Origin of the sequence: Limosilactobacillus mucosae (genome assembly GCF_013423865.1) — a bacterium.
In the GTDB taxonomy this organism is placed as follows: Bacteria; Bacillota; Bacilli; order Lactobacillales; family Lactobacillaceae; genus Limosilactobacillus; species Limosilactobacillus mucosae.
In genome coordinates this window covers 1-43,513 of the sequence record NZ_CP058956.1, presented here as the reverse complement: position 1 = coordinate 43,513, position 43,513 = coordinate 1, and the positions used below count along the sequence as shown (strand labels likewise).

Below are 43,513 nucleotides of genomic sequence, written 5' to 3'. Positions count from 1 at the left end.
CTTCCTCCCTCCTTATCTAAACTATATCAGTCAATGTAAGCGCTAAAAATAAATTAATGTCCATTGTTGTGGACACTCTTTTAAAAATCGTATCAAAGTATAAACGATTATCAAATTGATTTCATTCTCCAGTAGTTAAATATGACCACTTTAATTTCTATCTTTACGAACACTCATTCGCATATTATAATAGAATGCAAACAGAAGTTCGAGGAGGGCAGCAAGATGGACAGTTCAGAAGAGCCGCGGGGGATTTTCCTGGTCATCGACAATAAATCATTCTATGCCACGGTTGAGTGCACGATGCGCGGGCTGGATCCGCTCACCACGCCGCTCGTAGTTATGTCGGAAGCCGAAAATACCAATGGCGGGCTGGTGCTGGCATCATCCCCAATGGCCAAAAAGCTTTATGGCATCTCCAACGTCAATCGTCAGCGTGATCTGCCGCGCAACAACCATTTGATTGTGGTGCCGCCACGGATGAATACGTACATCGAAAAGAACATTGAGGTCAACAACATCTATCGCGAGTTCGTGGCCGATGAGGACCTGCTGCCGTATTCGATTGACGAGTCGATTCTGGACATCACTCATTCCTGGAAATTGTTCGGGGATGATCCAATTGCGGTCGTTAAAAAGATCCAAAAGACCGTTCATGACCGCCTGAAGCTGGTTACCACGGTAGGCGTGGGCGAGAATCCGCTGCAGGCCAAGATTGCGTTGGACGTCTATGCCAAGCATGATCCGCGCTTCATTGGCGAGATCACCTATGACACGGTCAAAGAAAAGATCTGGTCCATCCCTGAGATCACTGACGTCTGGGGCATCAACGAGCGAACTGCCAAACGTCTTGCCGGACTGGGAATTCATTCCATGACTGAGCTGGCTCATGCCGACCCGTTCATTCTCAAGGAAAAGATGGGCGTTATCGGCGCGCAGCTGTATGCCTCTGCCTGGGGAATCGACCGCACCGACCTGGCTGAGGAAGTCCTGCCAAAAGACAAGAGCCTGGGCAACTCACAGGTCCTGCCGCGCGATTATACGAGAGCCGAGGAGATTGAGGTCGTCATTCGAGAAATCGGCTCACAGGTAGCTTCTCGGCTCCGGGCGCATGACAAGCAGGCAGGGGCGTGTATCTTTCAATCGGCTATTCGCTGAGCACGCCAACGGAAGAAACCGGCTTTGCCCATTCGCTGAAGCTTTCCGATTCAACGGTCGATTCGAATCTCATCAACGAGCAGCTGCTTTATCTGTTCTATACATATTGGGATGGAGTATCGCCGGTTCGCCGCATCAGCGTGGCCGCAACTCGCTTGGCCGACCGCTATGGCGAGCAGCTCGATCTGTTCAATTCGCCCAAGTACGACATGGTTAAGCTGGAAGATACCGTTGACGCCATCCGCAAACGCTTTGGCAAGACGTCAATCATGCGGGCGTCCAGCTTGGAGAAGGGTGGCACGTTTATCGAAAGAAGTCAGTTGGTAGGAGGTCATGCCGGTGGGTGGACAAAGCTTGGAATAAAGAAACCGAAAGCGAAAGGATCTGTGAGCGAATCAAGCGCTGCTTTACCAATCGCTGGCGCACTAGGTACTGGGTCTCCGTAGTCTACTATGAGCCGGAGCATGGCTATAATCTTTTTCAACATTCAGCCACGCAACGCCTACAGCCGGTCCATCCCCATTGCTCGACTGGCTGATTGTGATTATTCTGAGTTGCTTGATATTATAACTGAGGTTCGCCAAGCATATCATTTCACGCTCAACTACCTAAACTTTCCTGATGACCAGCTCCGCGAAATGAGGAGGAAATTTCGATGAGAATGCAGTTTTATGATGATCAAGAGGCTGACAAGGTGGCCACGCAGTTTTTCAAATACTACTATCACGATCGCGGCAAGATGAAATGGGGCGGTTTCCTGCTTTCGGAACATACCGCCGCACTGAAAAAGGAAATCGATAAGGAACAGGATGCTGAACATCAAGAATAGCTTTTCAACAAGATCCGCGCTAAAATCGTGATATAATAGCGTCTGTGCCAAATAATGCACACCTGTTTATATTAATTTACGGTCCATGTCATTTCGACGTGGGCCATTTTTTTGATGAACGAAATCATTTAAGACATTAAAAAATTCAATATATACGTTTACAAATTGTTTAATCATTGCTCAGTCCGTGTTTTGCGTAAGGTACTCTTGCTTTTATCGACTACAAATTGTTCAAAGAAAATAGCGCTGCTTCAAGCTTTTCTCGAGCCTAAAACAGCGCTGTTACTGAATTCTTCGCAACTTTTCAATTGTTGTATCGCATTATTTATTGTGTCATGTAATTAACCGTATCAGATAAATAACTGCATTATTGTATACAACTATTTAGTACCAGAATTTCCAATGATTAGACATAGCCAGGAAGGGGATGTTTAGGCTGCCTGTTTATCGACCATGGCCAGTTTCTGCTGCAGCTCAGCGCGTACCTGGCACAGAATCAGATAATGCTCTGGTCGATTATAGGACGCGGGACCTTCCTTCATCAGATCAGTCTCGCCATCAATCAAACCATTCATCAGCGTGCAGACATAGATGTGCGTCTCAAGCGTCATGTCATCGGTCTGCTTGGATCTGGTCAGCACCCGCTCCGCTAAGATCAAGCAATCAAGGTACATGTCGTAGATTTGCTGATTATAAACGTTATGATCGTTCATCGCGCTGAGGCGTTCAAACTTTTCCATCATTGCGTCATAGACCTGAGTAAACATCGCGGAAACATCAAACATCGCAAAGTCCTCCTTTGAACATAAAAACCGCCTGGACCAACTCTGGCCTGGGCGGCTTCTTTAAGGGAACTTAATGAAAGTAAATTATCACCAAGCAATCAGCCTTGAGATAGAATGATCATCGGCCGCCGATCAGCCCCATATCCAACCGGCTGTCTGCATCATAAAACATTATTATCAGCCGTGCCTATCAGTTTTAAACCTGATTGAACATTCAAAATTGATAGTTTTAAATATAGTTATATTATAGTACAATTGACTATTTAAAGCTACTTAAATCAATAGAAGCCACCACTCATGATCTGTTTAAAAATACTGTTATGAAATAATGATTTTACTGCTAAGATAGGCAAGAAGACTAAAAAATTTGCGGTCGCGATATATTGTCGATATTAATAAATACAGAAAGGCGATTTACTAATGGAAAAACAAATTACAATCAAGCGGGACGGTCTGTCGTTGCACGGATTGATCGATCTTCCCGAGCAAGATGAGTTCGATCTGGTTATTTTGATGCATGGCTTTACCTCCGACCTCGGCTATACGAAACGCCGGGTCTTTTATGACTTAACGCCTGCCTTGCGCAAAAAAGGCTCGGTACTCTCCGCTTTGATTTTAACGGACATGGTAAAAGTGAGGGCTCGCTTTCAGAAATGACGATTTTCAATGAGCTTGCTGATGCCAATGCAGTTCTTAGTTTTGCTCAGCAGCTGAAAGGCGTTCGTCGAATTTACCTATTAGGACATTCGCAAGGTGGCGTGATTGCCAGCTTGATGGCGGCATACTATCCTGACTTGATCGCGAAACTGGTTCTAATGTCCCCAGCCGCCACGCTGATTGATGACGCGCGACTTGGTATCTGTCAGGGCAGCGTCTATGATCCGCACCATATTCCCAATACGGTTACGGTTAAACAGAAAACTATCAGCGGCTTCTACTTTAGAACTGCGCAGCTGCTGCCATTGTACGATATCGCCAAACACTATGAGAGTCCCGTATGTTTGGTTCATGGCACGGACGATACCATCGTTAATCCAGTTGCCTCGCTTCGGTACCATGATGTTTACAAAAACAGCACACTAAACTTGATTCCAAACTGTGATCACTCCTATCTCGATGAGGAGAAACGTCAACAGGCCATCGCAATCGTCTGCGACTTTTTAACTAAATAAACAGTTAAGCATGGCATGATACGCGTCATGCTTTTTTATCAACAAAAAGCCGCGCCCTGGGATGGAACGCGGCGAGGAAGATAATCTGAAAAAGCATGAGAGGTAGGGGATACTTGCTTGATCGTTCATCTGGCAAAACATATTTCAAACAGCATCTTCTCTTCTGCCCCTCTATCTATACTCTATGCAAGGTATTGAGTTTCGCACTTTTTTATTTCAATTTTTTCTGAATCAATGGCAACTTGAAAATGTATGGTTATGGCAGTCCCAAATTGTACAACATTACCTTCATTATTAATCAACTTTTTACAATCTACAATTTACTATTCACTATTTACATTGTATGAGTTTATTACATTATCACTTAAATGCCTTTATATAGCCATTTTAGCTGAGTTCACATTTTACAATTTACAATGCGCAATCTACTATTTACAATTCATTATTCACTATTTACATTGTAAAAGTTTTCGAAAAGCAACAATCAGTATCGCTTAGCCATCATAGATACTACTCTAAATTCGTCATTTTCAGTCCTGTAATTTTTGGCCCCAAAAAGGAATTACTGATATTATTCAAAACTACATGCATAACCCCAGACCGGCGGAGCGTGAGCGGAACATGGGGCTCACTCGAGGCGATGGTAAGCATGGCACATGCGGCCCGCCGGAGAGGAGACCCGTGAAGTGGAAGCAGAGCCGGCCTGGGGACGAACAAAAAATCTCGTTGACATTCTGCAAGGATAAGCCTAGTATTATGCCAACTCTATTTTGTACAAAGGGGGTCGAGATCATGATCAAGTTTGATTTTCTGAATAAAGCTTTGGACATGTGCATTCTAATTATTCGTCAAGCTGACATGATTTCGGCGGGGCGTTTCTTTTAGGATGCACAAGCACTCAACGCATTCTAAACAAGAAACGATTAATATTCCCTATTTTCTATGGGCTGCCGATCATACCTTATTGATCGACGGTCCTTTTTCTTTTACCATGGGAGGTTTTGATTATGCGTAAAGAAGAAGTCTTAAAAGTGCTGCACAATGAATCATCAACGGAGGGCGTACCAATCTCATTCTGGCGACATTTTGCCGACAACGAGTTTACCGATGCGGCCAAACATCCGAAAGTCATCACAACCAATCTGGACGGTCACCAAGATTATCTAAAGGCGGTTGATGTCGATCTGGTTAAAACGATGCTGGACGGCTACTTTCCATACCCATTTCATGAAGTTGGCGATCCGCGCGACCTCAGCCAGCTGGCACAAGTCGAGACGTTAAATGAAGACGACCCATGGATCACGGGACAGGTTGAACTGGCTAAGAAACAGCGCGCGATTGTTGGCGACAGGCCAATATTCGTGACGGTATTCTCGCCATTGATTCTGTTCAAATGGGCACTCATCAAACACTACGAAGAGGCATTAACTCTTGCTGACGAGCGTTTCTTTGATCTGTACGAGCAGAATCCAGAAATCGTCAAACACGTGCTGAACGTAATAGCCGATGATCAGATCAAAGTCGTTAAGGCGTTGCGTGCACAGACTGACATTGATGGCATCTACTACAGCACTCAGTCCATTCAGGATCAGCGCGCGGACAATCATGAGTTCTTTGCTGAAGTCATGGAGCCGGTTGATCTGAAGGTGCAGAACGCCATCAATCAGGAATTCGAAATCAATATCCTTCACATCTGCGGATTCGATGGCGCCACCAATCATCTGGAATGGTTCACCAACTATCCGCTGCAGGTAATCAACTGGGCCACCAAAGCAGACGGCTATACGCTTGGCGAGGGCAAGAAACTGTTTGGCGGTCGCGTCGTACTCGGCGGCTTTGACAACAGTCGCAAGGGCGTTCTTTATTCTGGCGACAAGGAAGAGATTCAAGCCTACGTACGCGATCTGATTTCTGAAGCCGGGACAAAAGGCGTGATTCTCGGTGCTGACTGTACGGTACCGCGTGACATCCCTTATGAGCATCTCAACTGGGCAATCGAGGCCGCGCATAAGCTCTAAACCACATCCCCGATACACTTGACTATTTTGTATATACATTTTGATAAAGCATCGAAGCAAGATGATGAGATTTAATGATTCGCCAGACATTCGCCTCTTGTCTTGCTTTAGATCTAATTCACGGGTTATAAACATGCTGCTCAAACAACGGACTAATCTAAATCATTATTGATGGCTGGTAATTCACTATTTACAATTCACAATCAACTATTTACAATTCACTATTTACATTGTAGAAGTTTATATAGATGTGCTATAAATGCCTTTATAATGGCTTTTTTGTGACGTTAATAATTTACTATTCACTATGAATAATCCACTATCTACAATTTACAATTCACTATTTACATTGTAGAAGTTTTCAAAGGATGAAATTAAAAGCTTCTTTTCATCTACAAAATCAACCATTGATCTGCTGATTTTCAGTCTTGAAATTTTTAGCTCCAAAAAGGAATTACTGATGTTATTCAAGACTACATGCACTCATACATGACCGGAACGTCCTGTATATGCAGAGGGTGTATATGCATCATCCCCCAGGCCGGCGAAGCGTGAGCGGAACATGGGGCTCACTCGAGGCGACGGTAAGCATGGCACATGCGGCCCGCCGGAGAGGAGACCCGTGGAGCGGAAGCGGAGCCGGCCTGGGGGAGCGTTAATACTATGGAACATAAAAACCCCAGAATCGATTTGCTCGACTCTGGGGTTTGCTAGTCCATCACTATGATATTTTATGTTGCATCGACGCGATTTCATCATTAAAGATTTTTAATGTCAGCGTCTGCTTCACTTATTTTTTCTGACTTCTATACCATCTAGTCCTGTCGTGGTTCCGCTCGTTTGGAATCCCTAACCGTTTTCTCTGCTCCTCTTCATACTGTTTCTTCGCGTAGAAACGCATGTATGATTCAGATACCGACCTAGGATGACGATGCAGCCAGAACTCTAAACCGCGGCCTGTGTTTTCCGAATCTGCTTTCTGCTTTTGCTCCGATGATCCCGGACGCTTCTTTGGCTTCTTGGAATCTTCTGGATGTTCCTTTTGCTCCAATTTTTCAACTTCTTTATGTTAAATTACTTTTTCTCTACTATCGATAATTGAGAAATAAAAACTCGACATTGGATTAGTCAATATAGGGGGTATTTCTCTTTTTTAATGAGAGTCATTTTATAGCGCTGCTTTTCCGTTCTTACATCTGGGTCTAATGCTACTACGGCGTGTCAGCTTCGGCAATCCCCAATTCTTCAATAACTACTAAAGGCCTGACTCCAGTTGATCGTGGAATCAGGCCTTTTAGCTTACATATTTATTTAACGTGTCGCGTTCACGCAGCAAATGCTACTTATTGCGTGATGTCAGCATGTCCTTTTCTTCCAGAATACGCAGGATCTGGTAGAAGCGTGACTGATCACTGTTTGGCAGCTGGTCGACGGCCGTGCTGATCATCTTCTTTTCCAGCTCGCGCACGTTCTTGGCCGCGCCAACGTTAACCAATGCCGTCAGCTGATTGCGAACGTGGTTGTCGACCCGCACGTTGGTAGAGTAGGTAACCTGTTCAGAGTTTTGAACGATGTCTTCGCGCTTGACCTGTTTTTCAACAACAAAGTCCGCGCCGTGCTTCATTTCTGGACGTTCATCCTTCTTCATGTCGTGATTTAACAAGCCCATTTTAAATCGCTCCTTTTATTGATTATCCGTTTCTTGCTTGCCCTTGTTCAGTCGTTCGATAATTTCCTTGGCGACCGCTTTGTACGCGTTTTGCGTCTTGCGGTCCCAAGCATCCTTGTCGTTGTCGGTGATCCCGGTCATGTCCATCCGCTTGACCCGTTCCATGATCGTGATGTGGCTGTTGAAAATGTTGTCCTCGCCAAATTCCTCGCTTGCTGACTGAAGAATCTTGGCGTCAACGGAAGAGTCGCGCTTGGACAGCACTGGCAGCAGGCCGATAACGTCAACCTTGGATTGGAAGGAATTGATGATTACCCGCTGCAGATATTCAATCAGGTATTCAGCACCAACCAGAGAACGTTCCTGCGTCTGCAGAACGATGATAATCTGATCGCAGGCGTAGAAGGCCGTATCGTTGGAAAGTCCCAGCGTAGGCGGAACGTCGATAAAGATAAAGTCGTAACGATCAATCAGCTGATCTTCAAGCAGCTTGCGGAAGTAGGAAACACGGCTCTTTTCATCAGATTCCTTGTTCTCAAGAAAACGACCGTACAAAGAGAAGTCAACCGCCGTTGGAATCAGATCCAGATTTTCATTGATTGACAGAATCGCGTTGGTCAGCGGTTCCTCATTCTGCAACACCGTCATCAAAGACTTGTTGATCGTTGCCACGGCAGACTGGCCACGCGTCTTGGTCTTCAAAAGAGCTGCGTGATGTTTGCCTGGGGGTCAAAGTCGATGACCAGCGTCTTGTAGCCGAGCTTGGACAGGTTGTAGCTGACCAAAGCAGTCGTCGACGTCTTCCCGACACCACCCTTTTGATTGCAAAAGGACATTACGGTAGCACTCATTATTTTTCACCTCATCAATAGTTTTTTCGCTGTTTCGCTAGTTATCAAAAATATTATATCAAACTTTCTCGCTGTAAATAGCAAATAATGAATAATTAATTGTGAATTGTTAACATTAGCAGAGTTTTTCTAATCTATTCTGACACAAGGGATTTCGAATCTGCCAATTTTCTCTCATTCATCTTCCACATTGTAAATTGTTAATAGTGAATTGTAAATAGTTAACTACCCGAAAATCGCTATTGATTTAGGAATATTTATGTGTAATTATTACTTTAATGATCGATATGAAAACCACATGGAGTTGTTAGAGAATCGATCATCCAAAACGGTTGGTCTTGAAGGCGTAAATCGTTTTGAACTTTGTTAGATCAAGACTGCAAAATTTAATCGATATCGGTTAAAATGTCTTTGTAACCGTTTTAATCAAAATGGTTAGAATAAGCAGCAGAATGTTCTTTATAAAACATAAAACGAATTAGAGATTCAGGCAATAAAAAAAGAATCATGAGTGGCCGCTCATGATTCTGAGATTATCCTGAATACTCAAGCACTGCAATCATGATGCTATAATGTAAAGATTGAATGTAAAGATTGAGATATCCAGTTTGATTTATTTTTTAATGTAGTCACATTATAGCATTATTGAGTGCGTTCATCAAAGGCAATTGGCTTGGTCGCATGACTTTTGCGAATTGCTGAAAGTGCTTGAGTGTTTTTGAGATAGTCTCTTTCACTGCCGCTGGTAAGGAAGGAGATTTTTTTTATGACTTCAAAATTTGTTAAAGTCGAGCTGGACCTGCTCCAAAATGACAACTATCGAAAACTCGATGGCAATTCAATGCTGATGTATTCTCTCTACCGCTCACGGCTTGATGGCTCAATCCGCAACGCGCAAAACGGCAACCCACGCTTCATCGATAGCAACGGCCAGCCATTTATCTACTTCACCAACGATGAGATGGCCGACTTGCTGCACACGTCTCGCCATACCGTGACCAACGCTCGGAAAAAGCTGATCAAGTTTGGTCTGATTCATGTTGAACGAACCGGAATGAGTGAATATCGGGTGTATGTCAACAATTACGTGCGGAGTGCAAAATGTGAACACCGCGAAAACACCCAAAACAGCTATCAAACCTCGTCATATCAACAATTCACCCGGAGTACAGAATCTGAACGCCGTAACGTGCAAAATGTGAACACAAGTAAGACAAAGCTATTACATAACTATCTAGACAACGTAGATTCGATTGATTCCTCCGCGAAAAATCGCGAGGAAAAAATTCAAAACGAAGCCATCAACATCGCGTCCGCAAAATCTGACGACACGCACCAGCCAACAGCCGCTGATGATCAAAAAACGAAGCCATCGAATGAGCCGGTTGAAGAACGCTCTTTAGGACTCGTTGACGATAATGATCTGGACTTCGCGTTCGCCCTGTATCGTTCGCAGTTTGGGCATCTTACCAACTACACGGCTCGTTATCTGGAAAGTCTGCAGAAGCAGTTTGGCGCCAGAATGCTGAGCTGTGCCATCAAACTCAGCAAAAGATATTCAATCAGCAATCCACCGGCCTATATCGCCCAGATTCTCTACACGGATCGCGCCAATGGCATCACCAATCTGGACGACATGGTCTATGATCATCTCAAGGCTGCTGAATTCCTGGACGCAAGCTTTTCGACTATGAACCAGAATCGCAAGAAATTCCGGATCATGACGCAGGAGATGCTTAGCCAGTTCCGCAGCGCGCCTAAGATTCCAATTCTCAAACTGCCGGAAGACGACGCGCCAAGTCCCGCACAAAGCCATGCAGCATCTGAATCAGAATACGAGTTCCGTGAAGTGCCGATCATGCCGTCAAAGCAGAATTGGCAGTCCAGCAATCCCGTTGACGCAAACAGCTCAAATTTCACGTGTAACTTTGATCGGAACGCTCAGACATCTAACGCGATGAACGATGCCATTACCCAGCCAAGCGCTCAAAACAATCAATTTGCCGACTATCCGGTAGACTGGCTGACGAAGCGGATCGCCAACGAAAAAAACGTGCCGCAATCCAACGACGCTCAACAGCGAATCGTGGAAAAGGCCATTGGGCAGACCGCGGCTGAATTTATGGACGCCTATCCTAAAGCCGCGCCAGATGACAAGCGTCGTTTCGCGTCATCAGCAAACACGGAGCAGCAGTCGCCAAGTTCAGAGCATGAGAAATTCCAGCCGCCATTTTCGCTTAAGGATTTCAAAAAGCAGATTTTCGGCTTCAAGCAAAACGGTCTCAATCCGGGAATGGCATAGGTAAAAATCGGCAATAAAATTCTCGTCGGGCGACTAGACCAGTGGACGCTTACTGAACGTGGAGCGACGGTACTCGGAACTGATCAGCGAGCTGTCCCAGGAGTATCATGTCTATCGCAACACCATGGCGACCTTGTACAAGAAGACCAATGCTCAGTCGGTGGGTGCATCTCGAGTCGACATCGGCTGGTACCGCTGTACCGGGTTGACCAGATTCATGAAGAATGTCGGCTGCGCGGAGCCAAGATGGTTCTGATCATGCTGACGAACGATCCAGATGAGATGATCGACCTGGCCAAGCGCCTGCGGCCAGAGATTCTGCACGTGGCAGGGGATGGCTACACGGCTGACGAGGAATTCGCCAAGCGTTTGAAAGAAGTCGCTCCTGACACTGAACTGATGCAGGCAGTGCTGGTTGATGGCAAGGGAGCCATTGAGCGCGTCAAGAAGGTTGATCCATTCGTCGACTACATTCTGCTGGACTCTGGCCTGGCTCCTGACACGGGGATTGGTACTTCCGGTCAGACGCACGACTGGAATATCGATGCTGAAATCGTCAAGTCGGTCAATGCCAAGGTAATTGAAGCTAGTGGACTGGGACCAGATAACGTGGCGGACGCGATCAAGAAGATTCGTCCATACGGCGTCGACTCGCTGACCAAGACGAGCATCGAGTACGACCACGGCAACATGGAAAAAGACATTCCAAAGGTCAAGGCGTTCTGCGAGGCCGCTGACAAAGCCGCAGCGGAGATTGGTCTGTAGAATCCAAAAAGCGAGACGATTAACGCGATCCAGAGTCAGGGGAGGCTCTGATTGTCATCAATCAAGAGAATGCGAGGGGCGTGGAATATGAAAATCAGAATGCAGCAACCGATCAAGGTCGTCGTCGAACACGATCTGGCCAAATCAATCATGGAGATTCTCAAGCTAGAGGATAAACGGCGCGTAATGGTAGTGCTCGATCAGTTTTTGATGGGCGTGCCAGCCGTACAGGAAATGCTCGCCGAAATGGATGAGAATGGCATTGAGACGGCGGTCTACAGCGAGATCGTACCAGACCCGCCTGCCAGCGTCATCAATAAGGGCGCGGAATCAATGAAAAACTTTGGCGCGGACTGCGTGATCGCAATCGGTGGTGGGAGCTGCCTGGACAGTGCCAAGGGAATCGACATCGTGGCCAGCAATGGCGACAGCCGCGATATCCTCGACTACGTAAAAGACGAATCGCTTATCCGTGACTTCAAGTGTCTGATCAGCGTGCCTACCACGGCCGGTACTGGGAGCGAGATGTCCAACGCGCTCGTAGTTACCGATGAAACGACCCTGAGAAGAATGCTATCTTATCGGACCGCATCTTGAGTGATTACGCGCTGCTGATCCCTAAACTGACGCTGAGTCTGCCAAAGCGCCAAACGATTGCCAGCGGTTTGGACGTCTTCTCGCACGCCGCAGAAGGCTACCTGTCCAATCTAAGCAGTCCCGTGGCCTATGCCATCTCAGAAAAGATCATGTTCCTGTGTGCCAACTATCTGCCTAAAGCGGTTGCGGAAGGCCAGAACATTGAGTATCGTGAGCGAATGATGGTGGCTACCAACTTGGCGGGCTGGATTCTTAACCAGTCTGGAACCATCGTGGCGCATTCAGAAGCTCACATTCTGGGATCCAAGTATCATTTCGTCCATGGTGAGGCGGTTGCCTATGCTCTGCCTTCCGTGCTTGAGATGTCGGTCTCTGTACTGTCTAAGAAGGTCAAGGAGATTGGCAAGATTCTGGGCGCCGAGTTTACTGGAGATGAAACACCAGACGAAATTGGCGCGATCACCAAGCAGGCCTATCTGAAGTTCCGTGACGAGCAGGTCGGACTGCATCCATTTTCCGACTATGGCGTCTCGAACGAAGAGTTGGCCAAGAACGCGGATGAGGTGCTTCATGAACGATTTGCCGGCAATACGTCCTTTGAGCTGACCAAGGAAGAGGTTACCGCGCTGCTGAAGTATTTCGGCTAGTGGTGACGTTAATTTAAAATAAGCCAGGTCGTGACGAGTTCATTGATAATGCATAGGCTGGATACCCGCTACTTTAGTGGCGGGAGGAACCCCCCATTCAAGAGGTTGGGAAAAAACTATATTTTCAGATGAATTTTAGAGAATAGTAATATTAAAAATCGCTAGAAATCAACGTTTTCAGCAACGTGGTTCCTAGCGATTCTTTAGTTTTGAGACTTTTTTTCCAACCTCTTCTTTTTTACCTTTTTTCTTTCTTAAACTTCATATATAAATATAGTATAATTAAGCTATGAAGAAAGTGAGGTGAACCTAATGCAACAAGCCATTACTATTAAATGTAAATTAAAGTTACAGTCACCACTCGATGAATCAGCTTTAGCTAAATCTTTAGAGAATTACCGGCAGGCTTGTAATGCAGTTTCTCAGTATATGTTTAACCATAACTTTGAAATGGCTCAAGCGAAGTTAAATAAGGCGTTGTACCATCAATTGCGAAGCGATTATGGATTAAAAGCGCAAATGGCTCAGTCAGCAATTCGTAATGTCGTTGCTCGTTACCGAACCGTTAAAACACAATTGGCTCAAAAGCCTTATCGTTATAACACAGGCAGGCAGGATCAATACGGCAATGATATTTGGGAAAGTGAGTCCCGCACTCTAGAGTGGCTGTGGTATCCTATCAGTTTTAAACGACCTCAATTAGATTTACAACGCAATCGTGATTGGTCACTTAAAGACAATCATGTAATGTCTATCAATACAGTTAATGGTCGTATAAAAGCACCATTTACTTGCCAAGGATTTGATCAATATTTAGACGGCACTTGGCAATTTGGTATAGCTAAGATATTACATATTGGCAGTAAGTGGTACATGCACATTAGTGCAACCAAGGAACTGCCAGACTACCTAAAAGAACAATCACAACATGTAGTCGGTATTGATCGAGGATTAAGATTCTTGGCAACTGCGTATGATGAGCAAGGGAAAACGTTGTTTTTCCAGGGTCAAGAAGTAATACGCAAGCGCCGTAAATTTAAACGATTACGCCAACAGCTGCAAAGCAAGGGAACTAAATCAGCCAAGCGCCGATTAAAGAAGATTGGTCAACGAGAGAACCGCTGGATGACTGATGTCAATCATCAGTTGTCAAAGACACTCGTTAACCGTTATGGTGCTGATACCCTTTTTGTTTTGGAAAATCTAGTTAATGTACGATTTGCGACTGAAAAGGTTACAAAAGCAAAGCGCTACGAACAAGTATCCTGGGCTTTCTATCAGCTAGGCCAATTTTTAACTTATAAGGCTCGTTTAGTCGGGAGCGAAGTAATTCAAGTTTCAGCTAAATACACGAGCCAACGTTGTCCAAAATGTGGTCGCATCTGGAAAAACAATCGTAACCATCAAGAACATTTGTATGTTTGCGATCGATGCGGGTACAAATCTAATGACGATCGGATTGGCGCCATGAACATTCAACTCTTGGGTACTCAGTATATTAGCGGCAATGAACGTCCATCTTTTAGTAAATTAACGACTAATGAGTAAACCTCGTTGGTTAAACGGGTGTCGTCAACCACCCGATGATGTAGCCACAGCAGAAGAAGCACGTTAGTGCGTTACTACTTCTAAGCCGTTAGGCTTGTGAGCTGCAAGCCACCGATTTTAATCGGTGGTAGTTGACGGCTTGGCTTTTTCTTTGGTTTTAGACGCTCCCCAGGCCGGCTCCGCTTCCGCTCCACGGGTCTCCTCTCCGGCGGGCCGCATGTGCCATGCTTGCCGTCGCCTCGAGTGAGCCCCATGATTCGCTCATGCTCCGCCGGCTTGGGGGATGCATATACACCCTCTTTATATTTATATACAGGAAGTTCTAGTCATATATGAGTGCATGTAGTCTTGAATAACATCAGGAATTCCTTTTTGGGGTTAAAAATTACAGGACCGAAATTGACGGATTTGGGATAATATCTACGTCGGTTAAGCGATACTGCTCGTTGCTGTTTGTAAACTTATACAATGTAAATAATAAATAATGAATTGTAAATAATAGATTGTGCATTGTGAATTGTAAAATGTTAACGTAGTATAAACCGCTATACAAAGGGTCTTAAGTGATAATGTTATAAACTTCTACAATGTAAATAGTTAATAGTAGATAGTGGATTGTAAACAATTAATTGTGAATGATAAATTATCATCAATGATCGAGGTTGATAAAAGAGGATTAAAGGCCATTTCAAAACTCGCCAAAGGTTAAAGAGCTGCCATATTAATTGATTGAATCGGGATTGGCAAAAGCCAGTTCCGATTTTTTAATATCAGAAGACGATCCGCTGATCATAACGGGTCGTCTTTTTTGATGAATGATGAGCAGGTATCTCTTGTTTTTTGATATCTTTATCGGCAGACTTTTGCTTATTTAATAAACTCCAACAATGTAAATAATGAATTATGAATAGTAAATAGTAGATTGTAAATTGTGGAAAGTGGATTATTTACGGTTAAGATATGCTGATATATGGGCATTTATATCCCGTTGCAGAAAACTTCTACAATGTAAATAATAAATTGTAAATAGTAGATTGTAAATTGTGAATTGTAAAAAGTAAATAATCCACGATAAAAGATTGGTTCCGAGTTGGTTCAACTTACACTCCGCTGACTTGGTTTATTTGTCATAATTTCAAAAATTTTTAGGGCTTTTTTTCATACATAGACGCTTATTGTCCGGATTGGTTGATAAAATCAAAATTGAGGTGAAGAATTATGTATGATTATCGAAAAGATATAATTAATATTATTAAGGGCACTAATCCCAGCATTGAAGGAATTGAAGCAGTCCAGTCGATCGTGAATCTGTTACGGCATCAGTCCGGCTATCAGAATCCGATGAGCAGCGGATTGCCAAGCGAGCCTGAAAGAAATGAAGAGACGATTGAGCCGCTTGAAACGGCATCCTCGCCAGACACGGCAATTGAGCAGAATGAAGCAAGCGAGGCCGTTGAAGATATTCAAGAAACTGAGATGGCTGACAATGATGAGGGCACTCAGACTGAGCAGGATGAGGTATCAGTTTCTGACGAGGATAATACTGAAAATCCAGCCGAAAAGCGCGATGCCTTGACGCTGGCCCAGTATGACGCGATTCATATTTTTAAGTCGATTATGGAAACGACCGCCAACGAGCTGCGCAGAGTAGTCAAGGATTCAGAATATCAGCCATCGTTTGGCACGCTGAAGAAGAATCTCGAGGACTGCCACTATAATCTGGGCGATGAAGACAATGCAACGACCAACGCTTACTATCTGATCGCGTCGCAGCAGCTGAAACAGGCACGGCAAACATATCAGGACATGCTGATTGGTAAGGGAAATATTAGTCAGCTGATCGAGCGCCTGATCGCGACCGGCATTGATCTGGCCAAGAAAGCCGATAATGCTTCCAAGCTGACCGCCTTTCAAGAAGCAGTTGCTGAGGTGCAGATGAAGGGGCTGATCAAGGAAGAGACGGCTCAACGATTTGACGCGCTATTGAAAGAACGGCAAAGCGCAGCGGACAAGCAGACCGTTGAACCGGCCGAAGAACCTAAAGCGGCTGACATGGTCAATGTTGATAATGAACCAGTTGAGAAGCCTGCCGAGAACGAAGCTGATACGGAGCAGGTTTCGCCAACGCGTTCCGAACCAGAAACTGAGCCATCATTTGCCGAATTGCTTGATCAATCGTCAGTGTTTGATCTGGATCCTGGCGAATACGTCGTGCAGCGTCGTCTGACTGGGGCTCAGCTGTTGGATGCCTACGGTCAGCAGGCGTTCTTTATCAGCGAGAAGATGATCCGAATGCTGAATCTGCAAGATGGCGATATCGTTACAGCTGATGGCGAGCCCTACCAATCATTATCCAAGGCATATATCAAACGGGTCACTGGCCATCTGGATTTGGACTATGATCCGATTGAGGTATTCCGCCAAGCCGTAGTCGAAAACAAGGATGGCGAGCTGGTCGTTACCCATAACATCTATGGAAAGCGGCTGAAGGTCAATGGATCCAAGGTTACCTATCACGTCAAGGATGACCGCATTCAGTTCATGGTGCAGGATGGCGATATTGTGGATCTGGCCTGGTACGCCAACGATGACAACGCCCAGGACAGTATGACGATTCGCTGGGTCTACCCGCTTGAAGACGATAATCAGCCGGTAGAAAAGGCACCAAAGCAGAAATCCGCGGAAAAGAAGCCCGCTAAAAAGGAAAAGATGCATCTCGCGCTTGGTTTAAGCAAGCAGATCTTTGGCAGCATGCAGCAAGGAACTCAAGACGCCAAGAAGCTGAGGGTCGATCTGAAAGGACAAAAAGTCGGCATCGCGATCGGCAATGGTCAAAACGGCGAGATTCTGAAAGCCACGGTTAAGGCCTGCAACGGGGATCCACGGCTGATCAACGCGTTCGCCGGCAAGAGCAAGAAGATCGAAAAGGCGGTCAAGAATCTTGATATGGTGATCATGATCAAGTCCTACGCGAACCATCCATCGTCCTGGTCGCTTGCTAAGGCCTGCAAGAAGTACGGCGTCAAGTTTGCCGTAAGCAACAAGATGTCGACGCAATCCTTCTGCCGTGCGCTGTATCGGGCTGAAAACAACCTGCCATCCGATGAGCAAAGTGGTCAGGAAATCGAGTACCCAATGGGATAAGATGGGCAATCAATTGATAAAATGAGAGCAGTTAAAAAGTCATTATGTTATGAATACGGCTAATAAATATAGTAAGAAGAAATGAGGTGCCTCGCTAAGTAATAAGTAAAGAGGTGCCTCATTATTTTTCACATATTTTAAGACTGCCATCGACATTATGGTATGCTTTTATATATCAATAAAGGACCGTCATAGAAAGAGGTTATGTTATTTATGTCGAGCATGGTAATTAGTTGCATTTTGACGGGAATTATATCGGTTGCTATCTCGTATTTTATTAATATACATCTTGGAAATAGACGAGAAAAAAATAAGATAATATATAATCAACTTAAAAATTACGCAGATAACCTGGCATCTCTTATCGAACAATGGTCAGAGTTTAATGAACTTATGGATAACTGGAATCTTGAAATTAAAGACAATAATAAGAAGATTGCACCGATTTTTTTAAAAAATAGCATGTCTAAGATAATCAATATTGAAAACGAATTTACTAGTTACAGAGAGTCGGTACATGATACTAAAGAGATAATAGCTAATAATTTTAATGATGATAATGTGTTTACGATGTCTGTCTATTCTATGAATGCAGATAAAGGCGATGAGTATAGTGAAGCAAATTTTTTAGAATTTTTTAAAAAGGATTATCAGTTACGAACAAATGGAGAAAATAGCCTTTTGGATGAGGATGTAGCATTGGCAATTATGAATAGAATGTATGGTACCTACATACAGATATATAAATATAGAATCCAAGTAAAAATGGAAAAAGCACAAGATTATATTGATCAAAAGCTTCAATTGGTATCTAATTCTATTTCTAAACATAAACTTTAAAATAAATAGTTGTTGAGGCCTTTTGAATAAGTAAGATCACGATTGGTATGAATCATTAATGCCAAAGAAGAAATTACTTATTTGTTCAAGCATATTAATTCTATTTGCGATTTTTGGGAGAGTGTCAATAATTTTGTGTACTTTTGAAAATCCTTCTTTGTATGAAATGCTTACTTAAATAAACATGGAATCCAAGGTATCCTTGCTTCCTCGAAATCCACGATGTGCTCGTTCTTCGAACTTGTCATTGTATTCTAGAATTTGAGTTGTCACGAATCGTTGAAGGGCATCCTCATTTGGAAACTGCTCCTTCTGGCGAATTTTCTTCTTCAACTTTTTGTTGAAAGCTTCAATCAAATTTGTTGAGTAAATTGATGCCCGAATGCTTGGCGGAAATTCGTAGAAGGTGAATAAGTTACTTAACTTACCCAATTTTCGCATCTGGTTGCTATATTTGCTTTTCCATTTCAAAATGAAGTTATCTAAAGCTTGTTTTGCTTCTTCAAGTGATTCAGATTGGCGAATTTCTTTAAATTCGCTCATCAAATCTCGCATATCGCTTTTTCGCACATGTGATGTGAGGTTACGAAGCACATGGACTAAGCAGCGCTGAAACTTAGCGGTTGGATAAATTTCTGCAATCACATTTTCGAGCCCAATAAAACCATCGGCGATGAATAACTGAACCTGTTCAATTCCTCGATTGCGTAAACTTTCAAGTAGTTCACGCCATGCTTCACCATTTTCGTTTGGTGCTACCGAGAAGTCTAAGACTTCTTTACCGCCGTCACTACGAATTCCAATCGCGATATTAACCGCTTCGCGCTCAACAGTTCCGCGCTTGAGCGGAATATAAGTAGCGTCTAAGAACACGCAAACATACTGTGAGTGCTTAAAGGTCCTGTTATGAAACTCTTCAACCAAGTTGCCAACTTGCTTAGTAATATTTGAAACGGTAGTTGGTGAATAGTAATCGCCATACATGCGCTCAACTAAATCAGCTATTTCACGAGTCGTGATGCCTTTGGAATACATTTTAATGATCATCGATTCCAGAGTATCTGTCCGCCGTGAATATGGTTCGAATAAAGCGTTACGAAATTTATTCTTACGATCGCGCGGAACCGTAATATTGATTGGTCCAAATTCAGTATCGATGGTTCGCTGATACGATCCGTTTCTGGCGTTGTCCCCATGAGCGGAACTGTCGTTACGCTCATAGGGTTGGTAGCCTAAGACTGCCGACAATTCTTCTTGAAGTAATGTATTGACGGTTTGTTCTAACTGATTGCGAAAGACATCTTTTAATGATGTTTTAGAGTCAGAAGATAGCGCGTCAAGAATTTCTTTGTTAAACTGGTTCATAGGGAAAGCCTCCGTTTTGATTGTGTTTAGCGATTTAATCATACGGGGAAGGCTTTCCCTTTTCAATTTAATTTAGAAATTTACACAAAATATTTTACACTCCCATTTTTGGAGATTAGTTCGAAAAATGATACAGTAAATAATATTTTAGGTTCAATTTAAAACTTTCAGTAAGTTTAGGAAAAGGGAATATTGCTTAAAGTCGAGCCCTTAGAGTTAGGTAGTACTAATTCTAAGGGCTCAAGTTATTTCTGGTACTTCTTAATCAATCATTTCGACAATTTTTATGCTCAAGACATATGTCCTCAAAAACGAACAAAAAATCCACCATTTTTCTGAAACCGCTATCATTTTAGGGACCGGTGTCATAGAATCAGTAAGTAGATTTACGTATCATATTAAGTAATGAGAGGGCAGAACTATGAGCATTGAAAAGATATACGCGGCAATCAACTCGGACCCAGCCGTTCATAAAGTCATGGCCAACGCTCCTTTAAAAATCATTGAGCGCATGCGGGTCGTCGAGTTTGAGATTGGTGAATTTAATCTGCGGCAAGGCGAATCATATGATGAAACGTATCTGCTGGTCGCGGGTCGAGTCAAGGTGTATCTGGATTCGGCAAACGGCAAGTCGGTAGTGCTGGATGTCTACCGGCCGGGGATGTTTCTTGGCGAGCAGGAAGCGGTGATCAACAAGCCTTACAGCGCGTCGATCATTAATATCACGCCGGTGCGGCTGCTGAAGATTGACAACCGGGATTTCGTGGCCTGGCTGAATAACGATCAGCAATTTGCCAACCGGATGATCAGCTACCTTTCCGAACAGGTCTATCATCTTACCAAACGGACGGAGCGCTACAGCCTGTATTCAGCCATGCAGCAGATCGGTCTGGAGCTGATGCGTTCGGCTAAGGAAAAACGGCTAATCTCGCGCGAGCAGCTGACATACGAGGTCGACACGTCATACCGCAATATCAATCGGGTTCTTAAACGGCTGTCAGAGCTTGGAATCATTGATGCTTCAAAGCCTGCCATCAAGATTTTGAATGTTGAGGAACTACAGCGGATTATCAAAACGGAGGAATAGCAATGAGTGAAGAAGTACAACCACACACGCAACTGACGACGGCAATCAATACTGATCGGGCAATCATCATGGGTGACCCGGCTCGTGTCGACAAAGCGGCTAAATTGTTGGATAATGCCAAGGAATGGGCATACAACCGCGAATACAAGTCTGTGATCGGCGAATATCGCGGTCAGCGCATTCTGCTGATGTCAACGGGTATCGGCGCGCCATCAGCCGGAATTGGCGTTGAAGAGCTGCACAACGTTGGCGTCAAAAAAGTCATTCGGGTTGGCTCAGCCGGTGCCATGCAGACGGGAATCGGTCTGGGCGAGCTGATCATTGGCGAAGGCGCCGTTCGTGACGATGGTCTGACCAAGCAATACGTGCCGGCAATGTACCCAGCCGTACCTTCTTTCAAATTGATGACACTGGCTCACAAGTACGCTTCTGACGCAGTCTATGGCATTATTCGCTCGCACGATGGCTTCTACATGGATGACAACGCGGAAACCGAAGCCTACTGGTCATCCAAGGGCATCGTGGGCGCAGACATGGAATCTGGCGCGATGATGACGATTGGACGCCTGCGTGGCATGGAGACGCTGTCGATTCTAAACAATGTCGTGCTCTATGAAGGTGATTTGGCGGCCGGCGTCAACAGTCTGGTCGATGGCGAGGAACTGATGGCTAAAGGGAAATCGCATCGCTCAAACTGGCCATGGACATTCTGAGTGACGATTCAATTAAAGAATAGAAAAGAAACGGGGGAATCAATAATGGGACAAACGCAAGCACACCACAGCTGGCTGTACAATCAGCTGTTTACCAACTGGAAGAAGTTTGAAATTATTTATGTTAGCGTATTGGTGGCATTGCAGATTATCGTCTATCTCATCGTTCCCGACAGCATTATCGGGATGATTTCTGGGGTCGCAGGGACGCTTTGTCTGGTCTATGGGATGAAAGGGCGTAAGATTACGTTCATCTTCGGGATCGTTCAATGTCTGGCCATGACCTACATTGCGTGGATCAGTCACGCTTATGGATCGTTTGCGATGGACATCTTCTACGTAATCTCGCAGCCGATTGGATGGTACATGTGGGGTCATGATGAGGCTACCAAGCGCTTTTCGCCAAAAGTTCGCCGCTTGATCTTCCTGGGCGCGTTCGTTGCCTGGGCAATCGGCTGGTGGGTTCTGGCGATGGTTCACGGCCAGCTGCCATACTTTGACTCCATCAACTTTGTCGTCAGCTTTATCGCACAGCTGCTCTACATTATGAAGTACCAAGAAAACTGGTCGCTGTGGATCATCGTCAACGGTGCCAACATCATCTACTGGGGCATCTTAGCCGTTCAAACGATGATGGGGACCAACCACATCGGCTCACTGGGTGCCAGCCTGTCACAAATCGCATTGCAGTTCGCGCTGCTGTTCAACTCGCTGTACGCTACGAAGGTTTGGGCTAGCGGTGAGGCCGACAATGAAGGTGGTGCCGGCAAGGACGGTGACAAGTAATGACGGAGCCAAAATTCAAACGCGTTTTTGCTATCGTGCTGGACTCGGTTGGGACGGGCAATGCGCCTGACGCGGCCAAGTTTGGTGATGAGGGCGCTGATACGCTGGGCGATCTTGGTCATGCCTGGAAGGGTGCGCTAAAGCTGCCTAACCTGGCTAAGCTGGGTCTGAGCAATCTGCGCGTGGCACCAATAGAGGGCATCCCCGCCGCTGATAAGCCGCTGGGATGGTATGGCCGTATGGATGAGATTTCCGCCGGTAAAGACAGTATGGACGGTCACTGGGAAATGATGGGCCTGCCCGTTGAAAAAGAGCTGTCGACGTTCCCTGATGGCTTTCCAGACGAGATTATCGAAAAGATTGAGCAGTACTCGGGCCGCCCAGTAATCGTCAATAAACCATACTCTGGCACGCAGGTCATTCATGACTATGGCGAGCGTCAAATGGACACTGGCGAGCTGATCATCTACACTTCCGGCGATTCTGTGATGCAGATCGCGGCGCATGAGGACGTCATCCCGCTGGAAGAACTGTATGACATCTGCCGTTACGCGCGGACGCTTGTAAACGGGCCGGAGTACATCGTTGGTCGGGTCATCGCGCGGCCTTTCGTAGGACCGGACAAGAACCACTTCGCACGGACAGCCAACCGACATGACTTCAGTCTAGAGCCAACCGGCAAGACGGATCTGGACCTGCTGCACGAGGCTGGCTACAAGGTCATCGCGATTGGCAAGACCAACGACATCTTCTCTGGTCGCGGCATTGATCAGGCTTACCATAACGAAAGCAACATGGACGGGATGGATCACGTTGATGAGGCGCTGGAAAAGGACTTCACTGGCTTCTGCTTCACGAACCTGGTCGACTTTGACACCATGTATGGCCACCGCCGCGATCCAAAGGGCTTTGGTCAGGCGCTGATGGACTTTGATCAGCGTTTGGGTCATGTTCTGGCGGCGCTGCGTCCTGATGATCTGCTGCTGATTACGGCTGACCACGGCAATGATCCATGTTTCAAGGGCACGGATCACACGCGCGAGGAAGTACCGCTGCTGGCTTGGTCGGCAAAGATGCAGACGTCCGGCAGCCTCGGCGTTCGCTCAACGTATGCCGATCTTGGCGCCACGATTTTGGATAACTTCCATCTCAAGGCCCTACACGGCACGAGTTTCTTGGATAAATTGAATTAATAATAAAATACCGAACGGAAATAGTCTCTTTAGCTAGTTCTGCTCGGTATTTTTTCAATGATTATTTGGAAAATGAGTCTATAAATTTACGATTTTAGAATTTTTTAAACGTGTAGTAGGACGATTTAGAAAATATTGTGGCGTTTTGTAAAATTATAATTATTCTCTCTAGGATTTTCATATACTACAAGGTGTTTTATATGACTGCGTCCAGCATTGCAAAAGGCTTCCCTCATTATTTCCTTAATGTGTTTAGGATTGGTGTTAGACAACAGTTGAATTGTTGTAATGCCATTTTCCTTAGATTTATTTACTTGATCTATGAAAATTTTGACTAATTCTGGATTATAGGCTCGTCTTCCTAGGTTAACTTTGCCATTGATCATAGTTTGCAAGACGACATAGCTATGGTTTTTGATAGTTGAAGGTAATGTATTCAAATTTATAGGATAGGTATCGGAAATAATAATTGAAAGGATTTTGTCATCCTCAGCATCACTCCTTATTTCTGATACTTTGATTGAAGTATCTTTACTGGCATCTATTACTTCTGGAACGTCAATAGATAATCTGGCCCAATTATTATATAGGTAATCAATATATTGCCAAGTTGGAATATTGGCCGCGCTCCCCTTATGACAATAACCTATCGCAGCTGCAAGCTTAATGATAAATGAAGGTACTAAGTAATACGTGTTTGGGAGCAATAATCTTTCTTTTCCGATGAATTTAAAGATAATGAGCATTGCGTAATAGGATAGGATTAGGGAAATAAAGAGCCTAATAAACCAGGGATGTATTGATAGCTTATAGTCAATACCAAGAGTGTTGAGAGTGACTTTTGAAACGTTTCGAAAAAAATAGTAAATCGTGGATGCTAATGAAATTGTTGCTATGAGAGGTTTAGTTTGGAGAGCTATAAATCTATAAGTCTTTACCTCTCTTAGATTATTTTTGTTATTGTGGATGCTCACCATTTCCATACCATCTCCCAGTAATTAAAAATAGTTCGTAAAAATAAAGCCATTCTTTTGTCCAGGCTATGATCGAAGTATCCAGTCTGTCCCCAAATCTGAATTCAGCATGGCCAAAATTATTTTTATATAGGCATAGTGAAACATAACCATGCTCTGAATTTGACTTGCTTACAAAAATGTGTGGAATTTTGAGGAGATCTTCTTTTTGAAAAAAAGGACTATAGACTCTAACGGATATGCTCCATCCTTTGGAAATGAATACAACCGAATACTTCGATCCGTTGCTATTAGCCCTTAATTGTGCATATACGAAGAAGTCTCCTTTTGCATTAATATGGTTTCGATTATCTGGAAACGTTTCATTTAGACGTTTGAAATATCTGATTTTAATTGGATGGTTTCTTCTTGCAGTCACCCCAAAACGTATGTGGCCTTGCTGTTTTGTCATTAGTTCCTCCTTCAAATACTCCATCATGATTTATCGAAACCTGTCCTTCTTTTTGGAGTTGTTGGGCCTAGAATAAAAAGTGTACAAGTTAAATAGAGACTCTGATTTAGTATAATTAAGGAAGTAAATTGGAGGATCAAATAATGACGAAGCACAGTTATGACAAGGAATTTAAGGAACAGGCCGTTCAGTATTACTTAGATAACAAGGATCACATGACCATGAATGAAATAAGTAAGAATCTAGGTATTGGGGCTAGTACATTACATAAATGGATTAAGCTGTTTACTGAGACTGGGGAGTTTGGCCGTGGCTCTGGTAATTTTGCCAGCGATAAGGACAAGGAGATTGCACGACTAAAGCGTCAACTTCGTGACGCTGAAGGAGCGATCGAAGTATTAAAAAAATCAATCGGGATTCTGAGCAAGTAACTACCGAAAAGGTATACCAAGAAATGGACGTTCAGCACGCTTTGGAATCCCACCCTTCCATCAATGGTATGTGTGATTATGTTGGAATCTCAAGAAGTGGTTACTATCAACGAGAAAAGCGTCATAATCACCAATCACCGCGAAAGCTTCGGAAGAAGTTTATTCAAGGTGAAATTAAAGCAATTTGGCTCAAAAGCCTTTGTATTTACGGTGCCGGCAAAATCACCCAAGAACTTCGCTCAAAAGGATATAAGATCGCTGAACGAACTGTTGGTAAGTATATGCGTGAACTTGGCATTCACGCCGTTTACCTAACCCCTTGGACGACTACCACTCGCAATTCTAAGTTTGATAAACAGCTAATAAATATTTTAGACGAGCAGTTCAATCCATTGCGACCAAACGCCGTTTGGTGCATTGACACCACTTATATTCCAGTTCATGACGGATTCGTTTATTTAACCAGTATTATGGACTTGTACTCCCGACGGATCATTGGTTGGGACTTATCTGAAACCTTGGAGGTATCGAATGTCATCCCACTTATTGAAAAGACTAAGCACAGTCGCCATATTAGCAAGCCATTAATCATGCACAGTGATCGTGGTAGTCAGTTTACGTCTGAAGCTTACAATCAAGTTACAGCTAGCATGACATTAAGCTATTCAAAGAAAGCTTATCCTTGGGATAATGCCTGCATTGAGTCGTTTCACGCCTTGATTAAGCGTGAATGGATAAATCGGTTTAAAATCCATTCATACTCCGAAGCTAAACGACTAGTTTTTCAGTACATTGAAACGTTTTACAACACAGTTAGAATTCACAGTCACTGTGGATTCAAATCACCAAAGCAACTTGAAGATGAGTATCAAACTCAAATTCAAAATTTAGTCGTGGCATAGGACAAAAAAGTCTCTATTTAAATTGTCTATTTTATTGACAGGGGACCAGTCAAAATATTTGGCTGCCAGGCTCGGCTTTACTCCGCGCTCTGGTCTCCCCTCCGGCGGGCCGCATGTGCCATGCTTACCGTCGCCTCGGGTGAGCCCTATTGCTGCTCCGTGTCGCCGAGCCTGGTGATGGGGCCTGCATACTCATCTGGTAGTTCTGAATAACATAAGCAATTCCTTTTTTGGGAGAATCTTTCTGTGGATCTTAAGTCGTCAAACACGGCTTGGGGTCCCTTTTTTATTCTCTTTAGCTCTCCGGTTTACAGTAAACAAAAAGAGCCTCATCGCGGAATATTTCCGTAATGAAGCGGTAAGCAGCACGATACCTAACCAAGTTTATAGATAGTTTGAAGGGAATTTAGATGTTAGGTTAGTTAAAGTGGTATAAATTTACTTTCACTTCACTCTCAAAACAATCCTCAGCAATCAAGGACGTACTTCCTCAATCTTGGCACAAATAGGTGTTTCAAAATCATTATAATATAGTATAATCAATTCATTAGGCATCAAGAATTAGGGAGAGATACATATACCATTGGAAGATTTTGAATTCAAACGTGATGGCAATACGCTGAAGGCTTTTGACAAGGCAACTGGCGAACTTATCGATTCCGGCGAGTACGTTGAGGTTGCCAGTCACAAGCAGAAACGGCGCTTTGTCGCATTTGAGAAGTACTCATATAAGAAGTTTGAACTGGAAGAAAAGCTCTGGGTTGGCGCGGATTTCCTCAAACGCAACCTGATGAGTTCGGTCCGTTATTTTAACGCGCCGGTGCTGGGCTGCCGGACCTATTTCAACAAGGAGGATGTTGATCGGTGGGTGGCTGACAACTTTCTGCCATACCGACGAACGATCGCGCTTTGTCTCAGTGATTTGACCCCCGAAGAGCAGGAATGGGTTAAAGGATTTGCCAATCGATACAACGAACGGGCAAACCAGCTAAACCTTAAACGAAATCCAAATGAGAAAAAGCAATTTATCAAGGATATGCGCAAGGAATGGGTTGATTATATCGGTCATGAGCAGGCTAACCGCCGCATGGCCATGTTTCAGCCGGTAGAAACACCTGATCGCACGGCAATCTATCCACCTGTTCAAATTCAAGACGGGCAGTATCGTTTTCGACTGGATCACGTGGGAGATGTCAAGCCGCTGCCAAAGGGTAATATGTCTGAAATCACGATGACGCGCCGAGCATATATGATCAATGGCAGTACGATTGAGTGGAAGTTTGGCAAAGGTTTGCGTCCCAAGACTCTATTTGAAGTCGAGAAGCTGCCAGATGACGCGATGTGGCGGTTATTTTCTCGTAAGGTACGCAGCATTGTCTCTCAAATCTATTCAACGACCAGCTACAAACTTTATCTCAAAAATGGCGGCAAACGCAGATAGGGATAGAAAAGCGTCCAGACATGGGCGTTTCTATTTGTGTTGAATTTTTGTAGTTATAATATAGTGCAACATATTTAAAAAGACAAAAGAAAGCGCTGTAATATCAATGAAGGGTTAGCCCATCCCTTCAGAAATTTCATCTCACGAAATTTTTCACCCAATTCACATTGATTTTGTTTCGCTAGATAGATGATTAACGATCTCATTCCGCTTAGTTGATTATCCAGAATCGTCTCACTGACTGCCAGTGGGGCGATTTTTTGTTGCGAGATTAGGCGAATGTCCCAAATGCCTGATTGGTTCGTGCATCGCGGCAGGTGATATATCCGTATTGATGGTTGGCGCGCGGCTGTCTGAGCCAGACGAAGCCGCCGTGACGCGACCAGGCATCATAGCTTACGATGACGCCCGCCGGCAGCATGGCGATAATTGCTGAATTGGTTCGCGCTCCCCAGCGAAGGTGCAGCGGCATGCCCAACAGAAAGCTGCCTTTTTCCTTGTGCCAAGTATCGCCCAGCTCATCAACCCATGAATCGGGAACGGGAATCTCAATCTTCGGCGTTGGTGCCTGTTCAACCTGGATCGCGAGCTGACCATCCGCGTAGCCAATCTTAGGGTCGGTGTAGTAGCCATGGAAATCGTAGGACATGTCGATGCCGATGCCGTGTACCAAAAAGCTGTTGGTGAACTGCCAGGTACCGACATTGGGAACGCCAGGCTGCGACTTACCATAGTTGGCCACCCAATCGTTTTTGGCAATCAGCTCCGATTGAATCAGCCGCTTTTCCCAGAACCAGGACGCCATCGAATACACGTCCACGTTTAAGTGTTTCTGATCGATCAAGTACTGCAGAAACGCGTTGACGTCAGCGGTCGCGTAATGGGCAAGGGCGTCATCTTCCGCATCCACCGCCAAGACGCTTTCCTTACCCAATCCCAGCGCGGTTGCATTTTGGTAGAACCACTTGGCCTCATTGATGGCATCCTGCCGACCGTTGAAACGAGCATAGTGATAGCCATGCACGAGCAGTCCTGCTGCCCGCGCGTTGCTTATCTGCGCCTTGGCTTTAGGATTGATATAGGCATCCCCATCCGCAGAGCCTTGCGTAATCTTGACGATAACCGCCTTGACTCCTTGATTCTTCAATGCTTGGAAAAATGCCGGCTCATCAGGCTGATAGCTGCTGATGTCGGCAACTAACGGAAAACTGGTCATAAAAACATCCTCCTTTTGCTGTTATATTATAAATAGACTGATATGAAAAAGCCGAACCACGATTCTTGATTAGCAATCCATGCCCGACTATAATAAAGACGTAAATAAAAGGGCCTGACGCCTGCACAGCGCCAAGCCCACGTTGTCATCATCGACAGCGCCTTACTTCATGAATAGCAGAAATAAAGCACCGTCCCAGTCGCCAAACTGCGGGACGATGCCTTTTTTATTCTCTCGGCTTCTTCGGCCAGAGAAAGACTACCGCGATGACCAGCGCCAGAAAGCAGACGGTTCCCAACGCGGCCAGTTGCACGGTTTCCGGCAGGCCAGGCAGCGCACTGAGCACTTTTGCCAAGCCCGCGAACGGATCAAGGTCTGACATCATGCGAGCTCCTTCCCGAAAGAAGGCGGCCCAGAGCAGTCAAAACGACTTTCATCATGGCAATCGCCTCCCCTCATAATGTTTCCAGAAGAAGCAAAGCGCTGCCATCAGACAACACCTTAATTATATTGACTTCAATAGGGGATACCAATTCTTTTGCGTGATAAGTCATTTTATTATTAGTTATTGTTATAATATAGTATAATTATTAACGGTTGGACGGTTATCCCCATTCTCGCCCAACTCAAACGCCTGTATATCAATAGTTTGCTGCATGTTCCGACTAATCATTGTTGGTCATTCGTTCATATAATAGTAGTCACTGACGTCCGCGTTTTCCTCAGCGCGGGCGTTTTTGGTCGTCTTCATATGATATATTAAAGATAACTACATATACTAAGGGGAAAACTTCATGTCAGAGATATATCCATTGGGAGAGTATAAGGATAAATATATAGAGCTGCTGGATGACTACGAGTTTAATCCAGGTGATACCGTGGCCATGGGAAATCTGATTGGGTTCCTGTCTGACTACATTTACAGTCCGGTAGAATACCTGTTTCTGGATGAAGAAATTAACCAGATTCTAGTCAATAAGCGACTGATGCTGGAGAAGCTGATTGAAGTGTTATTGGACAGCAATCATGATGACATTTCAATGCTGATCAATCTGCAGTTCGCGCAGGCTTTGTTCTTTCGAGGAGATTGGAAAACATCAGGTAATATATATCACAGCATTTTGAAATGGGAGCTGGGGCGTGCCGAAATGGGGGATGCCGATTTTGAAGATATCGATTTCAATGACTTGGTTCTGCGGCTGATTCATAATATCTGTACCATCTGTCATCTAAGTGGAAATGCCGATGGTGCCGATAGCATCAAACGCAGCGCGCAAGGTATCTTCAACATTAACTTGAATTTTTACCAACGATTTATGCAAAATCATCCCGAATATGAAGAAATCACTTCAAAACAGCTGTACCTGCTTCATAATGATTCATCCTCGCTTTACTTGGTCGATGGTCCAAGCGCGTCTGACTATGGTGATCTTTTGGAAGCAATGGAATTCGACTTGGAGGATAATCCAGGCAGCGTGGAGAATCTGAAGCTTTCCGATGAGCCTTGTCTGCTTACTGTCAGCGATGATCAACAAAGTGTTTTTGCAGGCTCTCTTGATGGCAATGGCGCTGGTTCGTTCATCTTCTGGTTAGAAAATCCAATGGCTGAACCGGCAGAATCAACCGATGATGGTACGGATAGCGTAGAATCTTCAACGATGGCTGATGAAGAACAGACGGCTGATGATAATAGCATCACGAAAACTGCTACTGCTGAAGAGGATGACGCTACCTTAGAAGAACTTCTGGCTCAGCTGAATGATCTGGTCGGTCTCGATTCCGTTAAGAAAGATGTTAACTCATTGATTAACCTGCTCAAGGTCCGCAAGATTCGGGAACAGCGCGGAATCAAGCAGCCTGCCATGTCGCTGCACCTGGTATTCTATGGCAATCCAGGGACCGGCAAGACCACCGTTGCGCGTTTGTTGGCTAAAATCTACCATAAAATGGGGATTCTCTCCAAGGGTCAGCTGGTTGAAGTCGATCGGTCCGGACTGGTTGGCGGTTATGTCGGGCAGACAGCGATCAAGACCAAGAACGTGATTGATCAGGCACTGGGCGGGATTCTGTTTATCGATGAGGCCTACACGCTCGCATCGGGAAGCGGCAGCGACTTTGGTCAGGAAGCCATTGATACGCTTTTGAAGGCCATGGAGGATCACCGTGATGACTTTATCGTGATCGTTGCCGGCTATCCAAATCAGATGGCCACCTTCCTGGCATCCAATCCCGGCTTGAAGTCACGCTTCAACAAGTACTTGGAGTTTGAGGACTATGAACCTGCTGAACTGTTGGAAATGTTAGACAAGATGTGCGCCCAGTATGGGGTAGAGCTGACTGACGAAGCACGCGACTACGCCATGAATCTTTTTCAGACGACCTGTGCCAACCGACCAGACGACTTTGCCAATGGTCGCGCGGTCAGAAACTTCTTTGAGGATGCCTTAACCGCGCAAGCTAATCGTCTGGCTGCCGAAAATGACTTTGATGAGGGCCTCTCGATCATTAAAGCCATTGATCTGGCCAATGCCGAACTCGCTTAGCTGCAATGACATTTTTTTGCAGACCGGCTAATTTAAAAACGCTTTAGACTAGAGTATAATCATTCTTGAGGGTATGGTTTCCCCTCGCTTAAATTGTCTGCTAGCTATTATTCAATCCTTATATAACTAGCACTTACCATTCATATAGCGCCTTGCCTGGTCTGGCAAGGCGTTTTCAAATTGCAATGACGATTGAAATCAGCTATAATTATGGCGTAAACAAAAAGGCTAACGTGAGGGAACACGTTAGCCCGAATGTCCTTGAAAATCGACAGTGCTTACACTTTAAACTAAATTAAGAATGTACAACACCATCTTAGAGCTGCCACTCATAAAGATGGTTTTTCTTTTTGGTCAGAAATGACTGACCATGTAGCAACCGGCTATGAGGGAAGCAATCACAATGATTACGACCGTGGCCAAAGCTGCATATTGAACGCCGATCGGTAAGCCATGCAGTTCGTGAAGAACAGCGGCAAGACCTTTTAAGTCGGCGCCATCTTGATGTCGGTTTGACACTTATGGATCCCTTTCATAATGATGGGAAGCGTCGTGTGTTTTTTCAACTCCTTCATTGGCATCGCTCCCTTCGAAAAGCGAAGCACCGCCAATGTTCTTGGACAAAAATATTATACCATAATCGAGTCAGCGGCTAACTGGCTCGATTTTTTAGTGCATTTCGATAATTGCCTCTCAGACGAAACGTAATGGATAACTTACCCATCTATTTAAGTTTCAGTGCGTCTGAGAGGCGATTTTTGCATTTCGGAGATTTGGGCTGCTTGATCGGCCATGATCATGATAGAAAGTGTTATTTCTATCAAATAACACTTCGCAAAAGGTGGTTTAAAGGCATCCGTTTTTATGATAAAATTAAGACATGTTATTTATTTCTATATAGCAAAAATGATACCTATCGATTTTTCGAAAAATTGAGTGGAGTGACAGGATGACCAGACTGATTGACGATGTATTTAAAAACCAAAAATTCATCCCCGAGCTGATGAGCGAATTTGGCTTTCAGAAAACTAAGGATACTTATACAGCGGAATACGGGAAGAAATCATAATAATACGCTGAGATGGAGAAAGAAGCGAATGTCAAAGCTAAATATTAATTAGAAGAGTATAAAGAATCTCTTCACTGAAAAGAACACGGATTTTCCGATACCGGACTATCAGAGGCCATACGCCTGGGGAGAAAAGGAATGCCAGACATTATAGGACGACCTGTTTCTCTTTGCGTTCCCGGACAACGACTGCGACAAGTTCGACAGCGACACTGACGAGGATTTCCTCGGCCCGATAGTCACATTCAAGAACGAGGACGGCAAAAAGGAAATCATCGATGGTCAGCAACATTAACGACGCTCATGCTCCTACTCCGCGCATTCTACGACAAGTACGGCAGCATGAAAAACGACAAAGCACTCAAGACGAGCAAGCTCATCGAACAGTGCATCTGGAAAACGGATGAGTTCGACGAGCCGAATAAGTCAGCCTTAAAGATTGATTCAGAGGTTGCTACTGACAGCGACAAGGAGCAGTTCCTCAATATTCTGAAAACCGGTATCGTTGATGACAACTGGAAAAGCAACTATGCAAACAACTACAGGTTCTTCAAAAAGAAGTGTCTGATGAATGGATAAAAACAGCTGGTATCTTCAGTTCTACTGTATTATCGGCTCTTACTGGAGTGGCTGTAGCAAGTTCGTGGCTCTTAAAGGCAATAACAGATTCAGGAAAGAATGGAGTTAAAAAATGAATTCGGATACTAAGGGCATAAAAAAGAAAGATATGGTGTTTCAGAGTGTGGATTCACTTCAGCCCGTTGTGAATGTAATTAATGAAGCTGCGGCGGCACTGAATGATAAAAACAGAACCATTAAAGAAAGCTCTATACCGGAGGTTTTGGCGGGTGCATTAGGTGCCGGAATCGGTGGTGTTGGCTCTTTTGCAGCGCTGTATGGATTGGGAGTAGTTGGTTTGTCTGCAGCTGGGATTACATCAGGACTTGCAACAGCAGGTTCGCTTATCGGTGGAGGAATGGTTGCCGGCGTTTTTGTATTAGCCGCACCAGTTGCTATTCTCGCTGCAGGTGGTGTGGGCTTAGCCAGCCATCTGAAAAATAAGCAGCTCCAGCAGGAAAAAGAAAGATTGTATAAAGAGGCCCTAGCAAAACATGAAGCAATTATTGAGGCTCTCAAAAAGGAAGCAGACGCTGATAAGGAAAGAATGGATTACTTGCAGAGTCTCAATATATTGCTACAACAGGCAATTATTGATTTGAAAAATGACCTGGGCGTTGCTTGAGAACGATCGCAGTGAACAATAACGAAGATGATGATTATAAGAACACACCAGCCGATAATACAACTCTAATTATCCAGAACCGCCACGAAATGAATGGGGAACGATAATATCTTGGGCGGCAGCAGCTGTTGGCACTGTATTTGGGTTTAGTTCAGCTATTCAAACGTAAAAAGGAAGAGAAACGCCATCGCGAGGAAGAGCGGTTAGAGCAGGAAGCAATCCAGAAACAAGATGCTGAGATAAAAGATCTGTCAAATCAAACCGAGAAGGCTGAGCATCTTGGGACAATAAACGAGGTATTGGTTAAAGCACTAGAGGCTGAGAAAGAAAAGAGCGAGGGATCAGATGAACAGGAATAAAAATAATGACACTGATCAACAAATGGCAAAGGTGATCATGTATCATGATCAGCAGTTAAAAAACATTCATTTTCCTGATTCGTCTGCAACGGATGATGAAATCCGACGCAGTGAAGTGCTTCTTAAAAGTCTTGGATATGATTTGCCTTCAAAGAATGAGGTAGCAAATAAACGTAATAACGAAGTAATAGTAGTGCCGAATTGGGATGAACTATGCGCAGAGGCAAATCAATATATAACAGGGAAATGTGATATCCGAGCGCTATTTACAGAAGATGAGCTGAGGCAAAATGAAGAAGCCATTCGTCTGTTAAACAGAGATTTCAAACAGATCTATCACATGGACAAGGTTGACTATGCGATTTCCATTCTTGCCGGTTTGGTTGGTTCAGCGGTTGATATTTTACTCGTTGGCATTCCGAAGAAAACGCCGGATGGTCTGAAAGCCGGACCATTATCAGATTTTGTCAGGGATTATTTTGATAAAAAATATCCCGAAGAGGAAATGCAGAAGCTAGCCAATTCCAAGATAAGCAAAGTTCCTTTTGATGCACAGGACAATCGTCATACGAGAATCTATGTTGAGGGACTGTCAGCATATTATCATCGGTTATTACAACTTGGTCATGATCCGGTTCTTGGTTTCATATTCGGTGTGTCAGATATTCTGAACGGAACAATGACTACAATCGATAAAAATGGGAAAGTTGTATGTCAAGTGATGGAAAACTACGCGGACAGAAGGGAGAGCGATACCTTTCTGGCTCTTGCAAAACAAATCATACATTTTAAATCTGATATCACTACATCAATGGGGTTACCAGCTCCGTTTATGAGTCTGCTTAATCTGCTTCAGTTCGGGAAAATTGGTGACTATGATCAGACCATCGCTGAAATCGTTCAAGGAATGTACTATGAAGGATATGATTTTATTCATTTCTGCTCAATGTCCGTGCCGGTGATGTTGATAGAGGTTATTACACGGATGGGATATGCCTTAAAAAGAATTAATGAAGGGCATTCTGTAAAAGACTCTATACCTGTATCGTTAAAACGAGAAACGCATCCGAAGTTGGCTACAATGCTTTTTATAAGTCATTCTCTTGCTACAGCAGCTAATGCCGGAAAGGTATATTTTTCTAAAAACCCAATGTCGATTAATTACCCGCAGTGGTTGGCATTTGCGAAATATGTTTACTCACAGATGAAATGGGTACTGCTTGAAAAACCAGAAATGCGGGCGGATTATGTCAGTGGCAAAATTTATAACGAGATGCAGGAAGTATTTGATCAAGTGGACCGTAATTTTGCCGAATACACCCATGATAAGATCGTGATTTATAATTAGGTGAATATAAAAAAGATTACAAATAAGCAGTATGAAGAATACCAGAAGCTGCTGGATGATAAGAGGCATGGCCGTATGTTAACGCCGGAAACGTTGATATCATAAATCTGAAAAGCAACACGCTGCCAGTTGACGGTCAGTCCGTTTTTCCGGCCTACCATATGAATCATAAGTACTGGATTTCAGTCGTACTTGACGATCAGCTGGACGATGATAACGTAATGAGACTGATTGATGAAAGCCTCCGTTTGACGGGAAAGCAGGGGTGATTAAATGCGGCAAATCGTACTGCCAATCAAGGATGATGAGGTACTCAAGCAGGTACAGGACACGCTGTTGAACAACTTCAAGTCTGGCCGGCGCAACTACACCATCTTTCAAGTCGGCAAGGCAACTCTGCTGCGGGTCAGTGACGTACTGCGGCTTAAGCAGGAGGACGTTTTCGATGACTATGGCGCCATTAAGCAGCACGCGTTCATCAAGGACAAGAAGACCGGCAAGCGGAACACGCTCTACCTCAAGCCGGTGATGATGGACCTGGTGATGTATCAGCAGTGGCTTAAGCGCAACAGCTATGAGGGTACAACGGAATGGCTGTTTCCTTCTACCACGCGGCCGCAGAAGCATATTGACGAGCGCCAGTTCTATAACGTGATGGCCAAGGTCGGGGATCTGTTGGATATCAACTACCTGGGCACGCACACGATGCGCAAGACTGGAGCCTATCGCGTGTACGTCCAGTCCAACTACAACATTGGTCTGGTCATGAAGCTGCTGAACCATTCCAGCGAAGCCATGACCTTGGCATACCTGGGGCTTGATCAGGTCAGCCGTGAGCATATGCTGGATAAGATTGATTTTGGGTAAATGAAAAGCAGACGCGCCAAGGGTTTTGGTGTGTCTGCTTTTAAAGTTATAAGTTCTTAGTTGTTCCAGTGATACTCATGATAATTCTGAATCCCAGTGTAGCTAATTATATTGCACTGAGTTCGTACTTAACATAGCATGAAGAGCAATCTAATAGAGCATAGTGTCTCTCATTTCCTTAGGTATCTCCGGCAAACGCCTGCCTGTCTTGACAGCTTTTCTTAATTTTGAATTGCTATCATGTCTGCCACTGGATCGGGATTTAATGGGTCAACAAGTGGCATCAGCCTCTCAACTGATCCTTTGCCAAATCTATCTTCATATTCTTTAAACGCTTTTTCTAGCTCTTTTCCGGGATCATCATAAAACTTCATGCCCTTTGGAATTGCTCTTGCCATGTATTAACCTCAACTTTATCAATAAATAATGTCCTTATAATACTTATCGTATATTTCATCATCTGTCAGCAGGTCATCAATTGACATTTTCTTTTTGATACAGCATTCAATCAGTTCAATATCGTGAGGACCATAAACTGGCCATGGTTGGTGAAACATAGATACATATTCTTTGATCGCCGCATAAGTTTTGTCATCCCAACCTCGATAGATTTCCATGATTTCATCATCAGTCATTTCATCATGCCTTCTTTCAAGTTATGCTGAACAAATTACAGATCTTAGTCTCCCAAAGTTAACACCGAAAATAATAAATAGTTTCGCAACAATCACGCTTTCATTTATTCTAATCGTCCTTCTTAGATCCGTCATCATTTTGTGAGTTTTTCTTAGCCCCGTCATCAAAGAACTCTTTGATGATCCTGGCTGCTGAACCACTAAGAATGACTGGCCTGCTCTCGCGCGTAATCCTTTTCCAAACGAAGAACGAACGCACAAAAACAATCACACTGATGCTGCCGCCAATCATAAAGAAATACTCATTCGCGTAGGCGCGCATCGTTAGGAAACCAACCAAAAAAGCTAGTACCATCTGACCCAAAGCAAGTCTTCCCTGCTTAAGCTTTCTTCTCGACCCTAGGATCCCCATTTTCCATCTCAATCGACTGCGTTTGTCGAATCTGGACTTGTTTTCTAAATTACGAGACAACTGTTCTCTTTCATTTAAAAGTCGAACTGCCAATGCCGCCATCATCAATATAACCGCAATCCCTAAAGCTCTTACCGCAATACTCATCATACCGCCCCTAACGTCTTACTTCACGTTCCCAATCAGATCGGGAATGCTTGTTTGTATATTAAGGATAACTCAATTCAGCGATATCTTCTGCTTGATCGTGAGGAATGTTGGCGCAAATTATATATGCGATATAAAATTCTAGGGAGTGTAAAATATTTTGTGTAAATTTCTAAATTAAATTGAAAAGGGAAAGCCTTCCCCGTATGATTAAATCGCTAAACACAATCAAAACGGAGGCTTTCCCTATGAACCAGTTTAACAAAGAAATTCTTGACGCGCTATCTTCTGACTCTAAAACATCATTAAAAGATGTCTTTCGCAATCAGTTAGAACAAACCGTCAATACATTACTTCAAGAAGAATTGTCGGCAGTCTTAGGCTACCAACCCTATGAGCGTAACGACAGTTCCGCTCATGGGGACAACGCCAGAAACGGATCGTATCAGCGAACCATCGATACTGAATTTGGACCAATCAATATTACGGTTCCGCGCGATCGTAAGAATAAATTTCGTAACGCTTTATTCGAACCATATTCACGGCGGACAGATACTCTGGAATCGATGATCATTAAAATGTATTCCAAAGGCATCACGACTCGTGAAATAGCTGATTTAGTTGAGCGCATGTATGGCGATTACTATTCACCAACTACCGTTTCAAATATTACTAAGCAAGTTGGCAACTTGGTTGAAGAGTTTCATAACAGGACCTTTAAGCACTCACAGTATGTTTGCGTGTTCTTAGACGCTACTTATATTCCGCTCAAGCGCGGAACTGTTGAGCGCGAAGCGGTTAATATCGCGATTGGAATTCGTAGTGACGGCGGTAAAGAAGTCTTAGACTTCTCGGTAGCACCAAACGAAAATGGTGAAGCATGGCGTGAACTACTTGAAAGTTTACGCAATCGAGGAATTGAACAGGTTCAGTTATTCATCGCCGATGGTTTTATTGGGCTCGAAAATGTGATTGCAGAAATTTATCCAACCGCTAAGTTTCAGCGCTGCTTAGTCCATGTGCTTCGTAACCTCACATCACATGTGCGAAAAAGCGATATGCGAGATTTGATGAGCGAATTTAAAGAAATTCGCCAATCTGAATCACTTGAAGAAGCAAAACAAGCTTTAGATAACTTCATTTTGAAATGGAAAAGCAAATATAGCAACCAGATGCGAAAATTGGGTAAGTTAAGTAACTTATTCACCTTCTACGAATTTCCGCCAAGCATTCGGGCATCAATTTACTCAACAAATTTGATTGAAGCTTTCAACAAAAAGTTGAAGAAGAAAATTCGCCAGAAGGAGCAGTTTCCAAATGAGGATGCCCTTCAACGATTCGTGACAACTCAAATTCTAGAATACAATGACAAGTTCGAAGAACGAGCACATCGTGGATTTCGAGGAAGCAAGGATACCTTGGATTCCATGTTTATTTAAGTAAGCATTTCATACAAAGAAGGATTTTCAAAAGTACACAAAATTATTGACACTCTCAAATTCTACGATGCCGATCAATGACAAGATTTTTCAAGTAGCTAAAAAATCTCCTTTTTCGGTTTTCTGTAATTTAAAGAGCATAAGGGAAATCGATCCATGAATGCTCATGGACCCGCCAGTGACGGGGATTTGACGTGGATACTAATTTTCTCGGTTCGCGCCTATAATGCACCCTCAACGAGTACGTTTCGCTGCCCAAAATGACTCCGCAATGCGTCCATCAGCGATTTACGAATTCTGCATGGCACGTGGGGCATTGTACATTTTGAAATTGCCATTCTTGTACAATTTCACGCTGCCATTTTTGGGCATTTTTAGACTGCCATCTTATTAATTTTTACGACAGCAGAGGGATATAAATATGCCTTAGCAGCTCAGCAATTTTTGTTCAACACACTCCATCAACAATCAAAAAAAACAGGCTCGCGGAATTTCCACGGGCCTGCTTTTCGTAGGTTAATCTAGTCTTCACCCAGCTTTGCCAGGATTTGATCGTATACCTTATCTACACCGATACCAGTCAGCAGCGGAAGGCCATTGATAACCTTGTCGCGAACGTCTTCTGGAACGACCGTCGTGCTGACAAACACATCGTAGTCATCAATGTTGTTGATCTGTTCGGCAATGTTACTCTTGTAGATCTTGACCTTGTCCAGCAATCCTTTTGAGTCCAAAAAGTCGCGAATCTTTCCTTCAGCAACAGTGGAAGTAGCAACACCGCTACCGCAAACAACCATTAACGTCTTCATAGTAATAATCTCCTTCCAAATTTAAACAAATCTAGGCAGCAGGTTTAGCCTTCTTAGCTTGGTTCTTCTTGTGGAACTTGTTGTACCAGATCATCAATGCCAAGGTAACGACACCGATCAAACCGATACCGCCCCAAGTCATAATCTTGCCAAGGCCAACGACGACCCAGGTAGTCCAGACACCACCGTCACTAAGAACGGAAATTGAGGTGTTGCCTTGAAGGCTGAAGTTGGCAGCTTTTGCGGAAGCCGTAACCAGTGGAGCAACCCAAGAAGCAATGTACAGGCTCAAGATGATGTCCACGATCCCACCAACCAGCGTCCGGAAAATGTCGCCGCGGAATACGGCAGCCATGATGGCAATCATGTAAGGGATGGTTGCCAAGTCACCAAATGGCAGCACGTGGTTACCTGGCAGGATTACGGCAATCAGCAGCGTAATTGGAACCAGCAGCAGTGAGGCGGACAGAACCGTTTCGTTACCTACAGCAAGCGCACTGTCCATCCCGATGTAAAGGTTCCGGCCTGGGAAGTGCTTTTGAACCAGTTCGTTGGCACCTTCAGAAATAGGAGTCAGACCTTCCATCAGCAGTGAAACCATCCGCGGCATCAAGACCAGAACGGCAGCCGTTGAGACACCAAGCTGCAACGTCTTGGTAACGGAGTACTTAGCCAAAATACCGATTACGATACCAATCAGCAGACCCATCACGCCAGAGTCGCCGAAGATTCCCATACGCTTTTGAATCGTCTTTGGCGTCAGCTTGATCTTGTTGATGCCAGGGATGCGGTCCATCAGCCAGTTCAACGGCAGAGCCAATACGTAGCCTGGTGCCGAGGCGCCTTGTGGGAATGAAATACCATCCAAACCGTACTGTTTCTGAATGTATGGAGCGGACATGTCAGCAAGCAGGTAGATAACCATTACGTGAACGATCATCGTAAAAATCCCAAGCGAGAAACTGTGTGAAACCGCGTAGACGAGGGAACCAGTAAAGGCAATGTGCCAGTAGTTCCAAACGTCAACATCCAGCGTCTGCGTCAATCCCAACAGCAGCAGTACAACGTTGGTGATAACGCCAACCGGAATAGCCAGACTCCCCAGAACGGTACCGTAAGCAATGGCAGAAGCAGCCGGCCAACCAATGTCAATCGTGCCAAGGTGCATCCCAAAGTTTCTAACCATGGCATGCGAGGCAGGGCCAAGATTCTTGGTTAACAGACTAATGACCAGGTTCAAGCCAATAAACCCGATCCCAACCATCAAACCAGCTTTGAAGGCCTTGCTTGGCTTGATCCGTAAAATCAAAGCAAAGATAAACAGCAGTATTGGAAGCATAACGCTTGCCCCAAGGTTAACGAACCATTGGAGTCCTGATGCTATAGCACTCATATCTTTATCCCCCTTTAGCTCTATTCAATTATTTCGTTCTTCTTCATCAAATCGAGAAAATCATTCTTCTGATCAATTTTTTGCAAAGCGTCCATGGCTTCTTGGTTTTGGAAGAGCGCCATCAGCTTCTGCAACATGCTCAATTGGTCGTCTGACTTTTTGAGTGCAAGCATGAAGATCAGTTTTACTTGAATCTCGGCATTATCGCCCATTTGATGAAAAGTCACTGGATGCTTCAGACTCATGAATCCAATCTGCGGCTCAATCACCTTATCTGGATCCGTATGAGGAATCGCAACCCCAATCGTTTGAGTCATCAGTCCGGTGGGAAAACTTTCTTCACGCTTCAGTAAGGCATCCCTGTACTCGCTGGTTACTACTCCTTTGGCATACATACTGTCAGCCAGCCGAGTTAAGGCGCTTACGTTGTCAGAAGCATCTTGGTTAAATAAAATAACCTCTTTATCAAACAACATGCGTTTCCCTCTATTCTTCTAAAAGACTTTCAATAGTTTTCTTCTCTATGCCTCGTTCACACAGCCGTTCTACAAAAGAATCATCTGCCATATGAACCACAAAATTACTTATCGCTTCATCGTTGCCTTTTACGACCAGAAACGTTCCGGTATCCACTGAATGATTATCAAACCATTCAACTGGGGATCCCAATTGGCTAACGATGATATAGCTATCGGCAATTCCAGGCATTACGACATGCGGCATTACCAACTTTTCCGCAAGCCTTGTGCTCCCGATTTCTTCTCGCTCTCTTAACGTCTGAATGAGCAGCGTTGGATCATTCGAGAAATCGGGGATGATGCCCGCAACGTGTTTAAGCCATTTATCGCGGTTAGGCACGATTACGTTTTTGTCCAGAATTAGCTTAGTCTTCATCATTCAATAACCTGCTCAATCGATTCCTATCCTGTTCGTTAAACATTGCGCTTGAAAGGATCACCTTAGCGTCCTTTCGCGGCACGACCGGTACTGTTGAGACAATCACGTCAACGTCATCGTACTTGTCGGGATTCTCAACGTAGTCGGTCTTTGAAGTGACTCCCACGATATTCAGATCCGGAAATGCCTTATGAATCTTTACGTACAGGAGTTTTGAAGTTCCAATCCCGCTGGCGCACATGATCAGTACTCGCTTTGGCAGGCTTGATTCTTCAATATATTTAGCAAAGTAAAGCGTAAGGAATCCAATCTCATCATCATTGATCTTCCAAGGCAGCTGTAATTCGTTTTCCGCCTTTTTGGTAATTGCCGCGACTTTCTTAAAAAGCTGACCGTATTCTAGCTTGATATCAGCAAGTACCTTATTGGCAACTACGATATGATTGTTCAGACGGTTGATCATGGGCCGAATATGACTGACCAGATCATTCTGAAGCGAGATAACGCGCGATGACCCTGGATTCAATCCAAACTGCTTGATATAGAATTCAGCCAGCTCCATCGATTCAGATGAAGTCTTTTTGTCGTATACGTAATTGTTGTTGTAACGCATCGAAATCAGATATTCCAATAAATAATAGCTTTCAATGGCTGGTATATCGCAGTTAAGATAATCGGCCACGTTCTTGATCACGTCATTGCTTACCTTATAGAATTTTGGATTGGCCTGAATGATCTTCTCATATCGCTTGTTTTTGATCTGCCCGTCCTTAGAGTCGATCATCTTTCCTTGACGAATTCTCTTCATAAGAATGTAGAGATGGGAAAAGATGTTTACGTTATAAGGATAGGGGATCGTTGTATTAAGCAGGCGCTGAATCAATTCCAACTGCGTGGTTATGAATTGATTGTCAAAGCGGCTCAGATCATGAAACTCACTGACGAAATCGTTGATGCTCTCTTGGTTCATGGCATTGCTCTGCATCAAGACTGCGTTGATGGCTCGCCGGATGTTCCGCTCATCACCAACTACCGAAACAAAGCTGCCATCCCGCTTTAAGCTGAGATCATATTTTTGAAGCTGCTTGCTGATAATCGTCAAATCTTGATGAATCAGCTCAATGCTTACGAAGAAGTCCTCATACATCTCTGACACTCGATTGGCCAAAGGCGCGTTGAACAGCAGCTTGGTAAGAATCTGGTTCCGTCGCTCCAATGGCGTACTGTCCAGCTTGTCGTTTTCAGAACCAGTCTGCTTCGTCAATTCGAGATACCGATCGTAATTCAACTTCAACCCTTTGCCACGCTCGGAGACAATGATTGGTTCGTCATAGTGGTCATTGATCCCATTGACGGCTCGATAAATCGTCTTTGTCGAGATGCCAATAGACTTTGCCAACTCATCGGCTGTGACAAAACGATCGCTTTTCGACAGAATCTTTATTATTTTGTCACGATTTCCACTCAT

At 44.3% G+C, this 43,513-nt stretch carries 37 protein-coding genes and 6 pseudogenes; 26 read left to right on the top strand and 17 right to left on the bottom strand.

Annotated features, from left to right (window positions below):
* Positions 1–225 precede the first annotated feature (225 nt).
* Positions 226–1,502 (top strand): annotated as a pseudogene (locus H0G69_RS10555) (Y-family DNA polymerase); the annotation flags it as partial.
* A 311-nt stretch (positions 1,503–1,813) separates the two neighbouring features.
* Complete coding sequence (locus H0G69_RS10550) at positions 1,814–1,987, top strand: hypothetical protein (RefSeq protein WP_180305446.1); 174 nt, start codon at positions 1,814–1,816, stop codon at positions 1,985–1,987.
* A gap of 431 nt (positions 1,988–2,418) precedes the next feature.
* Here the strand turns inward: H0G69_RS10550 and H0G69_RS10545 are convergent, their stop codons facing one another.
* A complete protein-coding gene (locus H0G69_RS10545; protein WP_180305447.1) occupies positions 2,419–2,772 on the bottom strand; it encodes a hypothetical protein in 354 nt (117 codons plus the stop codon).
* Between the two features lie 420 nt (positions 2,773–3,192).
* Between H0G69_RS10545 and H0G69_RS11015 the strand changes: the two genes are divergently transcribed.
* From H0G69_RS11015 to H0G69_RS10535, 3 genes and pseudogenes are all read left to right on the top strand, one after another.
* Positions 3,193–3,429, top strand: coding sequence for a hypothetical protein (locus H0G69_RS11015; protein ID WP_240164392.1), 237 nt, complete (start codon positions 3,193–3,195; stop codon positions 3,427–3,429).
* Positions 3,405–3,944, top strand: a pseudogene (locus H0G69_RS11005) (alpha/beta hydrolase); the annotation flags it as partial. The gene H0G69_RS11015 and the pseudogene H0G69_RS11005, both read left to right, overlap by 25 nt.
* 1,007 nt (positions 3,945–4,951) lie before the next feature.
* Positions 4,952–5,962 (top strand): uroporphyrinogen decarboxylase family protein, encoded by a 1,011-nt coding sequence (locus H0G69_RS10535; RefSeq protein WP_180305448.1) that lies wholly within the window; start codon positions 4,952–4,954, stop codon positions 5,960–5,962.
* A gap of 1,339 nt (positions 5,963–7,301) precedes the next feature.
* Here H0G69_RS10535 and H0G69_RS10530 read toward each other — a convergent pair.
* Together H0G69_RS10530 and H0G69_RS10525 are read right to left on the bottom strand one after the other, a co-directional pair.
* Complete coding sequence (locus H0G69_RS10530) at positions 7,302–7,631, bottom strand: DUF5388 domain-containing protein (protein WP_006501149.1); 330 nt, start codon at positions 7,629–7,631, stop codon at positions 7,302–7,304.
* A gap of 15 nt (positions 7,632–7,646) precedes the next feature.
* Positions 7,647–8,482 (bottom strand): annotated as a pseudogene (locus tag H0G69_RS10525) (ParA family protein).
* Positions 8,483–9,248: 766 nt separating this feature from the next.
* Here H0G69_RS10525 and H0G69_RS10520 point away from each other — a divergent pair.
* From H0G69_RS10520 to H0G69_RS10495, 7 genes and pseudogenes are all read left to right on the top strand, one after another.
* Positions 9,249–10,784, top strand: coding sequence for a replication initiator protein A (locus tag H0G69_RS10520; protein WP_180305450.1), 1,536 nt, complete (start codon positions 9,249–9,251; stop codon positions 10,782–10,784).
* 189 nt (positions 10,785–10,973) lie between these two features.
* Positions 10,974–11,549 (top strand): annotated as a pseudogene (gene trpF, locus H0G69_RS10515) (phosphoribosylanthranilate isomerase); the annotation flags it as partial.
* A gap of 87 nt (positions 11,550–11,636) precedes the next feature.
* Positions 11,637–12,146, top strand: a complete 510-nt coding sequence (locus tag H0G69_RS11145; RefSeq protein ID WP_338124775.1) for an iron-containing alcohol dehydrogenase — start codon at positions 11,637–11,639, stop codon at positions 12,144–12,146.
* Entirely contained in the window at positions 12,143–12,793 is a 651-nt protein-coding gene (locus H0G69_RS11140; RefSeq protein WP_338124774.1) for a dehydroquinate synthase/iron-containing alcohol dehydrogenase family protein, read from the top strand. The genes H0G69_RS11145 and H0G69_RS11140 overlap by 4 nt, the downstream gene beginning before the upstream one ends.
* A gap of 312 nt (positions 12,794–13,105) precedes the next feature.
* Positions 13,106–14,341: an RNA-guided endonuclease TnpB family protein gene (locus H0G69_RS10505; protein WP_180305470.1), complete on the top strand. Its 1,236-nt coding sequence runs from the start codon at positions 13,106–13,108 to the stop codon at positions 14,339–14,341.
* Positions 14,342–15,559: 1,218 nt separating this feature from the next.
* The gene (locus H0G69_RS10500) at positions 15,560–17,485 is read left to right on the top strand and encodes a DUF2325 domain-containing protein (RefSeq protein ID WP_180305451.1); all 1,926 of its coding nucleotides are present in this window, start codon (positions 15,560–15,562) and stop codon (positions 17,483–17,485) included.
* A gap of 213 nt (positions 17,486–17,698) precedes the next feature.
* The gene (locus H0G69_RS10495; protein WP_180305452.1) at positions 17,699–18,325 is read left to right on the top strand and encodes a hypothetical protein; all 627 of its coding nucleotides are present in this window, start codon (positions 17,699–17,701) and stop codon (positions 18,323–18,325) included.
* 174 nt (positions 18,326–18,499) lie between these two features.
* On the opposite strand, the gene H0G69_RS10490 is transcribed toward H0G69_RS10495, so the two are convergent.
* Positions 18,500–19,690, bottom strand: coding sequence for an IS256 family transposase (locus tag H0G69_RS10490; RefSeq protein WP_045025302.1), 1,191 nt, complete (start codon positions 19,688–19,690; stop codon positions 18,500–18,502).
* Positions 19,691–20,111: 421 nt separating this feature from the next.
* Between H0G69_RS10490 and H0G69_RS10485 the strand changes: the two genes are divergently transcribed.
* The 4 genes and pseudogenes from H0G69_RS10485 (at position 20,112) to H0G69_RS10470 (ending at position 23,469) form a co-directional block, all read left to right on the top strand.
* Positions 20,112–20,777 (top strand): Crp/Fnr family transcriptional regulator, encoded by a 666-nt coding sequence (locus H0G69_RS10485; RefSeq protein WP_180305453.1) that lies wholly within the window; start codon positions 20,112–20,114, stop codon positions 20,775–20,777.
* Between the two features lie 2 nt (positions 20,778–20,779).
* A pseudogene (locus H0G69_RS10480) lies at positions 20,780–21,513 on the top strand (nucleoside phosphorylase).
* A gap of 22 nt (positions 21,514–21,535) precedes the next feature.
* Positions 21,536–22,276 carry a nicotinamide riboside transporter PnuC gene (pnuC, locus tag H0G69_RS10475; RefSeq protein ID WP_180305455.1) on the top strand — a complete coding sequence of 247 codons (741 nt, stop codon included), beginning with the start codon at positions 21,536–21,538 and terminating at the stop codon, positions 22,274–22,276.
* Complete coding sequence (locus H0G69_RS10470) at positions 22,276–23,469, top strand: phosphopentomutase (RefSeq protein ID WP_180305456.1); 1,194 nt, start codon at positions 22,276–22,278, stop codon at positions 23,467–23,469. The genes pnuC and H0G69_RS10470 overlap by 1 nt, the downstream gene beginning before the upstream one ends.
* Before the next feature lie 125 nt (positions 23,470–23,594).
* On the opposite strand, the gene H0G69_RS10465 is transcribed toward H0G69_RS10470, so the two are convergent.
* Both H0G69_RS10465 and H0G69_RS10460 read right to left on the bottom strand, forming a co-directional pair.
* Complete coding sequence (locus H0G69_RS10465; RefSeq protein WP_180305457.1) at positions 23,595–24,452, bottom strand: hypothetical protein; 858 nt, start codon at positions 24,450–24,452, stop codon at positions 23,595–23,597.
* Complete coding sequence (locus H0G69_RS10460; protein WP_180305458.1) at positions 24,427–24,894, bottom strand: type II CBASS E2 protein; 468 nt, start codon at positions 24,892–24,894, stop codon at positions 24,427–24,429. The genes H0G69_RS10465 and H0G69_RS10460 overlap by 26 nt, the downstream gene beginning before the upstream one ends.
* A 143-nt stretch (positions 24,895–25,037) precedes the next feature.
* On the opposite strand from H0G69_RS10460, the gene H0G69_RS10455 reads away from it, so the two are divergent.
* From H0G69_RS10455 to H0G69_RS10445, 3 genes are all read left to right on the top strand, one after another.
* Complete coding sequence (locus H0G69_RS10455) at positions 25,038–25,325, top strand: transposase (RefSeq protein WP_003688751.1); 288 nt, start codon at positions 25,038–25,040, stop codon at positions 25,323–25,325.
* Positions 25,326–25,348: 23 nt separating this feature from the next.
* Positions 25,349–26,227 carry an IS3 family transposase gene (locus tag H0G69_RS10450; RefSeq protein WP_180304329.1) on the top strand — a complete coding sequence of 293 codons (879 nt, stop codon included), beginning with the start codon at positions 25,349–25,351 and terminating at the stop codon, positions 26,225–26,227.
* A 583-nt stretch (positions 26,228–26,810) separates the two neighbouring features.
* On the top strand, positions 26,811–27,668 hold the full coding sequence (locus H0G69_RS10445) for a hypothetical protein (protein WP_180305459.1): 858 nt from the start codon (positions 26,811–26,813) through the stop codon (positions 27,666–27,668).
* Between the two features lie 271 nt (positions 27,669–27,939).
* Here the strand turns inward: H0G69_RS10445 and H0G69_RS10440 are convergent, their stop codons facing one another.
* Together H0G69_RS10440 and H0G69_RS10435 are read right to left on the bottom strand one after the other, a co-directional pair.
* Positions 27,940–28,884: a GH25 family lysozyme gene (locus H0G69_RS10440; protein ID WP_180305471.1), complete on the bottom strand. Its 945-nt coding sequence runs from the start codon at positions 28,882–28,884 to the stop codon at positions 27,940–27,942.
* A gap of 226 nt (positions 28,885–29,110) precedes the next feature.
* Complete coding sequence (locus H0G69_RS10435) at positions 29,111–29,269, bottom strand: hypothetical protein (protein WP_160248871.1); 159 nt, start codon at positions 29,267–29,269, stop codon at positions 29,111–29,113.
* 409 nt (positions 29,270–29,678) lie between these two features.
* On the opposite strand from H0G69_RS10435, the gene H0G69_RS11000 reads away from it, so the two are divergent.
* Positions 29,679–31,427 carry an AAA family ATPase gene (locus tag H0G69_RS11000; protein ID WP_240164399.1) on the top strand — a complete coding sequence of 583 codons (1,749 nt, stop codon included), beginning with the start codon at positions 29,679–29,681 and terminating at the stop codon, positions 31,425–31,427.
* A gap of 354 nt (positions 31,428–31,781) precedes the next feature.
* Here H0G69_RS11000 and H0G69_RS10425 read toward each other — a convergent pair whose 3' ends face one another.
* Positions 31,782–31,946, bottom strand: a complete 165-nt coding sequence (locus tag H0G69_RS10425; protein ID WP_006499105.1) for a hypothetical protein — start codon at positions 31,944–31,946, stop codon at positions 31,782–31,784.
* A 608-nt stretch (positions 31,947–32,554) separates the two neighbouring features.
* Here H0G69_RS10425 and H0G69_RS10420 point away from each other — a divergent pair.
* The 5 genes and pseudogenes from H0G69_RS10420 to H0G69_RS10395 form a co-directional block, all read left to right on the top strand.
* A pseudogene (locus tag H0G69_RS10420) lies at positions 32,555–33,057 on the top strand (DUF262 domain-containing protein); the annotation flags it as partial.
* 130 nt (positions 33,058–33,187) lie between these two features.
* Positions 33,188–33,739 (top strand): PilN family protein, encoded by a 552-nt coding sequence (locus tag H0G69_RS10415; protein WP_180305462.1) that lies wholly within the window; start codon positions 33,188–33,190, stop codon positions 33,737–33,739.
* Positions 33,740–33,867: 128 nt separating this feature from the next.
* The gene (locus H0G69_RS10410; protein ID WP_180305463.1) at positions 33,868–34,098 is read left to right on the top strand and encodes a hypothetical protein; all 231 of its coding nucleotides are present in this window, start codon (positions 33,868–33,870) and stop codon (positions 34,096–34,098) included.
* Positions 34,085–35,446 carry a hypothetical protein gene (locus H0G69_RS10405; RefSeq protein ID WP_180305464.1) on the top strand — a complete coding sequence of 454 codons (1,362 nt, stop codon included), beginning with the start codon at positions 34,085–34,087 and terminating at the stop codon, positions 35,444–35,446. The genes H0G69_RS10410 and H0G69_RS10405 overlap by 14 nt, the downstream gene beginning before the upstream one ends.
* A 273-nt stretch (positions 35,447–35,719) precedes the next feature.
* Positions 35,720–36,313 (top strand): site-specific integrase, encoded by a 594-nt coding sequence (locus H0G69_RS10395; protein ID WP_180305466.1) that lies wholly within the window; start codon positions 35,720–35,722, stop codon positions 36,311–36,313.
* A gap of 221 nt (positions 36,314–36,534) precedes the next feature.
* Here H0G69_RS10395 and H0G69_RS10390 read toward each other — a convergent pair whose 3' ends face one another.
* The 3 genes from H0G69_RS10390 to H0G69_RS10380 form a co-directional block, all read right to left on the bottom strand.
* Positions 36,535–36,711 (bottom strand): hypothetical protein, encoded by a 177-nt coding sequence (locus H0G69_RS10390; protein ID WP_240164398.1) that lies wholly within the window; start codon positions 36,709–36,711, stop codon positions 36,535–36,537.
* 18 nt (positions 36,712–36,729) lie between these two features.
* Positions 36,730–36,948, bottom strand: a complete 219-nt coding sequence (locus H0G69_RS10385) for a hypothetical protein (RefSeq protein WP_033934803.1) — start codon at positions 36,946–36,948, stop codon at positions 36,730–36,732.
* A 109-nt stretch (positions 36,949–37,057) separates the two neighbouring features.
* A complete protein-coding gene (locus H0G69_RS10380) occupies positions 37,058–37,507 on the bottom strand; it encodes a hypothetical protein (protein WP_180305467.1) in 450 nt (149 codons plus the stop codon).
* A 248-nt stretch (positions 37,508–37,755) separates the two neighbouring features.
* On the opposite strand from H0G69_RS10380, the gene H0G69_RS10375 reads away from it, so the two are divergent.
* Positions 37,756–38,946 (top strand): IS256 family transposase, encoded by a 1,191-nt coding sequence (locus H0G69_RS10375; protein ID WP_045025302.1) that lies wholly within the window; start codon positions 37,756–37,758, stop codon positions 38,944–38,946.
* 521 nt (positions 38,947–39,467) lie between these two features.
* Here the strand turns inward: H0G69_RS10375 and H0G69_RS10370 are convergent.
* The 5 genes from H0G69_RS10370 to H0G69_RS10350 are packed head-to-tail and all read right to left on the bottom strand — an operon-like array spanning position 39,468 to position 43,513.
* Positions 39,468–39,755: a PTS sugar transporter subunit IIB gene (locus H0G69_RS10370; protein ID WP_033934801.1), complete on the bottom strand. Its 288-nt coding sequence runs from the start codon at positions 39,753–39,755 to the stop codon at positions 39,468–39,470.
* Positions 39,756–39,786: 31 nt separating this feature from the next.
* Positions 39,787–41,148: a PTS galactitol transporter subunit IIC gene (locus tag H0G69_RS10365; RefSeq protein WP_180305445.1), complete on the bottom strand. Its 1,362-nt coding sequence runs from the start codon at positions 41,146–41,148 to the stop codon at positions 39,787–39,789.
* 20 nt (positions 41,149–41,168) lie between these two features.
* A complete protein-coding gene (locus H0G69_RS10360) occupies positions 41,169–41,624 on the bottom strand; it encodes a PTS sugar transporter subunit IIA (protein ID WP_034539478.1) in 456 nt (151 codons plus the stop codon).
* A 10-nt stretch (positions 41,625–41,634) separates the two neighbouring features.
* Positions 41,635–42,045, bottom strand: a complete 411-nt coding sequence (locus H0G69_RS10355; RefSeq protein WP_180304659.1) for a PTS sugar transporter subunit IIA — start codon at positions 42,043–42,045, stop codon at positions 41,635–41,637.
* Positions 42,032–43,513: a BglG family transcription antiterminator gene (locus tag H0G69_RS10350; RefSeq protein ID WP_033934797.1), complete on the bottom strand. Its 1,482-nt coding sequence runs from the start codon at positions 43,511–43,513 to the stop codon at positions 42,032–42,034. The genes H0G69_RS10355 and H0G69_RS10350 overlap by 14 nt, the downstream gene beginning before the upstream one ends.

What these genes read in the sequence shown, in the direction of transcription:
- H0G69_RS10360 (WP_034539478.1), bottom strand. Translation starts at nt 41,624, where the DNA reads ATGTTGTTTGATAAAGAGGTTATTTTATTTAACCAAGATGCTTCTGAC.
- H0G69_RS10390 (WP_240164398.1), bottom strand. Translation starts at nt 36,711, where the DNA reads ATGGCAAGAGCAATTCCAAAGGGCATGAAGTTTTATGATGATCCCGGA.
- H0G69_RS10535 (WP_180305448.1), top strand. Translation starts at nt 4,952, where the DNA reads ATGCGTAAAGAAGAAGTCTTAAAAGTGCTGCACAATGAATCATCAACG.
- H0G69_RS10520 (WP_180305450.1), top strand. Translation starts at nt 9,249, where the DNA reads ATGACTTCAAAATTTGTTAAAGTCGAGCTGGACCTGCTCCAAAATGAC.
- H0G69_RS10405 (WP_180305464.1), top strand. Translation starts at nt 34,085, where the DNA reads ATGAACAGGAATAAAAATAATGACACTGATCAACAAATGGCAAAGGTG.
- pnuC (WP_180305455.1), top strand. Translation starts at nt 21,536, where the DNA reads ATGGGACAAACGCAAGCACACCACAGCTGGCTGTACAATCAGCTGTTT.
- H0G69_RS11000 (WP_240164399.1), top strand. Translation starts at nt 29,679, where the DNA reads ATGTCAGAGATATATCCATTGGGAGAGTATAAGGATAAATATATAGAG.
- H0G69_RS10435 (WP_160248871.1), bottom strand. Translation starts at nt 29,269, where the DNA reads ATGATGTCAGACCTTGATCCGTTCGCGGGCTTGGCAAAAGTGCTCAGT.
- H0G69_RS10370 (WP_033934801.1), bottom strand. Translation starts at nt 39,755, where the DNA reads ATGAAGACGTTAATGGTTGTTTGCGGTAGCGGTGTTGCTACTTCCACT.
- H0G69_RS10550 (WP_180305446.1), top strand. Translation starts at nt 1,814, where the DNA reads ATGAGAATGCAGTTTTATGATGATCAAGAGGCTGACAAGGTGGCCACG.
- H0G69_RS10350 (WP_033934797.1), bottom strand. Translation starts at nt 43,513, where the DNA reads ATGAGTGGAAATCGTGACAAAATAATAAAGATTCTGTCGAAAAGCGAT.
- H0G69_RS10495 (WP_180305452.1), top strand. Translation starts at nt 17,699, where the DNA reads ATGTCGAGCATGGTAATTAGTTGCATTTTGACGGGAATTATATCGGTT.
- H0G69_RS10380 (WP_180305467.1), bottom strand. Translation starts at nt 37,507, where the DNA reads ATGAGTATTGCGGTAAGAGCTTTAGGGATTGCGGTTATATTGATGATG.
- H0G69_RS10450 (WP_180304329.1), top strand. Translation starts at nt 25,349, where the DNA reads ATGGACGTTCAGCACGCTTTGGAATCCCACCCTTCCATCAATGGTATG.
- H0G69_RS10440 (WP_180305471.1), bottom strand. Translation starts at nt 28,884, where the DNA reads ATGACCAGTTTTCCGTTAGTTGCCGACATCAGCAGCTATCAGCCTGAT.
- H0G69_RS10375 (WP_045025302.1), top strand. Translation starts at nt 37,756, where the DNA reads ATGAACCAGTTTAACAAAGAAATTCTTGACGCGCTATCTTCTGACTCT.
- H0G69_RS10545 (WP_180305447.1), bottom strand. Translation starts at nt 2,772, where the DNA reads ATGTTTGATGTTTCCGCGATGTTTACTCAGGTCTATGACGCAATGATG.
- H0G69_RS10465 (WP_180305457.1), bottom strand. Translation starts at nt 24,452, where the DNA reads ATGGAAATGGTGAGCATCCACAATAACAAAAATAATCTAAGAGAGGTA.
- H0G69_RS10470 (WP_180305456.1), top strand. Translation starts at nt 22,276, where the DNA reads ATGACGGAGCCAAAATTCAAACGCGTTTTTGCTATCGTGCTGGACTCG.
- H0G69_RS10505 (WP_180305470.1), top strand. Translation starts at nt 13,106, where the DNA reads ATGCAACAAGCCATTACTATTAAATGTAAATTAAAGTTACAGTCACCA.
- H0G69_RS10455 (WP_003688751.1), top strand. Translation starts at nt 25,038, where the DNA reads ATGACGAAGCACAGTTATGACAAGGAATTTAAGGAACAGGCCGTTCAG.
- H0G69_RS10365 (WP_180305445.1), bottom strand. Translation starts at nt 41,148, where the DNA reads ATGAGTGCTATAGCATCAGGACTCCAATGGTTCGTTAACCTTGGGGCA.
- H0G69_RS10355 (WP_180304659.1), bottom strand. Translation starts at nt 42,045, where the DNA reads ATGATGAAGACTAAGCTAATTCTGGACAAAAACGTAATCGTGCCTAAC.
- H0G69_RS10415 (WP_180305462.1), top strand. Translation starts at nt 33,188, where the DNA reads ATGAATTCGGATACTAAGGGCATAAAAAAGAAAGATATGGTGTTTCAG.
- H0G69_RS10385 (WP_033934803.1), bottom strand. Translation starts at nt 36,948, where the DNA reads ATGACTGATGATGAAATCATGGAAATCTATCGAGGTTGGGATGACAAA.
- H0G69_RS10530 (WP_006501149.1), bottom strand. Translation starts at nt 7,631, where the DNA reads ATGGGCTTGTTAAATCACGACATGAAGAAGGATGAACGTCCAGAAATG.
- H0G69_RS11015 (WP_240164392.1), top strand. Translation starts at nt 3,193, where the DNA reads ATGGAAAAACAAATTACAATCAAGCGGGACGGTCTGTCGTTGCACGGA.
- H0G69_RS10395 (WP_180305466.1), top strand. Translation starts at nt 35,720, where the DNA reads ATGCGGCAAATCGTACTGCCAATCAAGGATGATGAGGTACTCAAGCAG.
- H0G69_RS10500 (WP_180305451.1), top strand. Translation starts at nt 15,560, where the DNA reads ATGTATGATTATCGAAAAGATATAATTAATATTATTAAGGGCACTAAT.
- H0G69_RS11145 (WP_338124775.1), top strand. Translation starts at nt 11,637, where the DNA reads ATGAAAATCAGAATGCAGCAACCGATCAAGGTCGTCGTCGAACACGAT.
- H0G69_RS10460 (WP_180305458.1), bottom strand. Translation starts at nt 24,894, where the DNA reads ATGACAAAACAGCAAGGCCACATACGTTTTGGGGTGACTGCAAGAAGA.
- H0G69_RS10490 (WP_045025302.1), bottom strand. Translation starts at nt 19,690, where the DNA reads ATGAACCAGTTTAACAAAGAAATTCTTGACGCGCTATCTTCTGACTCT.
- H0G69_RS10485 (WP_180305453.1), top strand. Translation starts at nt 20,112, where the DNA reads ATGAGCATTGAAAAGATATACGCGGCAATCAACTCGGACCCAGCCGTT.